A 54,718-nucleotide genomic window follows, 5' to 3' on the forward strand; every position below is an offset into this window, starting at 1 on the left:
CAGGGTGTCCTTGGCGGGCATGACCGCCACCTGGGTCAGCCCACCGTCGGTGGGGGCGAGCACCACCCAGTCCCGCTCGTGCCACCACAGGGCGGCGGGGGTGGGGAGCGTATGCCGCAAATTCCGGTAATAGGTGTAGAAGAACGCGCGGCCGTTGGGCGTGAACCGCTCGGGGACGCCGGCCAGCGAGGCGACCTTGGACCGGTAGCCGTCGGCACCCACGATCAGGCGGCCGGCGTGGGTTTCCTCGGTGCCGTCGAGCAGCCGGGCGCGGACGCCGGTCACGCGGCGTCCTTCGGTGAGCAGGCCCGTGACCGTACGGCCGAGGAGCAGGTCCACCCCACCGGTGGCGGCGGCGCTGCCGCGCAGGATCGGGTCGAGGGTGGTACGCCGGACGCTGAGGAACGGCGGGACGCCGCCGCGGGAGCGGTCGGTCCAGCCGTACGCGGTCCGGATGGAGACGTCACCGGTGCCCGCGCCGGTGGCCAGCAGGTCGTTCCACAGGCCGAGCCGCCGTAACGGGGTCTGGGCGCGGCCGAGCAGGAAGTGGCCGCACAGCCGCTTGGGGGTGTCGATGCTGCGGTGCTTTTCCAGCAGCGCGACGCGTAAGCCGGCCCGTCCGTACAGGATCGCGGCGGTGCAGCCGCTGACGCTGGCTCCCACGATCACGACGTCGTAGTCCATGACGCTCTCCTCATTTCGTCACACTGTTCCGTTACGGCGTAACGTAACAGCGTTGCGATAGGCTGTCCAGCATGGGACGCCCACGCGAGCACGACGAGCAGACCCGCCGCGCACTGCTGGCGGTGGCCGGCGACCTTCTGGCGAGCGAGGGATCCGCCGGGGTGAGCGTCCGGCGGGTGTCACAGGAGGCCCAGACCACCACGCGGGCGGTCTACAGCCTGTTCGGCGACAAGGAGGGCCTGCTCCGCGCGCTCTACCAGCAGGCGGCCGAAACCATGCGCCGCCACCACGAGGCCGTCCCCGAGCACGACGACCCGCTCGTGGAGATCACCGCACTGGCGCTCGCCTACCGGACCGCCGCCCGGGAAGAGCCCAACCTCTACGGCCTGTTCATGAGCGGCAGCGTGCCCGGCTTCCGTCCCGTCGGGGACGACGCGCGGCTGGCCCGTCGCAGCCTCGCTCGCGTCGTGCAGGCACTCCAGCGCTTCGCCGACGCCGGGGAGCTGCCCGGTCGCGACCCGCGGCTGGTCGGCCAGCAACTGTGGGGCCTGGTGCACGGGCTGGCCACCCTCGAACTCCAAGGCCATCTCGGCCCCTCCGACCAGGCGGAGGCCCGCTGGCGCGATGCGGTCCTCGCCACCGTCACCGGCTACCGCCAGCCGCCTCCCGCGCCTCAGTGATCGTGGCGTACGACTCGGTGGGGTGGTGCGCGGCCGCAATGGTGCGATAAAGGTAACTGTGCACGAGAACGGGCAGCGCATCGGCGAGATGCTGGCAGAGGCCATCCAGGAGCTCGCGCGGACGGCGGAGCCGGGTGCGGACGCCGCCCTGCGCGGCGACGGTGCGGCGGCGGACGGGCAGGTGCGGGCCGTGGCCGGTCCGGACGGGCGCCTGCACGAGCTGCACCTCAACCCGCGGGTCATGCGGATGGCGTCGGAGGACCTCGCACGGGAGATTCTCGCGGCGGTCAACGCCGCGCTGGACGACCTGCGGGCAGGCGTACCGGGGCTGGAGGCGGCCGAGCTGACGGATCCGCGGGGGCTCGCCGTGACGCTGGGCGGGGCGCACGCCGACGTGATGCGGCAGCTGGACGCGTTCGCCGATGGGGTCGAGCTGGTCGTGCGGCGGCTGGAGGAGCGGTGAGCGAGCGCCCCGGCCAGGGGATGGACGTCTCCCACGCCGACCTGCGCGGCACCGGCACGGGCCTGGGTGAGACCGGTACGACCTGGTTGGAGACGGTGGGGGCGTTACGCGCCCATCTCGAGGGAGACGGCGACCCTTGGGGCGAGGAGGCCGGGAGCATGGTCAAGGCCGCCTACCTTGCGGTCACCCAGAAGGCGCTGGAGGTGTGCGAGGCTCTGGGAGAGCGGCAGGTGACCTCGGGAGACCATGTGCACGTCATGGAGGCGAACTACAGGGCCGCGCAGCAGCGCGGCGAGGAAGAGGCCACGCGGATCGAGCGGGCCATCGAACGGCTGTGATGGCCGGGCCGCGGGAGTCGGCAGCTCCGCCCAGGTGCGAGTCAGGTGCGGGCCAGTGCGGGTCAGGGGCGGTCAGTGCGGGCCAGGTGCGGGTCAGAGGCGAAGCTCGTCGGAGGCGAGGAGCACGCCCGCGGGCCCTTCGGGATTGACGGCGACGCCGACGTCCGCCGGCAGGAGCGCGACCAGGTCGCGGCCGCGCAGGCGCTGCCAGCCCGTGGCACCGTCCGGCAGGGCGTCCGGCAGGCGGGCCTGGGCCGTGTAGGCGAACGCAGCCCGGCCCTCGCCCGTGTCGAACACCGGCACGCCGCCACCGGGGCCGGCGGCCACGATCACGTCCGCCTCAAGCAGCAGCGGAACGAGGTCATCGCCGGAGGCGTAGCCGGTCGAGGCAAGCTGCACGGCACGGTCGAGCGGGTCGCTGGGCTCGGGGTAGCCCAGCGCCACCGGCGAGGGCCGATAGCCGGTGTTATGGCGGAACTCGCCGGTGATCTCGCCACGCTCGTCGACTCGCCAGGCGCCGACGATGCCGTACGGCGGGACCTCCCCGTCGGGGTCGAAGAACGGATCGACCGCGTACATCCAGGAGCCCGGGCGCAGCCGCGCCTGCCGCCGCAGCTCGTCGGTGATCGGGGGCGGCGGGGTGTCGTTCACGGCGATCCTCCTGACGGCACCACCCCTGGATGGCCGGGGTAAGGGTCGTAGTGCGGGTTGGGGATGAAGTTCTGCGGTGTCCTGGGTGACCCCTGCGGCCAGGCGCCGGAGATGTACCTCCGGTGTACGCCGCCGGGGAAGGCGATCTCGCGCTCATGGGACAGATGGGGCGCGGCCCGTACGGTCTCCTGGACGTCGATCCCGCCGGGGGCGTCGACCTCGTAGACGTGGCGACGCGGGAACGCGGCGTCGATGTCCATGCGGGTGCTGGTCCCGACGAAGGCGGACGGCCTGCTCTTGAGGACGTGGTCGGACAGGTTGGTCATCGACGGGTCGCGCGGATGGAAGCCCTGCTCGAAGATCTCGTCCGGTGAACTGTCCGAGGCGCGGTAGACCGGCTCCCGATCGCGGCGCCAGATGGGGTACGGCGTGATCGACCTGACGTCCACGCTCTTGTCGGCCGCCGCCTCGAGGTAGTTGTCCGGGTCGCGCACGGGAGTCGGCGGGCGCTTGCCGGGCGGGATCGCCCCGGCCCCCACCTTGGCGCGGGGCTTGCGCAGCAGCGCCGAAGCGCGGGCGAACAGGCGCAGCGCGCCGCGTTCCAGCAGGTCGACCATCTTGCGGATGATCTCCCGCGCGGCCGTCCTCGCGCCGGCCACGACGGTAGGAACGGCCGCCAGCGAGGCGCCGGCCGTCGGCCCCGAGGCCGTGGCCAGCCGCGACAGGTTCATGGCGAGCCGGACGAGGACGACGATCAGCGCCACCTTCATCGCAAGCACGATCATGGCCGAGAGTTGCAGCGCTGCGCCGATGAGCAGCGCGGCGGCGATCGCGTCGCCGGAGCGCTCCGCGGTGTCACTCCACTCGCCGCCGAACGACCGGACCCCCTCGCCGTCGTTGCGCTCGACGGTCCGGGCGGCGTGCGTGGCAGCGGTCGAGGAGACGCGCACCGCCGTCACCGCGAAGGAGATCCACCGGGTCCCGGCCTCGTACAGCACGACCTCATCGATCAGCGGCCACGAGAAGACGACGTTGAGCAGCGTGGCGAGCTCGGGCGGCGGCTGCAGCCCCATGGTGCCCCTCCTCGCCACGGTCCCTACGCTTGATCACGTCACTGTACTGAGCTGCGGGCCGAGGCGGGGAGATTCACACCGCGCCACGGCAGGGTGCGGCCCGAGGCCCGCCGCCTAACCGGCGTGTACGACAGGAGGCCGACTTCCGTCGTAGGGTGCATCTCGCACGTGATGGACAGGAGGCTGAGGTGGCCGAGACAACGCCGACCGAGACGACGGTGGCCGAGGTGATGGCCGAGCTGGCCGAGCTCGAGGACCCGAAGATCCGCGCGGTGAACGAGAGACACGGTGACGATCACGGCGTGAACCTCAGCAAGCTGCGCGCGCTCGCGAAGCGCCTAAAGACGCAGCAGGAACTCGCGTCCCGGCTCTGGGCAACGAATGACACCGCGGCGAGACTGCTCGCGATGCTGATCTGCCGCCCGAAGGCGTTCAAGCGTGACGAGTTGGACGTCATGGTGCGCGAGGCGCGCACACCCAAGGTGCACGACTGGCTCGTGAACTACGTGGTGAAGAAGAGCCCGCACTCCGAAGAGCTGCGCCTGGCCTGGTCCGCCGATCCGGATCCAGTGGTCGCGAGCGCCGGCTGGGCACTGACCACCGAACGCGTGACGAAGAAGCCCGAGGTCCTCGACCTCGCAGGACTGCTCGACGTCATCGAGGCGCAGATGAAAGACGCCCCGGATCGCCTGCAGTGGGCGATGAACCATTGCCTGGCTCAGATCGGGATCGACCACGCCGAGCACCGCGCCCGCGCCATCGACATCGGTGAGCGCCTGGAGGTGCTCAAGGACTACCCGACTTCCCCGGGCTGCACGTCTCCGTTCGCGCCCATCTGGATCACCGAGATGGTACGCCGGCAGCACGATGAAACGGCGACTTCTTCGGGGAGTCGGCGGTAACAACGACGCGATCAACCCGATGATCATGATCAGCCCACAGATGAGGAACGGCCAGCCGTAGGGCCGGCGTGCCCCCCAGTCGTCGAAGCTCGGGCACGCGCCGGACTACGCGAGCTCGGTGGTCTCGCGCCGATTGCAACCTTTTCCGATCAGGCGAGGTCCAAGGGCATATGGACCTCTCGCCGGCTCTCATGCGTGCGGCGGGGCCGTACGCGATCATCGTGCTCGCGCTCAACCTCGCCGCCGTCGCCCAGTCCCGCGACAACCTCGACGGTGTCCAAGTCGACCATCCCGCCGGTCCGATTGTGGCGCTCGAGGAGTTCGGCCTGCAGCGCTCCTTGACCATCGCCGCGATCCAGCTGGCTTTCGCGATCTACCTCTTATGGGCCGCACGCCGGCGTTCGCCGGGGGTGATGGCGCTCACCGGCCTGGTGACGGGGTTATACGAGATCGGCCTGCTGTGCCTTCACTGGCTCAACCCGATCGCCGCTTTCCCGATCCGGGCATTCTCCAGCCCGCCGTTCGTGCGGCTCGATCCGCCCTGGTATGACCCCGCACTAAGCCTCGTCCTGTTGGCTGCCGCGGTCACCCAGTTGGTCGCGCTGGTCCTGGCTATACGCTCCAGCGACTGGCGGCTCGCCGGCCGGGGCTCACTCCTGCTGCTCGGCCCGCTCCTGGCCGTCACCGCCTATGCGGTCATCAATCTGGTGGCGATCCAACTGGCGACTGAGCCCAGGACTCCGACGGACCTCTTCGGCTTGCCGTGGACCGAAAGCTCGCGCCACTCGCTGGTTCGCCGGGCCGAGGAGACTACGGTCCTCTTGGGCCGATGGCTGATCCCGCTGGCGGTGACCGCGCTGCCCCTCTCATGGCTGGGCTGGCGCATGCTGCGACGGGGGGGCACGCCGGCGACGATGGTGCCCACGTACATGCTCAGCGTGCCGTATCTGGCGTTCCTGGGATTGTTCACCTGGCTCCAGCCGCTGTCGAACGAGATGAACTACGACGACCAGACCAGCTACATCGACCAGAGCCCCGCATGGCACCCGATCGCCCTCGTCGTCCTCTTGGTCATCGCGATCGCCGCGCAGGCCACAGGGCTGGCACGAACGTTGAAGAGCACGTGATGGTCTCGACGTCACCCGCTCATCGACCACAATCCGCTATCCCGACTCGGCACGATGTCGGCCAGGGCTCCCAATGAGTAGCCTCGCACTTGGCGTCATCGCAGTGCCGCTGCGAAGTCAGGGCGGTTGGCGTTGGTGTAGGCGTGTTCGCGTTTGGACCATACGATGATCTCTTCGGGGCTGGCCGGACCATGGCCGGAGTCGGTTAGGCGCTCTGCCCACCACCGGATGTTGCGGGACTGGCGGTCGAGGATCGCGTCAACAACGGCAGCGCGGCGCGCGCCAGTGAGTCCGTAAGCATCGACGAGGACCCGCACCTGGGCGGCTTGCGCAGCAGCCGGCGGCGCGGTGCTCTTGGAAGAGATGCACCACGTCCAGGCCATGTATCCGATGTCCTCGAGCGGATCACCAGGGGCGGCGGTGTCGAAGTCGATGAAGGCGACCGGTAGCCCGGCGCGGAACACCGTGTTGTTCGGTCCGGGGTCGTGATGGCAGACGACCGGATGCTTTCCGTTGAGGCCGCTACTGCGAGTGGCGTCGTGCAACGAGCGAAGAAGCACGCCGGCTGAAGCGACCTGGGTGTCGCTCCAGCGCCGGAACTTGGCTGGCACCCAACCGGGCAGGTAGCTGAGAATGTCACGGTTGGCTGCGTCCCGTCCGAGATAGCGCGGCGCTCCCGGGAATCGGCATTGCTGAAGGTGCGTCAGCAGTTGAGCGACGAAGGCGGAGGAGTCGGTGGCGGGGCGTCGAACGGTATCAGCGACGCGGACGACACCCGAGGTGATGCGCCCTCCGGTCAGGGGAATTTCAGCCGGGACCTGTCGCATGGCGAGAGTCCTCCTATTCGGCGAGCCGCCGCCCGCTCGCGGCTGGCGCAGAGGGCGAGTTCCGCGGACGGCCATGGCACGTACCTGGTTGGATCGACGCGTGGTCCATCGGCTGGCTCTAAAGAAGGAACTCGCCCGTGGCGGTTGCGATGCGGGAAGTGCAGGAAACGCTCCTGGCCTATCTTGCTGCCTATCCTGACGAGCTGCACGGCCTTGAGGCCGCTGTCCGCGCGATCCTCGATCGCGCGGACATCACCCCCCGTTCCCACCTGCAAGGTCATGTCACGTGCAGTGTGGCGGCCATCAACCCCAGCGGGCTGATTCTGGAGGTGCATCACCGGTTCCTCGGGCTGTGGTTGCCACCTGGAGGTCATCTGGACCCTCGCGACGATTCGTTGCTTGACGCTGGCCTGAGGGAACTGTACGAGGAGACTGGTATTCGCCACACCGATACCTCTCCGGCCTCGGCCGGCCCGGTCGAGGTGGTGCTGGGGGACGTCCCCGCTCGGCCCAGCCGAGGCGAGCCTGCACACTGGCACCTGGACTTCGCCTTCGCCGTCCACGTCGACGCTGCCCCGATGCTGCGGCCAGACGCCAGCGAGATCCATGACATCCGGTGGACGCCTGGGCGTGCGACGACGGCTGGGGTACGGCTGTCCAGCAGACTCGCGGCCCTACTCGGCCACTCGGATCCGGGCTGCGTGACAGTAGTCGGCGGTGCTGGGGCCGGTGGCGCGTAGGACCGGCGTCGGCCACGAGCTGTACGAGTTCACCGACGGCTCGGTTGAGCCCCGCTCCTTCGCCCACGGGCAGGTCCTCCTCGGTAAGGGCTCCGTAGATGTCGATGCGGACGTCTTTCATGTTCGGCTCCTGGCTGGGAGCTTTCGCCAGGTATGAAGCCGCTCCCGCTGTTTGACGGGCCTTCTCATCAAGTCGGGCCTGTCAGGGTAGGCCGCTATCGTGCAGCCGTGACCGGCCCTACCCAGCTCCCCTTGCTCTTCCTCGATGTCGACGGACCGCTCATTCCCTTCGGCGCGGCACCGGAGCAGTATCCGAACGGGCACCCGACTTATCAAACGCCTCGCGACCCACGAGGGGCACGCTCGAATCCACTTCTGGCCAGGATCAATCCCGCGCACGGACCCCGACTAACGGCACTACCGTGCGATCTGGTCTGGGCAACGACATGGATGGACGATGCGAACGAGTGCATCGCACCGCGGCTCGGCCTGCCGCGGTTGCCTGTGGTCATCTGGCCGCAGCCATCCGACGTCGACGAACAGGACGAGCGAGACGGGATTCACTGGAAGACCCGCCCTCTCGTCGACTGGGCATCAGGACGCTCGTTCGCCTGGGTCGACGATGAGATCACTGACATCGATCGAGCCTGGGTATCCGCGCACCACCGAGGACATGCCCTGCTCCATCGTGTCGATCCCAGTCGGGGCCTCGGCGACGCCGACTACGCCGCCCTGAATGAGTGGTTGCACACGATGCGCGGAACGCCGTCGTCGCATGATGCGGCCTGAACTTCCCAAGCGGCAAGGCGCCTTGCACGCTGCACCGCCTATGCTCCGCCCCTGCGTACTGTGTTCGTGTTCCCCGCAGGTGAGCGAGCTGAGACCGTCACCTCACTCGATCGGCACCTGCCCCAGCAGCGCGATCCGTGGACTCTGGCCGACAACTTCTACATCAACATCGACGACGAGCAGACAGGCTGCCTCTTCTCCGACTGGGATCCCGACGACGTGGCAGTCCTCGAGGCGACCATGGACACCGCCCAACCTGGGCAGTGCAGATGACACCTCCGGGCGGATCGACGGCACGGCGGAGGGCCACCAACTGGTCTCGATGCTGCTTGAGCACGGAGGCGTGGCCACTGACGACTACTCCGCCCACCCTTGGACTCCGCAGGCAATCGAGTCCGGGGTCGTGATCGACGGTCTGCGTTTCTTCGACTTTCGTGCCTACCACGAGCTCCACCGCGAGCACTGACGCACCCGACTCGATCACCACTCAAGTGCGCGCTCAGAGAACCTGCAGCACGCCTTTCTCAAGACTGCCACCGCCAGCCCACGCGGCTTCGCCTACTTTCGGATCAAGGCCCACTGGCCTCATGGGTGCATCACCGATTGAAGGTCCATCGCGATGAAAGCAAGTATACGGACGGCAAAGTTTACACCGGAAGTTCAAAGATACCGTTAAGGCTATGGACATCAAGGACACAGCCCGTCCGCTCGACGGCGCGGGCGTCTCAGCGTTCCTCCGGTCGCTGCCCGCCCAGCCCCTGCTGCTCGGCCTGGGCGAGGCCAGACACTTCGTGGGGGAACTGGGCGAGCTGCGCAACGAGATCTTCCGGCATCTGGTCGAGCACGAGGGCTACCGGTCGTTCGCCATCGAGAGCGACTGTCTCATGGGCCTCGTGGTGGACGACTACGTCACGACGGGCGCGGGCACGCTCGATGACGTCATGGAACGCGGCTTCAGCCACGGCTTCGGCGCGTCACCGGCGAACCGCGAGCTCGTACGCTGGATGCGGGCGTACAACGAGGAGCATGACGAAAAGCTCCGGTTCTTCGGGTTCGACGGCCCTCTGGAGTATTGGGCGGCGAGCCCGCGCCAGGCGCTGACCGCCCTCTACGACCTCCTCGACGGCCCGCTCCCCTGGACCAGGGAAACCCTCGACACGCTGCTGGGCCCGGACGACCGGTGGTCGAACGAGGCCACGGCCATGGATCCGTCCCAGTCGATCGGCCAGTCGGCCGAGGCCCAGCGGCTGCGACTGATCGCCGACGACCTGGTGGCGCTGCTCGACACGCAGGCACCGCGGCTGAGCGCGGAGGACAGGGAACGGGCGGCACTGTACGGGCGCACCGCCACCGGCCTGCTCCGCTACCACTACTGGATGGCCGACGCGTCCCCGGGACGGTGGACGCGGCTGTCGGCCCTGCGGGACGCGATGATGGCCGCCAACCTGTGTGCCGTCGCCGAGCACGGCCCGGCCCTGGTCTTCTCCAGCAACCTCCACCTGCAGCGGAACAAGAGCTTGATGCCGTTCGGCGACCAGCTGCTGGAGTGGTGGAGCGCGGGAGCGATCATCGCGGCGCACCTGGGCGACCGGTACGCCTTCCTGGCCTCAGCCCTCGGCACGGTCGGCGACAACACCCCGCCCCCGGACACCGTCGAGGGCATCCTGTCCACGCTCCCGTGGGACCGCTCTCTCATCGACGCCCGCCGCCTGGCCGGGGCCATCACGAAGCCCGCCCCGCGCATCTCCCACGATTTCGCCTATTTCCCGCTGGACCCGGCCCAGCTCGACATGATCGACGGCATCGTCTTCCTCAAGCAGGCTGTCGAGCTGAAAAAGCTGGGTTGACAGCACATGGCTGTCGGTCTGGCCTGACGTCGGTTGTTACCTCCCGGTCGGCGTCATGGCTGGTGCACCACCGCCGCCCGGGAGCAGCATGCGCCAGTGTCGCGCTACTTCGCGATCGCCTCGCGGACGGACGGGACGACTTCCTGGGCCCAGCGGGCCAGGAGGGTCAGGTCAGGGGCGCCGTGGCCGGCGGAGAAGAGGGTGAAGCCCGAGGCGCCGTGCTCCAGCACGGCGCCGGTCAGCTCCTCGACCCACTGGTCGACCGAGCCGCCGAGCCAGCGGCCGTCGCGGTCGCGGGTGGCGGGCAGCGGCCGGTCGGTGATGCGTCCGGGGAAGTTGAAGATCGTACGGATCTCGCTCGGGTCGCGGCCGACCGACGCCGCCGCCTCGTCGATGATCGGCCGCGAGGTACGGTAGCGCTCGCTGAGCCAGTCGGCCGCGTGGCCGGGGATCCAGCCGTCAGCCACCCGGCCGGTGGCGGCCAGGGATTTCGGGCCGACCGATCCGGTCCACACGGGAGGCGCGGCGACGGGAGCGGGCTCGATCTGGTGGACCTGGTAGTGGTTGCCCTGGTAGGTGACCGGAGGGCCGCCGCCCGACAGCAGCTTGACCAGGACGATCGCCTCCTCGAAGGCGTCCACGGCGTCGCCGGGCGTCAGCCGGGGCACTCCCATGTCGGCGATGCGATCCCACAACCCGCCCGCACCCATGCCGAGCACGATCCGGCCGTCCGACAGCGCCGACAGCGACGTCACCGTTCGTGCCAGCATGGGCGCGGGCCGGGTCGGCAGGTTGGTGACGTTGGCGAACCCGGCGATGTGCTGCGTACGCCCCAGGATGAAGCCGAGTGCGGCGTAGGCGTCCAGGCGCTCACCGATGTAGGGGTGGTCCGACAAGGTGAAGATGTCCAGCCCGTCCCGGTCGGCCTGCTGGGTCATGCGCAACAGCTCGGGTATGTCATCAATGGCGGAATGCGCGCCAAAACCGAAGACGACGTTATGTGCGGACAATGTTCTGCCTTTCCGTGCAAATGGAGATGTTCACCAGGCGTACGCTTCCGTGCTCGTGCGCACGGTCCATGATTGCGTGGCTGCCCTGTTCGGAAGTTGCCGTCCCGACGTTCATCGTGCCCAGGACGAGCCGGCACGCGGCTGGGCCGCTGCGGCCCAGCCGCGTGTAGTCCATGTCAGGCGCCGCCGAACTGCTCGGTAAAGCGGCCGGTGAACAGGTCCGCCCCCTTGTACGCCGAGACGGTCTCGGCCGGGACGACGGCGGGTCCGTCGGGGGTCGGCAACTGGCCGACACCCCCACGCGGGCCGAGCGGCAGCAGGATCATCGGGTGGGGCAGCGGCTGGTAGGTGGCCCCCGGCTGCTCGCCGCGCAGCTGGGAGATGATGTTCTGGGCCACGACCTCGGCGTGCTGTATCGCGTACCCGGCCATCTTGGTCTCGGCGACGTCAGTGATGTCGCCGATGGCGTAGACGTGCTCATGAACGGCGTCGTGCCCGTGGACGTTGAGGGTTTCGGTGACGGGAACCTGCCCCTGCGGCGTACGAGTCGTCAGCCGGCCGTCGGCGAGGTAGTCGCTGTTGACGTGCACGCCGTGCGCGCGGAACCAGATGTCGGCGGTGATCTCCTCCCCGCCGGTCGTGGTGACGGTGAAGGTCGCCGCCTGGCCGGGCCCGGTCGCCGGAGGCGCGGTCAGGCCGGTGCCCAGCCGCAGGTGGATGTCCTGCTCGTCGAGCTGGCGGCGCAGCTCCTCGCGCATCTCCGCGGGGAAGGCGGCCAGCAGCTGCTCGGCGGGGTCGATGATGGTCACGTGCTTGTGCGGCCAGACTTCCTTGATCTCGCCGGCCAGTTCCAGGCCGACCGGCCCGGCGCCGAGGATCAGCACCCGCTCGGCGCCGGCCAGCTCCTTGTGGGTACGGAGCAGGTTGTCCAGGACCTCGTCTGTGGAGTCGGCGGCCGGCTTGGCGGGGTAGGCGTAGCTGGAGCCGGTGGCCAGGACCAGGTAGTCGGCCTCGACCCGCCGGCCCGAGGCCAGGGTGACGCCGCCGGGGTCCACCGAGACCGCGCGGTCGCGAACCACCGTGCCGCGCCTGAGCCACTGCTCGTAGGGGAAGAACATGTTGTGCGCCCAGTCGGGCTGGGTCAGCGCCCGCAGGGAGCCGGCCGAGTTGATGAACGCGTCACGGGGGTCGATGAGGACGACGTCGGCCTCGGCGTCCAGCGCCTTGGCGACCGCAGAACCACCGTAACCTCCGCCGATGACCACGACTGTACGACTCATGATTTACGCTCCAACACAAAAAAGGGCTGCAGTTCGTGTCACGAACCATATTAGTTCGTAGTACGAACCGCAACTCCTTCTTGGGTTCAGCGTATGGAATCCGGCTCCATGAAGACGGAGGGAACCTTGTTGTCCGTCACGACGCGGCCGAGCAGGGCGGCGAGCGTGTCGCGCTCCGCCGGCGCGAACCCCGAGGTCAGTTCATCGATGCGGCGGCAGGTCTCGGTGTAGAACGCGTCGGCGAGCTTGGCGCCCTGCTTGGTGAGCGCCACCCTCACCGCGCGGGAGTCTTGCGGATCGGGTTTGCGTTGGACCAGGCCGTTGCGCTCGCTGCGGTCCACCATGCCGGTCAGGCTCGACTTGGCCAGGCCGAGCATCGCACCCAGCTCGCTCATGCCATACGGCTGGGCCATCAAGACGCACAACAACTGGCCCTGCTGCTGGGTGAGGCCGTACTCGCGGGCGGAATCTGCGTACACGGCATTCACCAGGAACGTTGACCGTACCAGCGCGGCCACCGTCCCCATCTGGCCGTCAACATGCTTGCTCACTGCCCCAGGGTAACAAATTCGTGGAACGAACTACCGCTTCCGGACATGGCCCTACGGCGGTTCATCACGATGACGCTAGCCCTGTGTCTGCTCGGTCGACCAGTTGGTGGCAGCGATGACGTCGCGTGCGATGTCGGCAACGGAGCGGCCGTCGGTGGGGATCCGCACTACCCACGAGGGCGCGTTGGTGTCCAGGTGCCGGGCCATGCGGGCGCTGCGGGTCAGGTGCGCGTCCAGTTGGCTGCCGATCTCGCGGGCACCGAGGCGGTGTCGGGCGGTTGCGTCGTCAGCGGTCAGGAGTATCGAGGTGATGCGGGGCGTGCCGCCCATGGCGCGGGCGATGAGGTCGGACTCCAGGACGGAAACGGTGTTGGTGTAGATCAGTCTGCGGTATCCCAGTGCGGCGTAGTTGTGCCAGAGGGCGGCGAGGTTGGCCTCGGTCATGTGGGTGCGGTGCGGGTCGCCTGGTGGGGCAGGGAACGCCTGGTCCAGGTTGTCGCCCTCGATGAGGCAGTGGGCGACGTGAGCAGCCTGCAGTTGCGCGGAGATCTCCCATCCGACCGTGCTCTTGCCGACCCCGGCACGACCTCCGATGAGCAGCGCTTCGAACTGGGCGACGTCATACAAAGACGGTCTCCATGTGGTCAGAGGATCGATGGCGTCTCACGTGACGCGGGCGCGGCCACCACGTGCTGGTGGGGACAAACGAAGATCGAACGGTGGCAGCGTAGCGCCTGAGCAGCGGGGCGCGCGATGCTGGACGAGCTGATGGCCAGGATCGCCGACGCTACGGAGTCACGTAGTGGTGGAGCAGAGCGGGCTCACCGGCTGCGTTGACCCAGTCAGCGCGGCTGCTGCCAACCCTGCGCCAGCCGGACCGTTCGTAGAAGGCGATGGCCGCCGTGCCCTCAGAGGAAACCTCCAGCTTCAACGGCCCCCGCACAGCGGCGCGGACGGAGTCGAGCAGTTGAGCGGCCAGACCGCGTCCGCGTGCTGCCGGGGTCACGAACAGGCGGACGATCTCGGCGTCTCGGGTAAGACCCACGTGGCCAAGTACGGTGCCTCGCTCGACCGCTATCCAGGCCGATGCCAGGTCGGCCGGCGTCAGCCAACCCCAAGGATCGTCCGGCCAGTCCACGGGATAGCGGTCAGCGGCCTGGACCTGGGCGAGTGCTTCAACGCATGCTTTCCTGTCCTCGGGGCTTCTGAGGCGGATCTTCATGCAGGCAAGCGTAAAGCCCTGCTCCGTGTCGAGAGATATGGTCCGCCGCCCGGCACTGATCCGCAGGGTGGAAGATCCTGGGTGAACTGGTGGCCGGACCGATCAGGTTTCGAGAAGCGCTGGTCACCGAGCCGCAGCTAACGTGACGGCATGGACATCACCATTCACACGACCGTCCTCCCGCACGACGACCCGGACGCCTCCCTGGCCTTCTACCGCGACACCCTCGGCTTCGAAGTTCGCACGGATGTCGGACACGGCAAGATGCGCTGGATCACCGTCGGCCCTGTCGGCCAGCCCGGCACGTCCATCCTCCTGGCGCCGCCCGCCGCCGACCCCGGCATCACCGACGACGAGCGCCGCACCATCACCGAGATGATGGCCAAGGGCACCTACGGCTGGATCCTGCTGGCCACCCGGGACCTCGACGACACCTTCGAGAAGCTGCAGGCCCGCGACGCCGAGGTAGTCCAGGAGCCGACGGAGCAGCCCTACGGGGTTCGCGACTGCGCCTTCCGCGACCCCGCGGGCAACCTGGTCCGCATCCAGGAGGTTCGCTGAGCCGTTCACTGGGGGCGGCAGCGAGCCAGACCACTGGGCTCGCTTCGCCGACATCGAGCGGTTTCTCAGCCTGCTCGACCGGCTCGTCGACGCCCGGCAAGCCGGTCATCGTCGTCGAGCACCTCGCCATGCAGCCCAGGTGCTCGCGGACATCGATGAAAGGTGTTCTCTCATGTGTCATCCTTCATGGGGACCCGCACTTACCGCGGCACATCGCCTGAGTGACCTTGCGCGACTGCGTCGCGTCCGCGATCGGATCGACCGGGAGTACGCGCAGCCGCTGGACGTGGAGGCGCTCGCCCGGGGCGTGAACGTGTCGGCCGGGCACCTCAGCCGCCAGTTCCGGCTCGCCTATGGCGAGTCGCCGTACTCCTATCTGATGACGCGGCGCATCGAGCGTGCGATGGCGCTGCTGCGGCGTGGCGACCTCAGCGTCACCGACGTCTGTTTCGCGGTCGGCTGCTCGTCACTGGGCACCTTCAGCACGCGCTTCACCGAGCTGGTCGGCATGCCGCCCAGCGCCTACCGGCACCGCGCGGCGGGCGCGGCGTCGGGGATGCCGTCATGCGTGGCGAAACAGGTGACCCGACCGGTCAGGAATCGAAGAAGCGCCGGTCATCAAGCCGCACCTAGCGTGCCGGCTATGACTTCCATCGAATCCCTCACCCTCGAGATGGCCTGACCTGAACGCGAACACCGGCATCCAGACCGCCGAGCAGAGCGCCGAAATCAGCCGAAATCATAGGAATTCACGCGTCACGATGGGCGCAGGTGCTCGATCGTGACGCGGTGCTGCTCGGTCAGCCGCTGGGCGATCAACGAGCGGTGGCAGGCCTCGGGGTCGCGCTCGACACAGAGCAGCGCTGCGGTCCCGCTGCTCGGCAGCGCCGACACGATCGGCGTGAGGTCGGCGTGGTCGAGGATCTCGGTGGTGTAGCGGCGGGCGTACTCGGCAGCGAGCTCGCGGCGCGAGCGCTTGCCGACCCCTTGGCCGTCATCCTCGGCGTACTGAAGCCGGCGTGCCGCAGTCGTTGCAGGAAGGACTCGCCGCCGAAACCATAGACGCTGATGGTCACCATCCTGAGCACCGGAAATCACCCACCTGCCTCCTACTCGTGCCGCCCGCCTCCGGCAGCACTGCCGGAGGCGGGGAGGTCGCATCACGCGACGGCGGTCCCCTCAAGCTCGACCATCAGGTCGGGGATCGCCAGCCGTGTCACCCCGAGCATCGTGGTGGACGGCGCCACCCCGGCGGCGCCCAAGCGCGACGCCAGCACGCCGTAGTGCTCGAAGAGCCGATCGACGTCGGTGGTGTAGACGTTGAGCCGGACGAGGTTCGCGAGGGACATGCCGGCCTCGCCGAGCACGGCCTCCAGGTTGTCGAGGCTCAGCGCCAACTGCGCGGCCATGTCATCGGCATGCTGGGGCTTGCCGTCGCCACTCATCGCGGTCTGCCCGGCGCAGTACAGGGTCCGGGTGTGCCCAGAGACGATCTCACCCTGGTTGTACCCCAGCTCCACCGACCACGCCCACGGGTTGACCGCCGTACGCTCCATTGCCACATCAGCTCCATTCGATTCGTCGACATTGACGCAGGTCCGTCGGTTGATGAGCCTCCCAACAAATCACGACATCCTGTGTCGTGTATTTCGATAAAGTTCCCCGCATGCGCGCCGACCGGTTGGTCTCGCTGGTGCTGCTGCTGCGCCGGCACGGCCGGTTGTCCGCGGCCGCGCTGGCCCGCGAGCTGGAGGTGTCCACCCGCACCGTGCTGCGCGACATCGAGGCGCTGTCCGCAGCGGGCGTCCCGGTCTACGCCGAACGCGGCCGGCACGGCGGTTTCGCGTTGTTGCCCGGTTTCCGGACCGAGCTCACCGGACTGAACCACGACGAGGCCCTTGCCCTGCTGGTCGCCGGATCGCGGCGCGGCGCACAGGCATTCGGCCTCGGCTCGGCGCTCGCTTCGGCGATGCTCAAGGTGGTTGACGCGCTGCCCGAAAGCTATCGGGACACCGCGGCCGGCGCGGCCGAGCGATTGCTCATCGACCCGGAGACCGACCTCCTCTCGCGTCGGCTGGTCGATGAGGAGGTGCCTGACGCCATAGCGGCCGAGGTCCTGCGCGCGGTGTTCGCCGGACACAAGCTGCGCATCCACTACGCGGCTGTGGACCAGGCCCCGGAGTGGCGCACGGTGGACCCGATCGGCCTGGTCACCGTACGCGATCGGGGCTACTTACTGGCCACGAGGTCCGGCGCGGACCGTACCTACCGGCTGTCCCGGGTCTTGGCCGCCAAGGAACTCGCCGAACCCGCACAACGACCGGACCGGGTCGATCTGGACCGGGCCTGGCAGGAACGCAGCACGCGGTTTCGGACCGGCGGCGACCAAGTCACCGTGCTGGTACGGCTGAACCCGGCGCGGCGGGAGGACCTGGTGGGCACCGCGCTGGCCGTCCTCGCCGAAGAAGCCGACTCAGACGGCTGGCTGCGGCTGGAGGTGACCTTCCAAGATCCGCGACACGCCGAATGGGCGCTGTGGCAGCTCAGCACGAACGCGGAAGCCCTGGCCCCACAGTGGCTGCGCGACTCCCTGCGCAACCGCGCCGCCGCGATCGCCACCCGCTACGGAGCGTCATCCTGAGAGTTGTCGTCATTGGGACGGGATCTCTGCCGGCACCGTGTCGGAGAACTCGGAGCAGTGATCGGTTGTCAGAGGGCGCCAGCCACGTTCGACTGACCGGCGGCATTGCTCGGGATTGTCGCCTGCGCTGGTGAAGAGGGCAGTCAGCAGCGGCACGCCGTGGGCGAGCGCTTGACCCGGCAATGGGCCGGTCGCGACCAGCGATGCCAGTCCATGACCGATGGTCCAGCTCTGCGTAGCCAGCTCCAGCGGGTCGATGTCGTCACGAAAGCGACCGGCGGCCGTCGCCCTTTCGACGCCGCGAACCAGACAGTGCAGCGTGTGATCTGCGGCCACGGCGTCCTCGAGCTCGAATCCGGCGTCGAACATGACCCGGTAAAGATCGGGACTGGTCAGGGCGTTGGACAGGTACGCGGCGCCGAGGGCGGCGAGATCCCGCACGGGATCCTCCGACGGCGAGACTGCGGCGAGCCGGGCCGCCAGGCGCGTGAACCCCTCCTGCCGCACGGCTTTCCACAGGCCGTCCATGCCGCCGAAGTAGGTGTAGACGGCCATGGACGAGACGCCGGTTCCGGCCACCAGCGAGCGGAGCGTGACCGGCTGTCGGACGGCGAGCATCTGCGCGGCCCGGTCGATCAGGAGGGAGCGTACCGCCGGGTCCTTCACCCTCACCATGGCACCACAATACATAGCATTGCTATGTTTTCGGGGGACGCCCAACCATCTGTGCTGATTGAAGGAGCGGACATGGCCGTGACACTGGTCAACCCCGACGGACTGCCGAAACCCGACGTCTATCGCCAACTGTCGATCGCCACCGGGTCCAAACTGGTGTTCCTGGCGGGCCAGGTGGCCCGCGATGCCGAGGGCCGGCGAGTCGGCGAAGGAGATCTGGCCGCTCAGGTCGAGCAGGCCTACCTCAATATCGGCACCGCACTGGCCGCGGTCGGCGGATCCTTCGACGACGTGGCCAAGCTGACCATCTACGTCGTCGACTGGGCACCCGACAAGATGCCGCTGCTGGGAGAGGGTGTCGCGCGGGCAGCCGCGAAGTTGGGGGTCGATCCGGTCAAGCCGATCACGCTCCTGGGAGTCGCGGCACTGGGCGAACCCGATCTGCTGGTCGAGGTCGAAGCCACCGCCGTCATCGACTGAATCGGGCACCCTTGGGACACCTCCGCCGATCTCCCGTGTCGGCGGGCGGTGTCCGCCTCCCCTGCTGCGGGGTGCTCGCCAAGTACGCCGCGTGCCTCAAGGCCCCGAGCTCGTGCACCGGCTGCCAGGATGCGGCCTGGGCTCACAGCGGCAGCTCCAGCGTGATGGTCGTCCCGTCGCCGGTTGATGAGGCGAGGTCGTACCGCCCTCCCAATGCTGCCGCGCGGGCGCGCAGCTCGCCGCGGTCGAGAACCTCCCGCGAGCCGAGCCCCAACCCGTCGTCGCACACGGTCAGCCTCAACGTGTCCCCGGCGGTCAGCGCCATCGACACGTACGTGGCCCGCTCCACGGCGGAGAGCGCGTCGACGAGCACCGAGAACACGAGGCAGGCCGCCTCGTCGAGCACGACGCGCTTGGGCAGCGCCCACACCTCGACCGGGATCGCCGTGTGCTGGCTCCAGCCGGCCACGAACGCCTCCACCGACTCCCGCAACGTACGGCCCGTGACGTGCGACGGCTTCCTGGCCAATTCCGACACCGCGGTCATGACGCCCTCCTCTTCCCCTATGGGACCAGAGTCATGGAGCATCCTTTGAGCCACATGGTGATGGGATGAGAGTCACATGAAACATGTGGGCGACCGGGCGATTTCACGGGTGAGAAGTGGTTGCCCGGGAATCGTGGTACCGCGCACGGAGAAGAGGTTCCGTATCAGCGCGGGGTGAGGACGCAGAACTCGTTGCCCTCCGGGTCGGCGAGGACCGTCCACGGCACGTCGCCCTGGCCGAGGTCGACGTCGGTGGCGCCGAGAGCCCGCAGCCGGGCCACCTCCGCCGCTTGATCGTCACCGGGGTACGGCCGGAGGTCGAGATGGATACGGTTCTTCACGGTCTTCACGCCGGGTGTGCGGACGAACTCCAGATACGGCCCTACCCCCTTTGCGGAGCGCAGCACCGCGTAATCGTCGGTCACCTCGTGCAGAGTCCAGTCCATCGCCTCGCCCCAGAACGCTGCCATGGCCCGCGGATCCACGCAGTCGACCACCACCGCCGCGATCGGCCCGGTGTCCAGATACTTCGATCGAGGCTCCAGCACACAGAACTCGTTGCCCTCCGGGTCGGCGAGGACCGTCCACGGGACGTCGCCCTGGCCCACGTCGGCGGGCGTCGCGCCGAGATCCCGCAGGTGGCTGACCAGGTCCGCCTGGTGGGCCGCAGAAGTGGTCGCGAAATCGAGGTGCACACGGTTCTTCACCGTTTTAGGTTCCGGAACGGCAACGACGTCGATGTAGACGGCGACGGGGTCCGGATAGACGAGGCCCACCGGCTCGACGTTGGTCACGCCGGGCCCCTCGCTGGAAACACTCCAGCCGAGCGCCTCCGCCCAGAACCGACCCACTGCGGAGTCATCCCGAGCATCCATCGCAATCTGAACAAGCCGCGTCGCCATGCCGCCAACCCTATGCCTCCGTACAACTACCAGACCGAGACAGAGCACAAGAGTCTGGTGGAGGGACGGCACGACGAGAGGCGACAGGACGAGCAGCAAAGTGATCAGGATAACGTGGTGAAAACTGATCCCGGCACGAGGAGTTCGCGGTCCTCATCGCCCAGATCGACTTCGGACGACATGTGAATAATAAAATCCGCACGATAAGCGTAGAGTTTCGCCTAGACGAGTTCAGCAGTGACCCGGGCGGCACCATTCGCCGACAGCGGTCCAAGGTATTGATGGTCATCAAGGCGAGAGGAGAGGAGGTGGCTGAATTAGTAGCCGCTCAACTCGACGAAAACGGCCGGCTCCTCCTTCGGGTTGCCGCTGTGGTTGCGGAGGCCCTGCTGCGGGCTACAACCTCTCGATCGGGAGCTGCTGGAGGCGTACACGGCCGCGGCGCGACGGTAGCGGCCTGGGACCGTCCCCGCAGGATCCATTCTCGAGTTGGATGGACGCGAGCAGGCGTTTGAGCACTGCGGACATTGTCGGCCATGAGGCCTAGGGCAAGACATGCCCCACACGACCATCGAACTCTCCGAAGACGTCCACCAATCCCGCAAACACGACGTTGCCCGGCCGGCGCAGCAGATCGATGGCCTCATCGCCGTCTACGAGGACGATGGTGCTCCCGCTGCGCACCAGCGTGTACTCCGACAGGTGTTCAGCCGGAATCAGCGCCGCTCCGTCTGCAGGAGATGGTCGAGAGTGAAGAGGAGCGACAGGCGGATTCTGTCAGAACAGGACTACGCGGGTTAGGACGACTTGCTGGTTCTTCCTGTCGATCCGGTACTCCGCGATGCCAAACCCCTTGGGTATCAAGATCTCTCTCCAATCGGGATCGGCACCGACTTGGTCGCTTCCAGCCAGCCATGGGTCCTCACAGATCGCGACCGTGAGTGCCACCACTGTCGAGAACACCTCCGCTGAGACCGACGGGTCAGCAAGCGTGTCAGCCACGACCTCCGAAGGCACAACGGGCCATAGGTCGTCGTCCGCGCTCATGGGACGCCGCGCTCGCGCCGTCGGCGGAGGACCTCATCCATGCTCGTGGTCGGCAGAGTTCCGGCTTCGGCCGCCGCGCGTACCCGGTCCCGGTCAGGATCGGTGTCGAGCATCGCTCGGCCCCACCAAGCGGTCAGTACCCCGTCCAGCTCAGGGCCCTGCTGCGCTTCCAGAAGCTCGGCGAAGAACTGAGCACGGCGACTTCCGCGCAGCGCATTGGAGATGCCGCCGATCGTCTTCGGAACTCTCGGATGGTCTACCGGGCCTCTGCCAACGGGCTGAGCGCTCATGACACCGCCTTTCATAGGCATCAGGGTACGACGTGAACGCGGTTGCTCGCAGGTGTCCTGTGTCAACGAGGGCTAAGCGTGTGACATCGAACCTTGATCGGCGTCAGTCCAGGTCACAGGTATGCGGCTGTGCATGATCGCTCACCCTTCGGTGGCACGGCTGGGCAAGGCTCGCTGACAAGGGACAGTCGCCTGCGCCGCCGGCCGGTCCCGGCTGGGCTGGAAGGCGAGAGGGCTCTCCCAGGGGAACGTCGCGGGGCGCGATTCATGACAGCCACGCGCCGGGAGGTCAGGCGCCGGTGAGAATCGTCCATCCGTGGGCGGGCACTAGACAGGGGTCTTTTTGCTGCCCGCCTTCCGAGGTCTCGGCGATGGCAAGCCCGGCCGGATCTACTGGGAACCGGTACGGCTCCGTACCCACATTGAGCAGCGTGACGAACCTGCCGTCGCCGCCATCGGCTTCGAGCGCGACGGCCGTGTTGGTCAGATGACGCACGGCGGTGCGGGCCCGTACCAGCCATGGGTTGCGGCGCCGCAGCCCGATCAGGCGCTGGTGCAGCCGATACGCCGGCCACCCCGCAGGGTCCAGCTCGCCGGGAGCGGCCGGGAAGGCGGGCCGGATCTCGTCGTCGCCGCCCAGCCGATCCTCCTTCACCCCTTGGAAGGCCTGCTCGTCGCCGTAGTAGACGCTGGGCAGCCCACCCACTGTGAAGAGCACGGCGAGCGCATGACCGAGATGTCGCTCGTCGTCGAGCCGGGTGGCCAGCCTGGTCACGTCGTGGTTGCCGGCGAACGTGAGCGGCGCGAAGGAGCCGAGCAAGGCGTTGTGCCGGTCCAGGGCCCAGGTGAGCTCGAAGAAGTTGCGATCGTTCAGCGAGCTCCAGGTCGCCTTCCACAGCTCGTACTGGGTGACGGTGTCCAGCCCGCTCTCGGCGACATAGCCTGCGTAGTCGCCGTGGATCATCTCGCCGGCGATCCAGGCGTCGGGGTGGAGCGGGCGCAGTTGCGCCAGTGCCTTGCGCCAGAAGACAGCCGGCATCGCGTACGCGGCATCCAGCCGCCACCCCGATGCGCCGCGGGTCAGCCAGTGGTCCATGACCCGTACGACATAGTCCAGCACGTCCGGGTGGTCGTGATTGAGTGTCACGAGCCCGTGGTGTCCTTCGAACGTGCGGTGGCCGGACCCCTCGGGCACGAACCAGTGCGCGAAGCGCGGATCGCCGAACTTCGGGTGCCCCCGGCCCACGTGGTTGAACACACCGTCCAAGACGATCCGCAGGCCGCGGTCGCGGGCGGCGCGTACCAGGCGGTCGAAGTCCTCGTTGTCGCCCAGCCGGGCATCGATGCTGAAGTGGTCCAACGTGTCGTATCCGTGCGTCTCGGACGCGAAGATCGGGCCCAGCAGCAGGCCTGAGCAGCCCAGCTCGATGGCGTAATCCAGCCACGGCTCCAGCCGCAGCAGGCGGTGTTGCACCTGGGCGCCAGGCGGCAGGGCCGCCGGCTCGGCGCCGGCGAAGCCCAGCGGGTAGACATGCCACCAAATGGCGTGCTCGATCCACGACGTCACGCTAGTGAGCGTATCTCAGTAGCGGGTGTAAGGTCGACGTATGCCACGAACGGATCGGCGGCCCCGGCAGCGGCTCGGCGAGGATGCACGCAGGCAGGCCATCCTGCGCGCCGCGGGGGAAGCGTTCTCTCGCGCCGGGTACGACCAGGTGTCGGTGGACCAGGTGGCCGAGGCGGCCGGAGCGTCCCAAGCCCTGGTGCATCGCTACTTCGGCAGCAAGAGCAGCCTCTACCTGACCGTGGTCGAGGCCGCGGTCGCCCGGCTGCTCGACCGGCAGCGTGCCGCCGACGCCGCCCTCGGGCCCCACGCGCCGGCCCGGGACCGGCTCGCGGCGAGCATCCGGGTCTATTTGGACACGGTCAAGGAATGGGGTGCCGGCTGGCGCGGCCCGTTCCTGGCGCCTAGCGGCGAGCCCGCCGAGGCCGCCGCCATCCGCCTCCGCATCCGGCAAACGTATGTCCGCCTCCTTCATGAAGTGCTCGAGTTGGACGACGCGGAAGGGGTGGACTACGCGCTGCACGGATATCTGGGCTTCCTGGACGCCGCCTGCCTTGCCTGGTCGAAGGCCGGCTACCCGGACTCGCATCGCCGCCTGCTCACCAACCAGGCCCTATCGGCCCTCGACAGCGCCCTCCACCCATCCACCCTCGTCTAGGCCTCGTCCAGGTCCGTTCGCCACATCTGATCGATCAACGCCATGAACGGATCCAGTTGCGACGGCCGGGGCGACAACGACTTGTGCGGCTCAACCACCTCCAGTCCGCCTACACCAAGCTGGGCGTCTCCAGCCGCGCGGACCTCCTCGTCGTGGGCGTAGAGGCGGATCTGCATGCCGTCGGGATGGCGGAAGCCGAGCGCGTGACCGCTCGTGGTCTCCAACACCGGCGTGTGCGGGATATCGAGCTCGTCCAGGTACGCATCCCAGGCATCGAGCGCCTCCCTGGTCGTCGCCAGAGCGAACGGGTCGGCGTCGTAGAGCGCCTCGGCGAGCTTGAGATTCTCCCGCAGTGCGATCTGCAGGCTCGTGCCCGGCACCCGGAAGCTCATGCCGCGGATCACGCCGTCGTCGTCCTGGAAGCTCGTGTCGTGCTCCAGTCGGAAGACCTTCTCGTACCACTCCCGGCTCCTGGTCAGATCGCTCACGAAGATCTTGGCCGAGTCGAGGAAGTCGTTGGCACGTACCCGTCTCACTGCCAGGAAGCAGCAACCGCCTAACCTGCGCTAGTTGGATTGCCGCCGACCTCATTAACCCCCCGTATAAAGGCCGGCGGAAGGAAACCATAAGCGCGCTCCGCCACAGTAGAGCCATCGAAACGAACACGACCTGGTTCCACCAGGACGTGAGCTGAAGAGGAGAACCACGATGGGAACAGTCCGCTCGCAGGACGGCACCATGATCGCATTCGACGAGTACGGCCCGGCCGACGCGCCGGCGATCGTCCACGTTTACGGTGCCACCGCACACCGCGCAGTGCAGCCCTCTCCGGCCGCGATCGCCGACGTCGCCGGTGGTGACCTCCGAGTGATCGTCTTCGACCGGCGGGGACGCGGCGAGAGCGGCGACACCGAACCGTACTCCGTGCAGCGTGAGATCGAGGACATCGCGGCGCTCATCGCCCACGCCGGCGGCCGCGCCACCTTGCTCGGGGAGTCCTCGGGCGCCGTGCTGACCCTCGAGGCCGCCCGCGCCGGGCTGCCGGTCGACGGCGTGGTGATGTTCGAGCCGCCGTGCGTCGTCGACGACCAGCGGCCACCGGTGCCGGCCGACTACCTGCCGCGACTGGACGCGCTCATCGCCGATGGCCGCCGAGAGGAGGCGCTGAAGCTGTTCACCGTCGAGGCCGTCGGAATCCCCGAAGAGTGGCTCGGCGGCATGACGGCCATGCCGACCTGGGAGCCCGCGATCCAGGTCGCGCCTACTCTGCGCTACGACGGGCGGATCATGGAAGGCCTGATGGCCGGCGACCCGGCCGCCCTCCAGCGCTACGCCGACGTCACGACGCCGGTGCTCGTGCTTGTCGGCGAGCAGACCTTCCCGTCCCTGCCACCGGCTGCGGCCGCGATCGCCGATGTGCTGCCCAAGGGCGAGCTGCGACAGATTCCCACCGCCGACCACACCCTCACGGCCGACGCGGTGGTGCCGGTGCTGCGCGAGTTCGTGGCTGGGCGCTGACCTGGTCGCACAGGGGCGGAGGTGTGGTGATCCGGCCGCTGGTGCTCGTCTCGGCGTCCACTTGCCGCACCGCCCGCGCCATGGACGTAGCCCCCGCCGAGACCCTGGCGACCGCCCGAACCGTTCCGCGTTTCCGGTTGGTCAGGCCCCGCTGAAGGTGACGGCGCCGGGGATGGCCGTGAAGACCGACCGTAGTTCGGTGGCGAGGCTCGCGTGGGTATGGGGGCCGGGCTTGAAGGTCCAGCCCCGCAAAGCGGCATGGAACGCCGCGACCACCAGGTCCAGCGCCAATCTCGGCCGCGGGTCATCGGGGTCCAGGCTCAGCCGCCGGCGCAACGTCGCCTCGACGGCGGCGCTGGTGCGGTCGCAGTATTGAAGCCCGTACGCGGCGATCGATGGCGTGCGCGCGGCCAGCTCCTGACTCAACCGCACACGGGTGACCCACGCCGCGCCACCGTCGTCCAGGCGCGCGAGGGCGGCGAGCAGCGCCTCCTGCAACACCTCCAATACGGGCGCGCGACCGAACGGCACGTGCTCGACGTCGTCCCGCAGCCCATTCCACAGCGCCTCCAGCGGAGCGAAGGCCACCTGCTCCTTGCTGGCGAAATTCCGGAAGAAGGTGCGCTTGGAGACCTCGACGTCCTCGCACAGTTCGTCGAGGGTCACCCCATCGAAGCCGCGCTCGGTGAAGAGCGCGAGGGCGGTATCCACCAGCGCGGCCCGGGTCTTGAGCTTCTTGCGCTCCCGGAGGGTGAGCTTTTCCGCCTCGGAGGCAGCGGAAGGATCAGCAGTCATCAGTCAGAGTGTACCTAGAACGCAGATGCCCTCCATAGGCTTATGCTACTGAGTGGCACTTTGAGCTGACGTCTATGAGAGGACCGCTATGCGCGCCTTGATCGTTGATCGTTCCGTACCCGGCGGCCTGCGGATCGGGGAGGTGCCCGAGCCGGTGCCTGCCCCGAACCAGGCGTTGGTGCGGATCAAGGCCACCTCGCTCAACTTTGGGGAGGTCAAGCACGGCATCGAGACGGCTGAGGAGGGAACGGTGCTCGGCTGGGACGCCGCCGGTGTCGTCATCCAGGCGGCGGCGGACGGGTCCGGTCCGGCCGTGGGCACTCCCGTCGTGACCCTCGAAGAGGGTGGAGGCTGGGCCGAGATCCGCGCCGTACGGACCGACTGGATCGGCGTGGTGCCCGAGCACGCGGAGCCGGGCGCGATCAGCACCATCCCGGTCGCGGCCGGCACCGCGCTGCGCACACTCCACCGGATCGGGCCCATCCTGGGGAGGAGGATCCTCGTGACCGGCGCCACGGGAGGCGTCGGCCGCTACGCCGTCCAACTCGCCAGACTCGGCGGCGCACACGTGATCGCCTCCACAGGCGATCCCGGCCAGCATGGTGAGACGTTGCGCGCTCTGGGCGCCCACGAGGTGGTGTCCCGTCCGGCGCAAGCCGGCGGCGAGCTCGACGGCGTGCTGGACATGGTGGGCGGCCCGCAGCTCGTGGAGGCCTTCGACCAAATGGGCGCGGGCGGCACGCTGGTGGCCGTCGGTCATTCCACAGGTGAGGGCGAGAACTTCCCGTTCGGCGCCCTGTTCAGCGGGCCCGGCCGTGATGATCGTTCGATCGTCACATTCATGCTGCTGTTCTGCGACGGGCTGGATCGGGATCTGACCTGGCTGGCCCAGCAGGTTGCGGACGGCGTACTGAGCCCGGAGATCACGTGGCGCGGCGGGTGGGACGACGTGCAGGATGCGGTGCGCGCCCTGGTCGAGCGCCGCCTGCACGGCAAGGCCGTACTCGACCTGGTTTGACGACGCCCACCTCCTGAGGAGCCGGCGCCGGCACCGGTCAGGCCGGCTCCTCCACTTGATGCACGGACCGACCGCCCTCGAACTCCAAGGCCACGTCGGAGCCAGGTACAGGCCCCGGCGGGCGGTCGCATCGAGTTCGTGGCCCTAGCGGTGCTCAATGGCGCAGCTCGTGGGGCAGCGCCTCCTGCGTCAATGCAGGCAATCTCGCGCAGGCATTGGCATATGCCGATTCTCCTGGCCAGCCGGTACGGACGCCGTGGGGCGGTCCTGCCGTTGGTCTCTCCTGAATGATCGGTAGCCTGCAAGTCACATGTAAGCCCGCACGTCTAGACATGCACATGAGAACGAAGACGCCGGAAATCCGCACGAAGACGGCGTTCCAGCCGTCATCGCCGCGAATGAGCCCGGCCATCTCGTTACAATGCGGACCCCGTTGAAGGAGGGAAACACGCTCTCTATGGCACTGGAGATCAGGTACCTCGGCCCGTGGCAGGTCCTGGCCGGTGACGAACCGGTCCGGCTCGCCGGGCAACGCCGAATCGGCGTGCTCGCCAGACTTGCCCTGGACGCCGGGCAGGCCGTACACACCGAGCGGATCCTCACCGACATATGGGGAGAAAGCTCCGCGGCGACCATGGCCAAACAACTCCACATCGTGATCTCCAAACTCCGCGAAACCCTGGGACCCCACACCGCCGAAGAGATCATCCAGACCATGCCCGGCGGCTACCTGCTCGCGCTCGAACCCGAGCACATCGACGCCCACCAGTTCACCCGCCTGGCCAAACGCGCCCGCACCGCCCAAGCGCAGGGAGCCACGGCCACCGCGGACGCCCTGTTCCGCACGGCCCTGCAGTTGTGGCGAGGCGAACCGCTGGCCGAACTGACCGCCCCCTGGGCACGAATCGAAGCCACCCGCCTGGGAGAAGAACACCTCACCGTCCTGGAAGACCACGCCGATCTCCGCCTCGCCGCCGGCGACCACCACGCTGTAGCCGCCGACCTGGCCCCACACGTGCGGGCGCACCCCCTGCGCGAACGCCCCGCCGCCCAGCTCATGCTCGCCCTGCACCGCGCCGGCCGCCCATCCGAAGCGCTCGCCGTCTACCAGGACACCCGCCGGATCATGGTCTCCGAACTCGGCATCGAACCCGGCGCCCAGCTACGCCGCCTGCACCAGGCCGTCCTGCTCAAGGACCCCGTCCTTGACCTGACCGCCCCGGCCCAACAGGTCACGCTCAGCGAGCCGTACATCCCGGCCGAACTGCCCGCCGACACCCGCGCCTTCACCGCCCGCGCCACCGAGATCCAGGACCTGCGCACCGCACTCGGCGACGGACCCGCCCACGGGCCTTCCATCACGGTGATCGACGGACCCGGCGGCATCGGCAAATCCGCCCTGACCGTCCACGTCGCCCACGCCGTGGCCGCCCGGTACACCGGCGGCGTCATCTACCTCAACCTGCACGGATCCACCCCCGGCCTCGACCCGCTGACCCCGGCCCAGGCTCTGCGCCACCTGCTGCGCTCCCTCGGCCTGGACGGCGCCGCCGTCCCCGCCGACCCGGGCGAGGCCGCCGCCCGCTACCGCTCCCTGACCGCGACCGGCAACCTGCTGGTCATCCTCGACAACGCCCGCGACGTCCGCCAGATCCGCCCGCTCATCCCCGCCGGCCCAGGCTGCCGGGTGCTGATCACCAGCCGGGACCCGCTGGCCACCCTGGACAACGCCCGCCACCTTCACCTGGGCATCCTGGATGCCGCCGACGCCGCCGCGCTCCTGTCGCGCCTGGCCGGCCCCGACCGGGTACGCGCCGAACCGCAGGCGGCCGAGCGGATCGTCCACCTGTGCGGCGGCGTCCCCCTCGCCCTGCGGATCGTCGGCGCCCGCCTGGCCGCCCGCCCCGACTGGACCCTGTCCGACCTGGAAACACGGCTGGCCGACGCCACCCGCCGCCTGGACGTGCTGGAGTTCGCCGACCTGGCCGTCCGCGCCAGCATCGCGGTGAGCCACCACCACCTCCAAGAAGAACCCACCGGCCGCGACGCCGCCCACCTGCTGCCCCTGCTCGGCCTGCTCGGCCTGCCCACCCACACCCCCGCCGCCACCGCCGCCCTGACCGGCTGGCCCCTCCACCGCGCCGAAGCCGCCTTGGAACGCCTCCAGGACGCCCGCCTCCTCGAACCCGCCGGACCCGACCACTACCAGTTCCACGACCTGGTCGGCCTTTATGCCCGCGAACGGGCACACGAGGACCTGTCGGAGGAGGAACGCACCGCCGCCGTACGACGCGCGTTCCACCACTACCTGACCACCCTCTGGATGGCGAGCACCATGCTCGCCAGCGATGCCGTACTGCGATGCCCCGTCGAGTTGCCCGACATCACCTTCAAGGACCACGCGGAGGCGGGACGATGGGTCCAGGGCGAGCGGGACAACCTGCTCGCCGCCGCGCAGCAGGCGTTGGCCGGCCCCGACCCGGCGACGGCCATCGGCCTGGTCATCGGACTCCATTGGCCCTTTTGCTACCAGGGCTGGCACACGCAACTGGCCGGCGTCTACGCGCAGGCCATCGAGGTGGCCGATCGCATCGCGGCATGGGAGGACAAGGCCCAGCTCCGGAGCTTCCTGGGTTGGGTTTACCGAGACCAGGGCCGCTACGACGCCGCGATCGCGGAACTGAAGACGACTCTCACCGACTGGGACCGCGCGGAACTGCCCCGAAGAAAGGTAGGAGCCCTCAACAACCTCGGTGTCATCAACACGATCGTGGGCCGCCTCGACGACGCGCTCGGCTACCTGGAGTCCGCTTTGGCGCTCAACGACGAGGCCGAACGCCCTGTGGCAACGGCCTTGATCCGCAACAACCGGGTGCACGTCTATTGCCGTCAGGGGCGCCTCGACGAGGCGATGGCGGAAGCACACCGGCTGGTGGAGCTGTGGCCGAAGGCGGACCCGCTCGCCGGTGCGGGCACGGCACACGACTCGCTGGGCGACGTCTACCGCCACGCCGGCCAGCTGACCGAGGCGGTGGAAAGCTACACGATGGCCGTGCGACTGCTCCACGAGTCGGGATACCGCCTGGGGGAAGCCGTGTCACGCTGGTGGCTCGGCGTCACGCTGCACGCCCTCGAACGGCACGGCGAAGCACGGAAACAGTGGGAGGAGTCCGTCCGCCTCCTGCGCGACGCCCGCCTGCTCACGCCCCGGGAGGCGACCGAGATCCTCGCCCAGGCGGTGCCGGAAACCCCCCGGCCGATCAAGAACATGCTCTGACCCTCGGGCGGCGAATCAGCAGCTGATCTTCGTGTTGCCGGCGGTGGCGGCGCCGGCGCTGTCGGAGTACATCCAGACACGCCAGTTGTGGGTGCCCTTGCATGTCGCATAGACCACGGCTCTCCTGTTGCTCCATTTGGTGTCCCAGGTGTCCCGGGCCATGGTCTCCCAGCCGTACCACCGCTGGCGCTGAAGGCGCAGCTCGACTCGGCCCTTACAGTCGCTCGACACAGAGCCCGCGTCGACGACATCCCGGTAGCCATCCTTTTTCGCCTTGCCGGGGAACAGTATGCACTTCGCCGCACTGACGGCTCCGGCCTGGGCAGACGCAGCCGATACCGGCTGAGCTGCCGCGACCAACCCGGCTGCCAGAACGGGTACGACGACCGTCGCGGCCAGACGCGCAGGAATGCTCCGCACAACAGGACCACTCTTTCGTTACGAGAAATACCGCAAGCCCCCGGATCAAGGACTTAGGGATGAAGTGGACTTTAGTGATGCTCGGTATGTCCTCGGTATGTTGTTCAGGTCACCTGCTAATCGATCCCGAGGCCCTCGAAAACACCGCTATACCCAGGGGCGGGGGAAGGTGTCGCCGTCCAACCGGTCGCCCACGGCGAGTCCGAGAGGATCGGTCACGATGTGTTCGCTCCCGCTGAAGGTGGTCGCCTCGTCCATATAGATGGTGACGTGCGCGAACCGGGCCTGGCCGGTGCGGTTGGGCAGCGCCATGTGGCCGGTGTAGCCACTGTGGAAGGTGCAGTCGCCGGCCCGCAGCGGCACGGTGACCCGGGGGATCCAGCGCAGGGACGGGTCCATCGCGAACAGGTCTTCCTCGTGGTGGAGGTCCTGCGGACGCAGGCCGGTCCGATCCTGGGTCCCGGGCAGGAAGGTCATGCAGCCTCGCTCCGGCGGCACGTCGACCAGCGCGATCCACGCCGACAGCGGCAGCCGGTCGCCCGCATGCGGCCAGTACGGACGATCCTGGTGGAACTCCGTGGCGGCGTTGTTGTGCGGCTCCTTGACCAGCATCTGGTCGTGCCAGAGCCGCAGCGGGAACCCGGCGAGCTGTTCGGCGATCCGGCCGAGCCGCGGGTCGAACGTGAGCTCCCGCAGCGTCCGGTCGCGTTGCCAGACGTTGACCAGCTGGCTGAAGACGCCGTGCTTCTCCAGACTCTCCGCGCGATGCGCCTCCAGGAACGCCTCGGCGGCGGCCCGGAACCGCTCGACCTGACCCGGCTCGAGAACGCCCCGGACTCGGACGAAACCGTATTCACGGTACGCCGCCACAAGCTCCTCCGGCACCCGGCCGTCGGCGCCCACGTCGCTGCGGGACTGCCCGGCCGTCGTCATCGTCATCACTGACCTCCAAGGTTCTCGCGGCTGGGATACCACCCAGCGTCGACGAGACGCACCGTCAAGGGCTAGGCCGATCCCGGCGAATAGTCGTACGATCCCGACATGCCTGCCACGCTGCACGAACACGCGCTGTTCGCGGGGAGCCCGGTCTTGGCAGGTGTCCACCACGTGGATCTCGACCTCGAGCCGCACGCGCACGACTTCCTCGAGATCGCCGTCATCGGAAGCGGTAAGGGACGGCACGTGACCAGCCAGGGCGAGCACCCGCTGCGGCGCGGGCAGGTCATCGTGCTCCGCCCCGGCGCCTGGCACGGCTTCCTGGACTGCACTGACCTGACCGTCGCCAACTGCTGCCTGTCCGCCCATGCCCTGCGAGCCGAACTGGCGGCACTGTACGACATCCCGATGCTGCGCCGGACGCTGTGGACCGACCCGGTGGCATCCGGCACACACGGCGTGGCGATCACGACCGTCGATCCGGCCGCCGCAGAGGAGGCCATCACGGAGATCAGCCTGCTTGAACGGGACCTCGGAGCCGACCAGGGCCGGCCAGGCCGCGTCCTGGGCCGGCTGATCACCGTGCTCGGCATCCTGGCCGACGGCCGTGACCCCGAACGGGAGACGCCCGAGTCCGCCATCCACCCCGCTGTCGCCGCCACCATCGCCCGGCTCGAGGCAGCGCCCGCCGATCCGTGGCGGCTCGATGACCTCGCTCGGGCGGTCAACCTCGACCCCGCCTACCTCGGCCGGCTGTTCGGACGCTACGTCGGGCTGACGCCGCTGGGCTTCCTGGCCCGGCTGCGGGCCGAGCGCGCCGCCACGTTACTGGCACACTCGACCCTGCCGGCTGCCCGGGTCGGCGCCGCCGTCGGCTGGGACGACCCGACCTACTTCGCCCGCCGCTTCCGGACACTGGTCGGACTGACACCCACCGAGTACCGGCGACGTAGCCGCTCAACCGCCCATGCGCAGCTCAGCACCCCAGCCGAGTCGACGGACGAGCGGCGCAGGTCGCGCCGCTTGCCGCCGTTGTCGACCACGTAGCAGATGGCGTCCACGATCCGGCGGCGGCAGCACTCTTCGATCAGTTGTTCACGGCGAGGTGGACGATGGTTTCGGTGCCGTCGTCCCAGCGCCACGGCACGTGGTGGCCCTTTAGATGCACGCCGCCGATCCATCGGTCGATGCCGTTGAGGGCGATCTGGTCGGCCTCGCCGGCCAGCACCCGTGCCCCGGTGTCGGTCAGGCGCACGCCCGTCGTCCCCTCGACGGGGCGGCCGGACGGGTTGAGGCGCAGCAGCGGGTGCGGCCCTTCCGCCATCCGGTCCATCCGGCCGAAGCACGTGGTGTCCCCCATGTACGGCCTCGTCTCCCGTGCCCCGGCCCGCACGAAGGCCGTCCCGGCGTCGGGTGCGCCATCGGCGACGGCGGCCAGCACCCGCCGCTCGGTCAGCGACAGGCCGTCCCGCGTCGCCGGATACTCCCGGCTGAGCCGGTCGAACGCCTCGCCCATGAACCGCAGCTCGCCCAGCCGCGCGGCGGCGATGGCGCCCAGACCCTCGGGGGTGGGCGCGCGGAAGGCCGCCCACGCGCGGGTGGCCAGCTCGAGCGCCGCCGAGGTCAGCCGCGCGCACGCGTTCGTGTGCGGCAGCTCCCGCAACTGCTCGGCGGTCAGCTCCCCGAGGCCGCCGAAGCGGGCGATGCCCGCGTGTTCGCCTATGCAGATCAAGGTGATGCGCTCGGCGGGAACGCCCAGATCGGCCAGGCGGGCGAGGATCTCAGCGATCTGCAGCTGGTCGTACAGGTCCGCCTCGAACCACAGCACGTATTCCCCGCCGCGGTTGGCCTCCAGCGCCTGGTCCCGCTCGGTGAACTGGCGCGTCGCCACGGCGCGTTCGGCGCTCTCGTAGCCGGTGAGGTAGTCGACCCTGATCCGGCGCAACTCGGCCGGCGCGACCTCGGGCACCGGTCCCTCGTGCAGGATGTCGCGCCAGTAGACCACGCGCCGTGCGAGCCCGGTGCCCGGCACGTCGGTGCCGTCGCCGTTGCTGATGTGGAGCGCGTCGGGCATCCAGTCGAGCGGGGAGTCGTCCGGCGTCGTGCCCGGGTGCTCAGCGAGGAGCCTGCTGCGGGCGGTCGCGTACGATTCGCCGGTCTTGGCCATCCGGGCGCGCACGCGCCGCTTGAAACCGGCATGCTTGGTCATGATCGTCTCCCGCGTCCCGTCCGCGGATCCCCCAGCGATCGCTGCGGCGGGCGCACGATCGACGAATGACGCCCCGGCCGAGAGATGGGTCTCCCTTTGCCTCCGTCGGGTGACCCGGCTGGGGCGGGTCGCCGGAGGTTGGGCGCGGACGGTCGCCACCTCTTAAGGTACTCGGCGGCCGGTACGTCGCGCGATCCCTCCCGCTTAGTGCGCTCGATTCCTCATGAACCAGAGCGTGTGATGAGGAGTCTTGTGCCGGAGGACATAGTCAGGGTTCCGCCTTTCCGGTCTACTGGCTGTCATGGTCGCTGGCGGTGGGGTAACGGTCAGGCGTGCCGCGGAGGCAGTCAGGTTCGGGAGCGGGGGGCCGCTCGGACGGGCGAAACGCGGGTCGGAGGGATCGGCTGCGTCGCGGCGAGAGATTTCTCCGGGTCCGTGTCGATCCGCGGGCCGCTCGTTCGACCTGTGGGTGCGAGGGCCGAGAGGCGGCCCCGCCGGACGAGGAGAACGCGATGTCGAAATACCTGCTGATCATGCGGGGCACCGACGAGTCGAACGCGGCCATGATGGCCAACATTGACGAGATGATGGCCACGACCCGCCAGTTCATCGAGGAGATGGTCAAGGCCGGCGTTCTCCTTGCGGCGGAAGGGCTGGACGATCCGCGCAAGGGCGTCGTGGTCGACTTCAGCGGCGAGGCCCCGGTGGTCACGGACGGGCCGTACGGCGAGACCAAGGAACTGTTCGGGGGCTTCTTCCTGCTCGACGTCGCCTCGAAGCAGGAGGCGGTCGAGTGGGCCAAGCGGGTCCCGGCGGCCCCCGGGTCCAAGATCGAGGTCCGCCGGGTGCCCGGGAGCGACGAGGTCCCGCAGGTCGGCGAGTGATCATCAAGGACGGGGCCGGGCGCGAGAGCAACGGCCAGATCTGATGGGTACGACCGATGTCGAGGCCGTCTGGCGGATCGAGTCGGCGCGGATCGTCGCCGCGCTGGCCCGGTTCACCGGCGATTTCGGGCTGGCCGAGGACGCGGCCCAGGAGGCGGTGGCCGAGGCGCTGGTGTCGTGGCCGCTCGCCCCTCCGGCCAATCCGGCCGGCTGGCTGATGGCCACGGCCCGGCGGCGGGCGATCGACGCGATCCGCCGCCGGGCCGCCCTCCAGGACCGATACGCCCTGCTGGCGGCCGACTTGGCGGCCGACTCGGCGGTTGACGAAGTAATCGATCCTGACAAGATCGATGACGACGTGCTGGCGCTGATGTTCGTCAGCTGCCACCCGGTGCTCTCCCCCGAGGCCCGGGTGGCGCTGACCCTGCGCGTGGTCGGCGGCCTGTCCAGCGAGGAGATCGCCCGCGCGTTCCTCGTACCCGTGCCGACCGTGCAGGCCCGCATCACCCGGGCCAAGAAGACGATCGCGGCGGCCCGGGTGCCGTTCGAGCTGCCGCCGGCCGCCGAGCGCCGGGAGCGGCTGGGCGGCGTGCTCAGCGTCCTCTACGTGATCTTCACTGAGGGGTCGACGGCCACGTCGGGCGACCAGCTGCTGCGCCCCGACGTCGCGTACGAGGCGATCCGGCTGGCCCGCACGCTGGCCGCGCTGCAGCCGGACGAGCCGGAGGTGCACGGCCTGCTGGCGTTGTGCGAGCTGACGGCCGCGCGTTTCCCGGCCCGGACCGGCCCGGACGGTTCGCCGGTCCTGCTCGACGAGCAGGACCGGCGGCTGTGGGACTTCTCGGCGATCCGCCGTGGGCTGGCCGCTCTGGCCAAGGCATCGACTCGCGGCCTCGGCCCCTACGGCCTGCAGGCCGCGATCGCCGCCACCCACACATCGGCGCCCTCGGTCGAGGCGACCGACTGGGACCGGATCGTGGTGCTCTATGAGGCACTCGGCCGGGTCGCACCCTCGCCGGTGGTCGAGCTCAACCGGGCCGTCGCCGTTGCCATGGCCTCGTGCCCGGCGCAAGCCCTGGCCATCGTGGACGAGCTGATCGCCTTGGACCGGCTCCCCGGTTCGCATTTGGTTCCGACCGTACGCGGTGAGCTGCTGGCCCGACTCGGACGGCGGCCGGAGGCGCGCGCCGAGCTGGAGCTGGCGGCCCGGCTGTGCGCCAACCAGCGCGAACGCTCAGTGCTGCTGCGCAAGGCGGCCGCGCTGGGCTGACTTCTCCAGCTCGGCCAGCCGGGACTCACACGCTGCCCGAATGCCCTCGATCGCATCGGCCCTTGACGGCCGAATCCCCGAATGCGGACGGTGGGAGCGCGGCGAACCCGGGGAGAACCTCGCCCACGGTCGGCGGCGTTGGCCGATCTGGGGCCCCGCCGTCCCCTGCCCGGACGTCTTCGGGGCAGCGGTCACTGGCCCGTGCCACCTCCGGGAAGGGTTCGGGATGAGAGTGCGTTGAGGCGAGGGCACCGGGGTGGGCTGAAGAACGTTCACCCCCGGTTGCGGAATCCGGCTGACGTGAGTACTCCGGGACACGATGACGACCGGGTGGACCGCGCTCCGCCCCAGGAGGGAACGGGTGCCGATGAGCCTGCGCCAGTTCGAGTACGCCCTGGCGGTTGCGGCGGAGGGCTCGGTGACGGCGGCGGCGGAGTTGCTGCACGTCGCCCAGCCGTCGATGTCCCAGCAGATCCGCAACCTGGAGCGCGACCTCGGCGTGACGCTGTTCGCCCGAACGCCGGCCGGACTGGTGCCCACCGCGGTCGGCCAGGCGTTCCTGCGAGAGGCGCAGGTCGCGGTGAGCGCGGCGCGGCGGGCGAGGGCAACAGCGCAGGCCAGTGCGGATGACCTGGTGGGCGAGCTGGTCGTCTCGGCGCAGCTGGGCTTCGGCACGCGGCAGCTGCCAGGTGCGCTGAGCGTGCTGCGGCGCCGCTTTCCGCGGCTGGAGGTCACCGTTTTCGAGGAGTCGAGCTCCGCTGAGCTGGAGCGGCTGTGCCGCAGGGGTGCGGTGGACCTCGCCCTGATGGCGGCGTGCAAGCGGAGCCCTGCGGACGCCCACCACCTCGGCGAGGAGGAGTTCGTCGTGGTGCTGGACGCCGGGCACCGGCAGCTCGCCGCGGACCGGGTCGAGCTGCGCGAGCTGGAGGGGGAGTCGTGGGTGAGGTTCGACCGCGACAGCGCACTCGACGGCGTACTGCTGGAGGTGTCGCAGGACAACGGGCTGACCCCGGCCACGGTCGCCCGCGTGTCCCAGACGGCGACAGCTGTGCGGTGGGCCGCCCACGGCCTGGGCGTGACGCTCGTCCCGGCCTCCGCGGTGCCCCGCGGTTATGAGCACCTCGCGCGTCCGGTGTTCCCGGCCGTGTCCCAGCCTGTCATCGCCGTGGTCCCGTCCAGCGCGGGGCCGGCGGCGACGGCTCTGCTCGAGCTCCTGCGTCAGGAGACCTGGGACAGCTCCGCCTCCTTTCGCCGGTCAGGCGCTGGGGCCGGTGAGCTTCACAGGCCAATCAGAGCTGGGTGACTCCGCCGTCCACGGCGAGCTCAATGCCGGCGGTGTACGTCGCGTCGAAGGCGAGGAACGCGGCCGCAGTGGCGATCTCGTCGAGGGTGCCGAAACGCCGCATGGGATTGTCCGCGACGCGCTCTGCCTTGAACTGCTCGGCGGCCTCCTTGGTCATTGAGCGCTCCAGAATCCCTGTGTCGATGGGACCGGGGCTGATCGCGTTGACGCGAATCGTGCGCGGAAGCAGCTCGCGGGAGAAGCTACGGGCCATGGAGCGCAGCGCCGCCTTGCCGGCCGCGTAGACACTGGTGTCCAGCATGCCGACGGTGCCGGCGACCGAGGTGGTGAGGACGACGCCGGCGCCCACGCTCAGCAGCGGGGCGAGCTTCTGCACGGTGAAGAAGGCGCCCTTGACGTTGATCGCGAACAGCTCGTCGTACATCTCCTCGGTCGTCGACTCGAACGGCGTGAGGACTGTGATGCCCGCGTTGACGAACAGGGCATCGATCGTGCCGAGCTCGACCTTCACCCGGTCTGCCAGGGCATCCAGGTCGGACAGCGAGGACACGTCGCCGCGGAAGGCCACCACGTTCTCGCCGAGCCGCTCCCGCGCGGCGTCGAGCGTGGCCTGAGAACGGCCGGTGATCGCCACGCGGGCTCCGCCGTCCGCCAGCAACGTCGCGATCGCGAGCCCAATGCCGCTGCTGCCACCGGTGACCACTACATTCTTGTCGCGGTATTTTTCCATGTCAGAATTCCTTCGTTCGTTGATGTGACAGCTCGGCGGCGACGCCCGGCTCTCGCTCCGAATACGGGCCACCGAATTCCTGGTGCCGAATTCGGGGTGCCGAATGCAGTCGGCGTCAGTTCCTGGGGAATTCGCCGCCGTCCACGGAGAAGTAGGTCCCGGTGATCCAGCTCGCCCGGTCGGACACGAGGAACAGCACCGCGTTGGCGATGTCGTCAGGCTGGCCGTCGCGCCCGAGCGGGGGTGTGGCGGTCGCGACCGATTCCTCGTCGTCGCTCGCCCACCGCTTCCGCGTCTCCTCGCCGCCGGGTGTGGAGGTCCTGCCGGGGCCCAGGGCGTTGACCCGGACTCCGAACGGGGCCAGCTCCGCGGCCAGCGCCCGGCTGTAGCTCTCCAGCCCCGCCTTGGCCGCCTGGTAGTGCGCGAACGCCGGCAGCGGCGGCAGGAGCGCGGCTGTGGAGATGTGCACGATCGCCCCCGATCCCCGTTCCCGCATCCCCGGTGCCAGCAGCGAGTTCAGCCGCACCGCCGCCAGGAGGTTCAGCTCCAGCGTGTCCTGCCAGTCCTCAGCAGGGATCGTCATGGCGCTGGCGCCATCGTTGGCCCGCGCTCCACCCGCGTTGTGGACCAGGATGTCCACCCCGCCGAGCGTCTCCTGCGCGGCCGCGGCCAGCGCCTGCGTCCCAGCCTGTGTCCGGATGTCGGCTGTCACGAAGGCGGCCCCCTCCGGCGCCGTGTACGTGGTCGACCTGGCGGTGGCCAACACCTCGGCGCCCGCGTCCAACAGCTGACGCACGACGGCCGCTCCGATTCCGCGGGAACCACCTGTGACCAGGGCTCGCTTTCCCTTGAGCTCTCGCGTCTCAGATCCGTTCTCGAACGTGGTCATGCCACCATTCCTCTCGATTGCGCGCTCATTCGCTCGACGTAACAAGAACCGATCGCGGTGTGCACCTCGTCGAGCGGATTCACGGTACGTCGGGAAAAGAACGAGAGGCAAAGACGAAATGTCAGCAGACGCTATAGGAGATTCCTATGGCGTCGCGGCTCCCAATGCCGCGAAGACTGTTGCTTTCACGGTGTGACTGTTTTTGTGGTGGTGTTCGTCTCGCCTGGGTCTGGGATCCTCGATAGGAGGCGATGTAGCGCGCAAGGCGATCCAGGAAGAGGTCCCGCAGCACAAGAGGATGCGGATCGCACCTTCAGACGGGCCGCGCACCGCCGCACCGCCGAGGTCGCCACCGACTGATGTCCTCCTGCAACGGTCGCACCTACATGGCTGACTCCGGTCCGAGACGCGAGCTCCCCGATGCGCACATCGCCTCCCGGCTAGATTTATCACCAACGACGCGACCTGCGTATTTACGCCTTACCGCGTGACCGCGCAAGCAAAAGAAGTTGCGCTCTCATCGGCCTCCCATGCTACGGTTTCGATCAGTTAAGCCCCTCCGAAATCCACCATCCCGTCGGGCTCGGAGCGGGTACGGGTCGAATGGCGTCGGTTATCTCTTTCTCGAAAAAAGATCGCATCCGGTGTCGCTTCTCATATCCGTATCCGCTCCCGGCTCGACGGTCTTCGGTGTGGTTCGGTGAGGGCACGGGTCGAAGTTCGTCGGTTACCACTTTTAATGGGGCGGTCGCAGGTTCGAGTCCTGCCCGGGGCTAACGCTCCGGTAGCTCAGTTGGCCAGAGCACCAAACGCCGGTGAACATCCCACATCCGTGTCTTCTCCGAACCACACCGATCCACTCGTCAGCCCTGCCGGGAGCACGGGTCGAATTCTGTCGGTTACCACACAGGTAAAGGTTCGACTCCTTTCTGGCCCACTCATGGGCCAGCATGCCCAGGTCGGCTGGGCGCCCGGCAGGAGCCCCACATCCGTGCCACCGGCAAGGCTGACGATCATGGGAGGGCGGGTCGAAGTCGTTCGGTTATCTTCCGGTACCGGCGGTCGCGGGGTTCAAGTCCCCGCTACGCGGCCTGGCCGCGCGTAGCTCAGCGGTAGAGCTCCGGTCTTGATCCGGTCGGCACACCCATATCCGCCCTCACCTCCCCCACATCCGCCGCCTGGCGGGTCGAACACCTTGGAGATCCTTCATGGCCCGCAACCGTGACCCTCTCGCAAGCGTTTCCGCATTCACCACCCCGCAGACCCAGCCTCTGCCCGGACGCACCGACCAGGTGAAGAACGCGGCGGGCGGCTACGTGTTCGCCAAGGACCTGTGGCGCAAGCTGGAGGACTTCCTGGTCCTCGGCACCACGGGCGGCACCTACTACGTGTCGCAGGATCAGCTGACGGCCGAGAACGTCAGCGTGTTGTTCGAGGCGATCGCCGAGGACGGCCCGCGCGTCGTCGAGCTGCTGACGGAGATCTCGACCGCGCGCCCGCCGCGCGCCCCGAAGCAGCGCCCGGCGCTGTTCGCGCTGGCCGCCGCTTACGCCAAGGGCGACGCGGCCACCCGCCAGGCGGCCAAGCCGGCGCTGCCGAAGGTGGCGCGCACCACCGACCACCTCGCTCAGTTCTTCGGCTACTACAAGAACCTGGGCGGCAAGCCCACCGCTCGCGGCACCGCGCCGGTCGTCGGCCGCTCGCTGCGTACCGCCCTCGCCTCCTGGTTCCTGTCGGACCGCGCGGACACCGTCGCGTTCAAGGTGTGCAAGGCCCGCCAGCGGAAGACCCCGCAGGGCGAGGCGTTCGACCTGCGCGATGTGCTGCGCATCGCGCACCCGAAGGCGGACAGCCCGGAGCGGGCGCGGCTGTTCGGCTGGATCGCCGGGAACGTCCCCGATGCCGAAGCGCGTGACGTGCTGGAGTCGGTGGACCGGTTCCTGGTCGCCAAGGCCGTCACCACACCGCGTGACGCGATCCACGTCGTGACCGAGCGGAAGGTGCCGTGGGAGTTCCTGCCCGACGCCATGCTGCGCGAGCCGAGCGTGTGGGAGGCGCTGATCGACACGGTCGGCCTGACCGCGCTCATCCGCAACCTGTCCCGCATGACCCGCATCGGCACCCTGCGTCCGATGAACGACGCGACCCGGCGCGCGGTCGCCCGGCTCACCGACCAGGGGGCGCTCCTTCGGGCGCGCATCCACCCGATGGACGCCTTCCTCGCGCTGCGCGTCTACGGCTCGGGCCGGTCCCAGCCGAACCCGCGCGCCGACGTACAGGCGTGGACGCCGGTCCCGGCGATCCTCGACGCGTTGGAGGAGACGTACGAGTTGTCGTTCGGCAGCGTCGAGCCTTCGGGCCGGCGACTGCTGGTCGCGGTGGACTCGTCCGGGTCGATGTCGGGTGACTGGCTCGGCAGCCGCGGCGTCGTGGTCGGCGGTTCGTCGATCGGTTCGCCGTACGAGGTCGGCTGCGCTCTGGCCGTCATGCTCGCCCGCATCGAGAAGGGGAACGTGCATGTCATCGACGTAGACACCAGTGTCCACGCTTCGAAGGTGACGCCGCGTACCAACCTCCAGGAGATCAAGAGCTGGCGGCCGTCCGGCGGCGGCACCGACCTGTCGCTGCCGTTCCGGTGGGCGCACGACCAGCGGATGGCCGTGGACGGCTTCGTGGTGTTCACCGACAACGAGACGTGGGCCGGGCGGTCTCACCCGTCGCAGGAGCTCGACGCCTACCGGCGCACGGTGGCAGCAGATGCCCGCGTCGTCGTGGCGGCGATGACGGCGGCGGGCTACTCGATCGGCGACCCTGCCGACGCGGGGGTGCTGAACATGGCGGGCCTGGACGCGTCGCTGCCGCTGATCGTGAACGGATTCATCCGCTCGTAGCCCCGAGCACGACGAAAGGCCCGGCCATCCTCACTAAGAGGATGACCGGGCTGGGAGGGCGTCCCAGCCGTGCGCGGGCCGCTTGGGCCGGGAATGCGACCTAAATGATTCTGATCCTGTAAATCATATGCATTGGGCCGTTGATCCCCATCGAGGAGGGATAAGCGCCCCAGAGGTTCCACTTTGGAAGCCGAAAGGTTCTGGAGGGCCCTCCCAAGTCATCGATGTATTCGATCTCCACATTGTTGTTCCCTGCGGAGATGAGGTCGACACCATAGATGGCTACGCTCATCGTGCCGCCGTTAGCGAAGCAATGGCGGTCCAGACCATTTTGAATAATCAGGAATTCACGTATGTGTCCACTTTCCTGCTCATTTCTTGCTCACCCGGCTCAACAGGGCCGAAAGCGTGCCGCATCCATGACGATCCGCCGCATGATCTCCGAGAGACAGAGACAGAGACAGAGGGAGTTGAATCGGTTCCGCAGAAGGCGCTGGCACGCGGCATCCCGCCAGCCGACGTGAAGCGGTGGCTGGGCACCGCTCGCCCGTGCGTGCGGCTGGCCCCTGCCGGCACGCCCGTCACGGTATTCACGCACGTAGCCAGCAACGAGTGAAGGCGAGCCCAGAAGGTCTATTCGTCGGCCTGCTGTCGCAGGACTTGTTCGCGGTTGATCTGCGCGATGCGGCGGGTGTGTTCGTCCCCCGTGAACTCGAAGATGGTTGTGGCCTGCTCGAATGCCGCAATGGCGTCGTCGAAGCGGCGCACCAGGTGCAGGGCGCCGCCGAGGTTGTTCAGGGCCGTGCCCTCACTGTGCCGGTCGCCGAGGCCGCGGTAGATGGCGGTGGCGTCTTGGTGGGCGGCGATGGCCTCGTCAAAGCGGCGCACCTGTTGCAGAGCGAGGCCGAGGTTGTTCAGCGCCTGGCCCTGGCCATGCCGGTCGCCCAGATCGCGGCAGATGGCGGTGGCGTCTTGGTGGGCGGCGATGGCCTCGTCAAAGCGGCGCACCTGTTGCAGGGCGAGGCCGAGGTTGTTCAGCGCCTGGCCCTGGCCATGCCGGTCGCCGAGATCGCGGTAGATGGTGACGGCATCCTGCTGGGCAGCGATGGCCTCATCAAAGCGGCCCACCTGGTATAGGGCGTTGCCGAGGTTGTTCAGCGCCTGGCCCTGGCCATGCCGGTCGCCGAGGCCGCGGCAGCTGGTGACGGCATCCTGGTGGGCGGCGATGGCCTCATCAAAGCGGCGCACCTGGCGCAGAGCGAGGCCCAGGTTGTTCAGCGCCTGGCCCTGGCCATGCCGGTCGCCGAGATCACGGTAGATGGTGACGGCATCCTGGTGGGCGGCGATGGCCTCATCAAAGCGGCGCACCTGGCGCAGAGCGAGGCCCAGGTTGTTCAGCGCCTGGCCCTGGCCATGCCGGTCGCCGAGGCCGCGGTAGATGGCGGTGGCGTCTTGGTGGGCGGCGATGGCCTCGTCGAAGCGGCGCACCTCGCGCAGAGCGAGGCCCAGGTTGTTCAGCGCCTGGCCCTGGCCATGCCGGTCGCCGAGGCCGCGGTAGATGGCGGTGGCGTCTTGGTGGGCGGCGATGGCCTCGTCGAAGCGGCGCACCTCGCCCAGGGCGAGGCCGAGGTTGTTCAGCGCCTGGCCCTGGCCATGCCGGTCGCCGAGATCGCGGCAGATGTCCAGGTCTTGCTGGTGGGCGGCGATGGCCTCATCAAAGCGGCGCACCTGTTGCAGGGTGCCACCGAGGTTGGTCAGCGCCGCGCCTTCGCGGTAGCGGTCGCCGAGATCACGGAAGATGGTGACGGCGTCCTGCTGAGCGGCGATGGCCTCATCAAAGCGGCGCACCTCGCGCAGGGTGCCACCGAGGTTGGTCAGCGCCGCGCCTTCGCCGTGCCGGTCGCCGAACTCGCGGAGAATGGTGACCGCATCCTGCTGGGCGGCGATGGCCTCATCAAAGCGGCGCACCGCGCCCAGAGCGAGGCCCAGATTGGTCAGCACCGTGCCTTCGCCGTGCCGGTCGCCGAACTCGCGGAGAATGGTGACCGCATCCTGCTGAGCGGCGATGGCCTCATCAAAGCGGCGCACCGCGCCCAGAGCGAGGCCCAGATTGGTCAGCACCGTGCCTTCGCCGTGCCGGTCGCCCAGATCGCGGAAGATGGTGACGGCGTCCTGCTGAGCGGCGATGGCCTCATCAAAGCGGCGCACCTCGCTCAGGGCGTTGCCGAGCCTGGTGAGCGCCGCCGCTTTCATTACCCTGTCGCTGAGATGCTTGCCGGCGGTCACTGCGAGGGTGTCGACGGTGACGCGATCGTCGAGAGCACGCCGCCAGGACAGATAGGCGTCCAGGTAGGTCGGCAGATGGTAGGCGGTGCGATGGCGGCCGGAGGCTTCAGCGAGGACAGCGGCGGTGACCAGGTTGGGGCGTTCGGCGTCGAACCAGGCCACGGCATCATCTCGTCCGGTGAAGCGGTCCGGGACAGGCTGACCGGGCAGGACACGCAGGTGGGCGTCGGCGGCAATGGCGGTATGCAGATAGAAAGCCAGCAGTCGGTCCAGCGCCTGATCGCGGTCGTCCGCGGCTGCTTGCGTGCATCCCTGCTGATCGGCGTACAGGCGGACCAGGTCGTGCATGCGCCATCGACCGGGGGCCGGGGTGGTGAGCAGGTGCGCCCGGGCCAGCGCGGCCAGGTGCCGGCGTACCGTCGGCTCCGGCGTACTGGTCAGGGCGGCGGCGGCCTGGAGGGAGATGTCCGGGCCGGGGTTGAGGGGCAGTAGCCGGAACAATCGGGCCTGCTCGGGCTGGTCGGCCAGCAGGCGCTGGTAGGACAGGTCGAACGCGGCTCGCACAGCTACCGGGCGGCCGTGCGGGTCGAGGTCGCCGGCATCCAGGGCGTCCAGCCGCTGGCGAGTGTCGGTGAGTTCGGTCGCCGCCTCGGCCAGCGGGCGGTCGGGTTCGGCGCGTAGCAGGGCGGCGATGATCTGCAACGCCAGCGGTAGCCGCCCGCACAGCCGGACGATCTCCTCCGCGGACTCAAGCTCGGCGTCGACGCGCGGATCGGACCGGCCTGCCTGCAGGGCGGTGCGTAGCAGGTCGAGGGCCTCTGCTGCGGGCAGGATGCCCAGGTCGAGCAAGTGGGCCGGCAGGGTCAGGGTATGCCGTGAGGTGATCAGCAGACGGTGACAGGGCTGAGCCGGCAGCAGCGGCTCGACCTGGCCGGTGACGGCGGCATTGTCGGCCACCACCAGCACCGGCAGCCCTTGGCGGGCGCGGTCGGCCAGCACCGACCGATACAAGCCCAGCTGCTCCTCGCCGGTGGGCGGCAGGTCGGCGTCGCGGATGCCGATCGCGCGCAGCAACTGCCCCGCCGCAGCTGCGGCCGATACGCGTTCGCCGAGGCCGAGGGTGTAGCCGCGCAGGTCGATGAAGAACACCCCGCCGCCGAACCAGCCCTCGGTCATTGCCCGGTGGGCGGCCACCAGCGCCAGCGCGGTCTTGCCGACCCCGGCCATCCCCGCCACCGCCGACACCACCACCCCCGGTCCGCCCCCGCCTGCCGGGTTCAAGAACGCCAGCACCTCACTCAGAGCCTTGGTGCGGCCGACGAAGCCGAACGGCGCGGCGGGCAGACCCGCCAGGGCCTGCGGGGCAGGGCCGGTGACCTGCATGGTGACGTCGCGGGCCAAGGTCACCGGCGCGTAGAACGTCCCGCCGCTGATCTCGTTGCGGGTGGCATCATCCCCGGCCTGATCATCAGCCGTACGCGGCTCACTCACCGGGGCTGCTCCGAGCCATCCGGACCTTCCGAGGGCGAGGGAGGAGGCGGGGTCGGTGGAAGCACGGGCGGGCCGGTGATGTCCCGGGCCATCGTGACAGGCGCGTGGAAGGTGCCGCCCTTGATCGTGTTATTTGTGTCGCCTGCCCCGGTGATGGTGGTGTGGCCGGCGTCTGCGCCCGAGCGTGCAGCAGTTGCCGAGGAAGAGACCGGGCTCGAAGCCTGGCCACGGCGTGCCAGGACAACTCCGTACACCGAGATGCCCAGCCCGGCCAGGGCGACGAACACGCCGACCACGCTAGCCAGCTGATCGGCCTGCTCCAGATCCAGCACGATGAAGATCACACCCAGCGCCCCGGCCACCAGACCACCGACCAGCAGCGAGATCCACAGCCATGGGCTCTTCCGCGTCACCATGCCGTCATGGTCTACCTGCTCGACGCATGCCGCACTGAATGTGTGCAAACCGAAACGAAGCCAGCTCCACGCCGGTACGGTGCCCGCAGGGACGCTGCGCACCTCCGTGTGGGTGGTCTCCCGCTGGCGATCTCCGCATTGGAGATCCCGCGGGAAAGGCAGATCAACACCTCCCTCTCCCGCTCGGTCAGCTCGTCCAGGCAGGCCAGCCTGCGGTCGCGGGCCGCACGTTGCCCGGTGGTGGTGGTGAGGAGGCTCTTGGTGGCGTTACGCGACATCACGGTGTGTCCCTCGGCGGCGACACGGACCAGGCCGATCAGGTCCTGCGGAGGGGTGGACTTCAGCAGGAAGCCCGACGCGCCCGCGTGGAGCGCGCGCAGCACGTAGTGGTCAGCGTCGAACGTGGTCAGCACGACGACGTGCGGCGGCCTGGCCAGCTCGGCGATCCGGCCGATGGCGGTGATCCCGTCGGCTCCTGGCATCCGCAGATCCATCAACACGAGGTCCGGCCGATGGCGGATGACCTCTTCCAGCCCTGCCGCTCCGTCGTACGCCTCGTCGACCACCTCGATGTCACCGGCCGAGCCGAGGATGGTGCGCAAGTGTGCGCACACCATCGGCTCGTCATCGACCACGACGCCCCTGACCGTCTCGCTCATACCGACACCTGAGTGGGCAAGGTCGCCTGGATTTCGAAGCCGCCGTTGCCGCACGACCTCGCCGACAGTGTGCCGTTGACCAGCTCGACCCGCTGTCGCAGTCCCAGCAGTCCGGTGCCGGGCCCGGCGCCGGCCAGTGCTGGGTCGGCCGTGCGGGTGGGCGCGGTGTTGTGCACGATCAACCGCACGACGTCGCGGTCGTAATGCACATGAACGCGGGCGAACGCGCCGGGAGCATGTTTGCGCACGTTGGTCAGCGCCTCCTGAGCGACCCGGTGGGCGGTACGGCCCACGACGAGTGAGACCTGCGACCGGTCCCCACGCTCGACGAGCTCGACGGGGACGCCCACAGACTCCGACTCGGCGATCAGCGTTTCGAGATCGGGCAGCACCCGCTGACCCATGGTGTCGGGCTGGGCGTCGCTTTCGGCGTCGCGCAGGATCCCGACGAGGTCGCGGAGTTCCGAGTACGCCACCGGCACCATCCGGGCAAGCCTGGCCGCCGTCCCCCGGCGCGGACGGCTGTTCGCCGCCAAGGCCGTCGTCGTCGGCTTGGTCACCGCCGTCGCGGGACTGGCGACGGCGCTCACCTCGTTCCTCATCGGCCAGTGGGTCTTCGCCACCAGCGGGGTGCCGCATGCGGGTATCGGCGATCCGGAGGTGGCGCGGGCCCTGCTCGGGGGCGGGCTCTACCTGGCGCTGATCGGGCTGCTCGGCCTGGCGCTGGGATCCCTGACCAGATCGACAGCCGCCGGCGTCACCCTGCTCATCTCGCTGACCATTCTCGTCCTGGCCATACTGCAACTTCTGCCGCAGCGGGTTGCGCACCTTTGGCCGACCATTGCCGGTATGCAGGTCGTCGCGACGCTTCCCCACTCATCGCCATGGCCCGGCTTCCTGCTGTTCACCGCCTTCATCGCCGTGTTCGCCGCCGCCGCCCTCCTGATGTTCTGCCGCAGAGACGCGTGAGAGCACTAACCAGCATCGGGACGAAAGTCCCGTTAAGAGGGCCCCCCGTGGGCGGCTCACTGTGACTTTCGTCCGGAGGTGCCTGGCCGCCCGAAACTGTCCTATTCGACGCGTTCGGCGTTGGAGTCGTAGCCGCCCCCGCCCGGGTAGACCCAGGCTCCGATGAGGCTGCGGCCGTCGGGGCTGAAGGTGCCCTGGTAGTAGGCGGGGGAACCTCGATCACCCGCCCAGATGGTGAGGGTGTCGCCCTCGAGTTCATAGGTGTAGTCGAGGGTGCTGCCGTCGTCGCCGTAGTAGCGAGACTTGATGTCGGTGCTGGGCTCGGCCATCAGCTTGCGTTCCCGGCCGATGATCTCGATGCCGTGGGTGTCGCCCAGCTCGACATCCTGCTGGAGGAAGAAGTCGTTCAGCCAGCGGTAGGTCACGGTTCCTCCATGCCCTCCGGTGATCTTCCACGTGCCGACGAGCCTGGCCAAGGCCTGCAGTGCTGGGTCGTTGGTCATCGCCGTCTCCTTCAGAGTGGGTTCCTGCCTTTACAGACCGGCGTCAGCGAGAAAACTCATCGGTCCGCAAGACGTACAAGCCGCCGAAGTCCACCTCGAACTCCACGGCCGCTGCACCTAGGGACCGCGCTCAACCGACGGCATCCCCACCCACACATGGCGGGCGGCTTTGGACAGGTGATCGGAAACGAGGAAGTGCGAGTCAGGACAGCGCCCGGATGCACGGCGACCACCTGGACCCGGTGGTCGACGACCTGCTGGCGCTCCCGGCATGGAAAAGATAGCGACGGTGGTCTGCATCATGATTTCTCCGATTCGACGTACAGTTCGGGGCGCCGGTCCATGTGTACGTCGTTGAGCATGCTGATGGATTTGTCGCGCGCCTGCGCGAGGTCGACGGTCGCCGTGATGAGAGCCTCCTCACCGAGGTGCAGCTGCGTCACGGGGTAGCCGTCCGCGTCGACGATGACGCTGCCGCCGAGCCACTTCTGCCCGCGCTCGGTGCCCGCGCGGTCCGCGACCGCGACGAACATGCGGTTGATGGCGGCATTCGCCTGCACACGTACGATCTCGCCCGGCCGCTCGCCGTGCGGCCGCGGGTACAGCGGCCAGTTGACCGGCCCGCACAGTACTTCGGCGCCGGCGAGTGCGACGAACCGCACCCACTCCGGGAACTCGAGGTCGTAGCAGATCATCATGCCGATACGCCCGTGCGGCGTGTCGATCACGGGCGGGCGGTCGGAGCCGGGCGTGAAACCGCAGCTCTTCTCGCCATTCCACAGGTGCGCCTTGCGGTATGTGGCGCGCAGGCCGGTCTCGTCGATAAGCAGGGCGGTGTTGTACGCGTCCACGCCGTCGAGCTCGGCGAATCCGCTGACCACGACCAGCCCGTGCGCGGATGCGAGCGCCCTCAACTCACGGATCGTCGCGCCGTCGAGCGGCTCGGCCGCGCTCCGCAGCTCGTCGAGGTCGTGAAACATGTAGCCGGAGTTCGCCAGCTCGGGCAGCACGACGATCTGCGCGCCGCGGGCGGCGGCCTCGAGCACCGTGCCGCGGATCCGCCGCCGCGTCTCATCCGCGGCGCCGAGTACCGGTTCGAGCTGGCAGCATGCGACGGTGACATGCCGGGGCGGTTGAGCGAGCGAGGCGCGGCTCACTGTACTGATCCCTCCAGCTCCACCTCGTTCGTCTCTCGCACTGCTGCTTCGGCGGTCATGTCGAGGTTCCGCGAGAACAGCAGGTACAGGCCGCCGGAAACGACGAGTCCGACTGCGAACGAGAAGTCGGCGCCGCCCATGCGCTCGGCAATAGGTCCCACGAAGAAGCTGATCGAGACGAACGGGATCATGACGAGAATTCCGATCACGTACGCGACGACACCGCGCCACTGCCAGCGGCCGTACAGTCCGTTCGGCTTCAGGATCTCGGCGACCGCGTACCTGCCGCGCCGTACCAAGTAGAAGTCGACAAGGTTCACGGCCGTCCACGGTACGAGGAAGTACAGCATGAGCAGCACGAAGCTGGTGAAGCTGTTGAGATAGTTGTCGGGGATGAACAGCGCGATGATGAGCGATGCCACTCCCACGATCACAAGGCCGATCACTCGCAGGCGCACCGTCGGTTTCACCTGCCTGAAAGCGTCGACGGCGCTCGTTCCGGTCAGCATGGCGCCGTATGCGTTGACGCCCATGACCGATATGAGTGCGAGCACCGACACGACCACGGTGATGGTGCCGAAGCCGGGGAACAGCAGGTCGCCGACCTCGCGCAGGGCGCTGATCGGGTCCGCGTTCGGGATGTAGCTGGCCAGGATCGCGCCGAGCGACATGAGCCAGACCGCCGAGACCGCCGCCCCCGCGTACACCGAGGAGATGAGCCCGGGGGCCGAGACTTTCGCCGGCAGGTAGCGCGTGTAGTCGGAAACGTAAACGGCGTAGCTGATGTTGTAGCCCGCAGCCAGCGAGAACTGCACGAGGAAGGCCGTCGTGTCCCAGCCCGCCTGAGCGGCGGCGGCGTCGGGCATCACTGGTGTCGTCGAGAAGTGCACGATCGCGACGACCGTGACAATGGCGAACACCGCGATGAGTATGTACGTCAGCCAGCGCTGCACCAGATGTAACAGGTCATGCCCGACCACCGCGATGGTAATGGAGAGTGCGATGAGCACCGGATACCAGAACAGCTTCACGTCCGCGAACATGCCGATGCCCTGCGTGGCCAGGATCGTGTCGAACACCAGGAAGCCGACGTAGACGAAAACCGTGGCGGCGAATGGCACGAGGGCGCCGCGGCTGCCGAACTGAGCGCGCGACTGGATCATCTGCGGCAGCCCCATGCGTGGCCCCTGATTGGCGTGGAAGGCCATGAAGAACGTACCGAAGCACGCGCCGAGCAGCACGGCGAACACGCTGAACCAGACGTTCAGTCCCATCGCGGGGCCGACGAATCCGGTCGTGAGCGTGGGCAGCACGAAGTTGCCGGCGAACCAGAACGGACCCTGGTGCCAGACCTTTCCGCGGCGTTCGGCGTTGGGGACATAGTTGATCGAGTGCTGCTCGATCACACGGTCGCGATTGGTGGCTTCTGCTGTGGTGGACATCATCATTCCTTCCGGAGTTTCGGGTTCAGCGTCGCGGGTGTCGATGTGTGCGGTCAGCGACCTTTGTCGCCATCATCAGGAACTGCGGATACGTGGCGACGAAATGGCCGGCGTGGTCATCGCGCGAGGCTTCGAACCCATCGGCGACCGTTCTGACCTCGTCCTCGGTGACCAGATCCGGTCTGTTCTTCTGGAACAGCGTGATGACGCTCGTCAGGTAGTCACCGAACGCGGCACCCATCTCCACGTTGTTCCGCAGCACAATGTTGAGATCATCGACCGTGAACCCCGCCTCCTCGGCGAGCCGGGGCAGCTTGCTGCCGATCATGCCGTCGGTGCCACCGGCCGCCGTGACCCTCAGCCAGACATCCCTCGTCACCTGGAACGGTTCCCAATCGGGCCGCGTGGTCAGGAAGGACAGGTCTTCCTCGATCACATAGATCCGGCCGCCCACCGGAAGCGCGTCATGGACGGCTCTCAAGACGCGTGCGGGATCGGAGACGTGCTGCAGCACGAAGCGCAGGATGCACCTGTCGAACCGCCCGCGCACGGCCTCGGGGATCGGGTCCTCGCCGATCTTGGACACTTCGATGCTGTAGTTCGGCGGTGCCGCTTCGCCGCTGCGAAATCTTGCCGCGAGATGCGGGTTCGCCTCCACCCCGAAGATGCGGGTGCCGGAAAAGTTGCGGGCAAGGAAACACCCGTAGCCGCCCGCCGCGCTGCCGACCTCGAGGACCCCGCGGCCGGCGCCGAATTCCCCGCTCCGGAGCCAGGCGACTTCACTCTCGCCCAGCGCCCAGGTCTGAACGTCCAGGAGCCTCTCCCACTCCTGGAGTAATTCCTCCTCCTCGATGGCCTTCATCATGCCGGGCGTCAACGACGGGATGCCGTTTCCCGCCAGGACATGCGGAGTCATGTCGCTCGTGGTCCGAGGCTCCGCCCAGCGGCGTTCGGCGTGGGGGGCATAGTCGGTCGAGTGCTGCTCGATCACACGGTCGCGGCTGGTGGCCTCTGCGGTGGCGGACATCATCGTTCCTTCCGGAGCTTCGGGTTCAGCGGGCGGGACCGGCGTTCATGGCCGAGAGGACCACGTACGCCACGCGGGATGTGGCTATCGCCGTTACCTGAGCGTGGCCGCAGGCAGGTGGGACTTCGACGAGGTCGGCGCCGACCAGGTCGACCGAGCGCGGTGCGCGGATCATGGCGAGCAGTTCGCGGCTCGCAGTGATTACCATTAGGCACCCTTTGGTGCATATAAGGCAACAGCTCGCGGTAAACTGCTTGCACTGATCGGTTCCTGTCAAGATGGAACGCATTGGCTTGTCGCGTCGATCATCGAGCTGCGAGGACTTCATGAGGGCCATGCATCCGACACCATCCGGTTCCCCGGTGCGCGTAGGTGCTCGTCTGCGGGCGAGCCGCCAGGTGCAGGGCCTGACGATCGAGCAGGTGGCGGCGGCGACCAACCTGACCAAAGGATTCCTCAGTCGCGTCGAGCGAGACGAGACCTCCCCCAGCGTGGCCACCCTCGTCACTCTGTGCCAGGTGCTGTCGGTGCCGATAGGTTCGTTGTTCGAGGAGCCGGACACCGAGGTCGTGCACATCGAGGACGCCCCGCGCATCAACTTGGGTGGTCGTGGCCTCGTCGAGCGGATGCTTACGCCGCGCAGCCAATCGCGCGTGCAGGTGCTGCGCTCCTTCCTCGACGTCGGCGCCAGCGGAGGCGACGACCTCTACACGATCAACTGCGACGTGGAGGTGCTGCACGTGCTGGCCGGCGAGCTCGAAGTACTCTTCACGAATCGCACGGTCGTCATGGCAGCCGGCGACACTCTGACCTTCTCGGGTCGCGAACCACACAACTGGCGCAACACGGGTTCCACCTCAGCCGACATCATCTGGACCCTCGTTCCAGCGGCTTGGAGCGGCTCCAGCTGACGGGCAGGCAGATATCCGCTTCGTGTGCGGCCGCGACGACGCCCTCACCCGGGTCAAGCGAGTAGCCCGCTACACCAGCTTCGAGGAGATGCTCGATGCCGAGGGTGCCGCCAACGTCAACCCCGACAGCCCGCGCGAAGCATCTACGGGCCCGAAATGGGGACCCATCTGCCTGCTTCAGGATTGCCGCGATCTTACATACGTAGGGTGACACTTTGGGTACGCTGTGTTTGAACCGCGCGCGACTCTTGCTCGAACTCCCAACCCCCACAGGCCAAGCTCAAGCAAGTCGCCGTATGTAGGTCCAGTCATAGACGTTAATGTCTAGCTCAGGGCCACTCGAGGAGAGGGAAGCGCCGAGGTGTACACAACCGTGCTCGCTGCAGCGCTCTCTGGCGCCTCGGTCGGCCAGCTGAGGCACTGGAGACGGCGGCCTCCCGTGTTCGCGCCCGAGTATCAAATGCCGCAAAAGGTCCTGTACTCCTACAGGGACGTAGTCGCACTCCGGTCCATCGCCTACCTACGCGAGAAGGACGTGACCTCGTTGCAGAGCATCCGCAAGTCGATCAAAAACTTGCGAGCTCTGGGCAAGGTTGAACATCTGTCGGAGTACAAGCTGGTGCGCAGCGGGAACACCATTGTCCTCGTTGATGGCGATGAGGCCGTCGACCTGCTGCGCCAGCCGGGCAACGTCGTGCTCGCGGGCATGGTGGACGTCTTCGGAGAATTCGATGGCCGTGTGGGGCGTGTCTTGCCCTTCCAGCGGCCGGTCCCAGGAGTGGTCGTCGATCCCGAGATCCGAAGCGGCTTCCCTGTGATCGAGGGCACCCGGGTCGGCTACGACCAGGTAGCGGGGCTCATGGCCGACGACGTCCCGGCCGAAGACATCGCCGGGTTCTTCCCGTCGGTCAACGCCGAGGCGGCCCGCGCCGCTAACCGGTTCGCGGACTACGTCAGTAAGTACGCTGTTCAAGGGCCGAGCGACCGAGCCGGTTAATGAAGATCCTTCTCGATGAGAACGTCCCTGAACCGCTATCCGAGCCACTGACCTGGCTCCTGCGTGGACACCAGATGTCGCACGTCAACAAGCAGTGGAAAAGCATCAAGGACCAGCAACTCTTCGACAAGGCTAAGCGGTACGGGTTCGACATCGTCATCTCCAACGACAGTCAGCAGCTCTACGACTCGGAGATCTGCAAGGCGATCCAGCGGTCCGGCAGGCATGTGGTGTTCATGGAGAGCAGCAACGGCAGTCTGAAGTCTCTCGCTGCGGCCGCCGGTGCGCTGATGCACTGCATCCGCAACATCGTCGCGCAATTAGAAAAGGCGGAGACGCAACGGATCGTCATCGTGCCAATGCTTCATGGGGAACCGAAGTACAAGCCGTACGACCCTCGCAAGGAGGCGCCCTCCCCGATGTGGCCGAGGAAGCAGCACGGCGACCACAAGCCGAGTCGCGGAAGTCGTTAGCTGGTAGCTCCCGAGGGAGCTCTTCTCGCCGGCGCCACGCTGTGCCCTGACCTTCACCACCGGACAGCCATCCTCACGTCCGATCCGACCCCGCGCGGTCTCCGCGCCCACGTTCGCCGTGCCGCCTCACGCGCATCCCCCAGTTCGCGAGGCGGCACGCTCCGAGGTGTCCGGATCTGGACACGTGATCTTCGCCAACCCGGACGATGCTTGGAACGTCCCACAGCGTCGTATCCCCTACCTCTGGAGCCGCTCTATGGGCTACCCACCCCAGCCGCACGACCCGTACGGCCAGCAGTCCGGTGCCCAGTCAGGCCCGCGGTACCCGCAGCTGTACCAGCCGCAGCCCTACAGCCAGCCGTACGGGCCGGTGCCGAGCGGGCCTCAGTACGGGCCAGTGCAGTACACGACGGTGAAGGAGTGGGGATTCAACCCGATCGCCATGATCATTCATGGCTGTCTATGGGTGTTCCTGCACTGGTGGCTGGCGCTGTTCACCATCGGGCTGTGGCTGATCGTGGCCATCCCGGTGTCGTTCATCGGTTGGAGGGTGACCCGCCACCTGCCGGTGCAGCACGTCCAGCATCCGCCCTACCCTCCGCAGGGGTATTAGGCCGAACACCAGATCAGCGTTGGTGGAGATGGTTGAATCGATCGCGTGGTAAAGGATCACTTCGGCGTAGTCGTTCACCACGAGA

General features: G+C 68.3%; 61 protein-coding genes and 1 pseudogene (1 of these 62 running past the window's edge). 28 read left to right on the plus strand and 34 right to left on the minus strand.

The genetic code is table 11. The features are described from left to right. Positions 1-684 carry the 5' portion of an FAD-dependent oxidoreductase gene (locus Q9G87_RS27500; protein WP_305919376.1) on the minus strand. It extends 567 nt beyond the left edge of the window, so 684 of the gene's 1,251 nt are visible here — the first part of the coding sequence; the start codon lies at positions 682-684; its stop codon lies off the left edge, out of view. A 71-nt stretch (positions 685-755) separates the two neighbouring features. Between Q9G87_RS27500 and Q9G87_RS27505 the strand changes: the two genes are divergently transcribed. The 3 genes from Q9G87_RS27505 to Q9G87_RS27515 are packed head-to-tail and all read left to right on the plus strand — an operon-like array spanning position 756 to position 2,165. Beyond that, positions 756-1,364, plus strand: a complete 609-nt coding sequence (locus tag Q9G87_RS27505) for a TetR/AcrR family transcriptional regulator (RefSeq protein WP_305919377.1) — start codon at positions 756-758, stop codon at positions 1,362-1,364. 58 nt (positions 1,365-1,422) lie between these two features. Continuing rightward, entirely contained in the window at positions 1,423-1,827 is a 405-nt protein-coding gene (locus tag Q9G87_RS27510; RefSeq protein WP_305919378.1) for a YbaB/EbfC family nucleoid-associated protein, read from the plus strand. Further along, on the plus strand, positions 1,824-2,165 hold the full coding sequence (locus tag Q9G87_RS27515; protein WP_305919379.1) for a hypothetical protein: 342 nt from the start codon (positions 1,824-1,826) through the stop codon (positions 2,163-2,165). Before Q9G87_RS27510 ends, Q9G87_RS27515 begins: the two co-directional genes overlap by 4 nt. A 93-nt stretch (positions 2,166-2,258) precedes the next feature. On the opposite strand, the gene Q9G87_RS27520 is transcribed toward Q9G87_RS27515, so the two are convergent. After that, entirely contained in the window at positions 2,259-2,816 is a 558-nt protein-coding gene (locus Q9G87_RS27520; protein WP_305919380.1) for a type VII secretion system-associated protein, read from the minus strand. Further along, complete coding sequence (locus Q9G87_RS27525; RefSeq protein ID WP_305919381.1) at positions 2,813-3,889, minus strand: scabin-related ADP-ribosyltransferase; 1,077 nt, start codon at positions 3,887-3,889, stop codon at positions 2,813-2,815. Before Q9G87_RS27525 ends, Q9G87_RS27520 begins: the two co-directional genes overlap by 4 nt. A gap of 230 nt (positions 3,890-4,119) precedes the next feature. Here Q9G87_RS27525 and Q9G87_RS27530 point away from each other — a divergent pair, with 230 nt between their 5' ends. Together Q9G87_RS27530 and Q9G87_RS27535 are read left to right on the plus strand one after the other, a co-directional pair. Continuing rightward, a complete protein-coding gene (locus tag Q9G87_RS27530; RefSeq protein ID WP_305919708.1) occupies positions 4,120-4,791 on the plus strand; it encodes a DNA alkylation repair protein in 672 nt (223 codons plus the stop codon). Positions 4,792-4,961: 170 nt separating this feature from the next. Then, positions 4,962-5,918 (plus strand): hypothetical protein, encoded by a 957-nt coding sequence (locus tag Q9G87_RS27535; RefSeq protein ID WP_305919382.1) that lies wholly within the window; start codon positions 4,962-4,964, stop codon positions 5,916-5,918. A 95-nt stretch (positions 5,919-6,013) separates the two neighbouring features. On the opposite strand, the gene Q9G87_RS27540 is transcribed toward Q9G87_RS27535, so the two are convergent. Beyond that, a complete protein-coding gene (locus tag Q9G87_RS27540) occupies positions 6,014-6,745 on the minus strand; it encodes an aminoglycoside phosphotransferase family protein (RefSeq protein ID WP_305919383.1) in 732 nt (243 codons plus the stop codon). 137 nt (positions 6,746-6,882) lie between these two features. Between Q9G87_RS27540 and Q9G87_RS27545 the strand changes: the two genes are divergently transcribed. From Q9G87_RS27545 to Q9G87_RS27565, 5 genes are all read left to right on the plus strand, one after another. Beyond that, on the plus strand, positions 6,883-7,485 hold the full coding sequence (locus Q9G87_RS27545; protein WP_305919384.1) for an NUDIX hydrolase: 603 nt from the start codon (positions 6,883-6,885) through the stop codon (positions 7,483-7,485). A gap of 228 nt (positions 7,486-7,713) precedes the next feature. Continuing rightward, complete coding sequence (locus Q9G87_RS27550) at positions 7,714-8,274, plus strand: HAD domain-containing protein (RefSeq protein WP_305919385.1); 561 nt, start codon at positions 7,714-7,716, stop codon at positions 8,272-8,274. A 66-nt stretch (positions 8,275-8,340) separates the two neighbouring features. Continuing rightward, positions 8,341-8,547, plus strand: coding sequence for a hypothetical protein (locus Q9G87_RS27555; RefSeq protein WP_305919386.1), 207 nt, complete (start codon positions 8,341-8,343; stop codon positions 8,545-8,547). A gap of 49 nt (positions 8,548-8,596) precedes the next feature. Continuing rightward, positions 8,597-8,740, plus strand: a complete 144-nt coding sequence (locus tag Q9G87_RS27560) for a hypothetical protein (RefSeq protein WP_305919387.1) — start codon at positions 8,597-8,599, stop codon at positions 8,738-8,740. A 214-nt stretch (positions 8,741-8,954) separates the two neighbouring features. Beyond that, the gene (locus tag Q9G87_RS27565) at positions 8,955-10,121 is read left to right on the plus strand and encodes an erythromycin esterase family protein (RefSeq protein WP_305919388.1); all 1,167 of its coding nucleotides are present in this window, start codon (positions 8,955-8,957) and stop codon (positions 10,119-10,121) included. A gap of 104 nt (positions 10,122-10,225) precedes the next feature. Here the strand turns inward: Q9G87_RS27565 and Q9G87_RS27570 are convergent, their stop codons facing one another. The 5 genes from Q9G87_RS27570 to Q9G87_RS27590 form a co-directional block, all read right to left on the minus strand. Then, positions 10,226-11,131 carry an LLM class flavin-dependent oxidoreductase gene (locus tag Q9G87_RS27570; RefSeq protein WP_305919389.1) on the minus strand — a complete coding sequence of 302 codons (906 nt, stop codon included), beginning with the start codon at positions 11,129-11,131 and terminating at the stop codon, positions 10,226-10,228. 176 nt (positions 11,132-11,307) lie between these two features. Then, on the minus strand, positions 11,308-12,411 hold the full coding sequence (locus Q9G87_RS27575) for an NAD(P)/FAD-dependent oxidoreductase (protein ID WP_305919390.1): 1,104 nt from the start codon (positions 12,409-12,411) through the stop codon (positions 11,308-11,310). 86 nt (positions 12,412-12,497) lie between these two features. Continuing rightward, on the minus strand, positions 12,498-12,962 hold the full coding sequence (locus Q9G87_RS27580) for a MarR family winged helix-turn-helix transcriptional regulator (RefSeq protein WP_305919391.1): 465 nt from the start codon (positions 12,960-12,962) through the stop codon (positions 12,498-12,500). Positions 12,963-13,037: 75 nt separating this feature from the next. Next, positions 13,038-13,589 carry a hypothetical protein gene (locus Q9G87_RS27585; protein WP_305919392.1) on the minus strand — a complete coding sequence of 184 codons (552 nt, stop codon included), beginning with the start codon at positions 13,587-13,589 and terminating at the stop codon, positions 13,038-13,040. A gap of 160 nt (positions 13,590-13,749) precedes the next feature. After that, complete coding sequence (locus tag Q9G87_RS27590; protein ID WP_305919393.1) at positions 13,750-14,184, minus strand: GNAT family N-acetyltransferase; 435 nt, start codon at positions 14,182-14,184, stop codon at positions 13,750-13,752. Positions 14,185-14,334: 150 nt separating this feature from the next. Here Q9G87_RS27590 and Q9G87_RS27595 point away from each other — a divergent pair, with 150 nt between their 5' ends. Beyond that, positions 14,335-14,745, plus strand: coding sequence for a VOC family protein (locus tag Q9G87_RS27595; protein WP_305919394.1), 411 nt, complete (start codon positions 14,335-14,337; stop codon positions 14,743-14,745). A gap of 286 nt (positions 14,746-15,031) precedes the next feature. Further along, positions 15,032-15,427 (plus strand): helix-turn-helix transcriptional regulator, encoded by a 396-nt coding sequence (locus Q9G87_RS27600; protein ID WP_371825832.1) that lies wholly within the window; start codon positions 15,032-15,034, stop codon positions 15,425-15,427. 74 nt (positions 15,428-15,501) lie between these two features. Here the strand turns inward: Q9G87_RS27600 and Q9G87_RS27605 are convergent, their stop codons facing one another. Then, on the minus strand, positions 15,502-15,843 hold the full coding sequence (locus Q9G87_RS27605) for a DUF488 family protein, N3 subclade (protein ID WP_305919395.1): 342 nt from the start codon (positions 15,841-15,843) through the stop codon (positions 15,502-15,504). 62 nt (positions 15,844-15,905) lie between these two features. Continuing rightward, positions 15,906-16,301 carry a RidA family protein gene (locus Q9G87_RS27610; protein ID WP_305919710.1) on the minus strand — a complete coding sequence of 132 codons (396 nt, stop codon included), beginning with the start codon at positions 16,299-16,301 and terminating at the stop codon, positions 15,906-15,908. 110 nt (positions 16,302-16,411) lie between these two features. On the opposite strand from Q9G87_RS27610, the gene Q9G87_RS27615 reads away from it, so the two are divergent. Beyond that, complete coding sequence (locus tag Q9G87_RS27615) at positions 16,412-17,386, plus strand: helix-turn-helix transcriptional regulator (RefSeq protein WP_305919396.1); 975 nt, start codon at positions 16,412-16,414, stop codon at positions 17,384-17,386. A gap of 9 nt (positions 17,387-17,395) precedes the next feature. Here the strand turns inward: Q9G87_RS27615 and Q9G87_RS27620 are convergent, their stop codons facing one another. Further along, complete coding sequence (locus tag Q9G87_RS27620) at positions 17,396-18,061, minus strand: TetR/AcrR family transcriptional regulator (protein ID WP_305919397.1); 666 nt, start codon at positions 18,059-18,061, stop codon at positions 17,396-17,398. Between the two features lie 72 nt (positions 18,062-18,133). Here Q9G87_RS27620 and Q9G87_RS27625 point away from each other — a divergent pair, with 72 nt between their 5' ends. Next, positions 18,134-18,541 (plus strand): RidA family protein, encoded by a 408-nt coding sequence (locus tag Q9G87_RS27625; RefSeq protein ID WP_305919398.1) that lies wholly within the window; start codon positions 18,134-18,136, stop codon positions 18,539-18,541. Positions 18,542-18,683: 142 nt separating this feature from the next. Here Q9G87_RS27625 and Q9G87_RS27630 read toward each other — a convergent pair whose 3' ends face one another. The 5 genes from Q9G87_RS27630 to Q9G87_RS27650 all read right to left on the minus strand — a co-directional run bounded on the left by Q9G87_RS27630 (position 18,684) and on the right by Q9G87_RS27650 (position 22,894). Next, positions 18,684-19,088, minus strand: coding sequence for a sensor histidine kinase (locus tag Q9G87_RS27630; protein WP_305919399.1), 405 nt, complete (start codon positions 19,086-19,088; stop codon positions 18,684-18,686). Positions 19,089-19,252: 164 nt separating this feature from the next. Then, positions 19,253-19,990: a VOC family protein gene (locus Q9G87_RS27635; protein ID WP_305919400.1), complete on the minus strand. Its 738-nt coding sequence runs from the start codon at positions 19,988-19,990 to the stop codon at positions 19,253-19,255. Positions 19,991-20,767: 777 nt separating this feature from the next. Then, the gene (locus Q9G87_RS27640) at positions 20,768-21,037 is read right to left on the minus strand and encodes a hypothetical protein (protein WP_305919401.1); all 270 of its coding nucleotides are present in this window, start codon (positions 21,035-21,037) and stop codon (positions 20,768-20,770) included. Further along, positions 21,034-21,327 (minus strand): hypothetical protein, encoded by a 294-nt coding sequence (locus Q9G87_RS27645; RefSeq protein WP_305919402.1) that lies wholly within the window; start codon positions 21,325-21,327, stop codon positions 21,034-21,036. Before Q9G87_RS27645 ends, Q9G87_RS27640 begins: the two co-directional genes overlap by 4 nt. A 289-nt stretch (positions 21,328-21,616) precedes the next feature. Then, positions 21,617-22,894: an alpha-amylase family protein gene (locus Q9G87_RS27650; RefSeq protein WP_305919403.1), complete on the minus strand. Its 1,278-nt coding sequence runs from the start codon at positions 22,892-22,894 to the stop codon at positions 21,617-21,619. Between the two features lie 40 nt (positions 22,895-22,934). Between Q9G87_RS27650 and Q9G87_RS27655 the strand changes: the two genes are divergently transcribed. Beyond that, positions 22,935-23,549: a TetR/AcrR family transcriptional regulator gene (locus Q9G87_RS27655; RefSeq protein WP_305919404.1), complete on the plus strand. Its 615-nt coding sequence runs from the start codon at positions 22,935-22,937 to the stop codon at positions 23,547-23,549. On the opposite strand, the gene Q9G87_RS27660 is transcribed toward Q9G87_RS27655, so the two are convergent. Continuing rightward, on the minus strand, positions 23,546-24,085 hold the full coding sequence (locus Q9G87_RS27660; protein ID WP_305919405.1) for a VOC family protein: 540 nt from the start codon (positions 24,083-24,085) through the stop codon (positions 23,546-23,548). The genes Q9G87_RS27655 and Q9G87_RS27660 overlap by 4 nt on opposite strands. Positions 24,086-24,257: 172 nt before the next feature. Here Q9G87_RS27660 and Q9G87_RS27665 point away from each other — a divergent pair, with 172 nt between their 5' ends. After that, positions 24,258-25,067 (plus strand): alpha/beta fold hydrolase, encoded by an 810-nt coding sequence (locus Q9G87_RS27665; protein WP_305919406.1) that lies wholly within the window; start codon positions 24,258-24,260, stop codon positions 25,065-25,067. A 141-nt stretch (positions 25,068-25,208) separates the two neighbouring features. On the opposite strand, the gene Q9G87_RS27670 is transcribed toward Q9G87_RS27665, so the two are convergent. Continuing rightward, positions 25,209-25,862 (minus strand): TetR family transcriptional regulator, encoded by a 654-nt coding sequence (locus Q9G87_RS27670; protein ID WP_305919407.1) that lies wholly within the window; start codon positions 25,860-25,862, stop codon positions 25,209-25,211. Between the two features lie 88 nt (positions 25,863-25,950). Here Q9G87_RS27670 and Q9G87_RS27675 point away from each other — a divergent pair, with 88 nt between their 5' ends. Together Q9G87_RS27675 and Q9G87_RS27680 are read left to right on the plus strand one after the other, a co-directional pair. Continuing rightward, positions 25,951-26,880 carry a zinc-binding dehydrogenase gene (locus tag Q9G87_RS27675; protein WP_305919408.1) on the plus strand — a complete coding sequence of 310 codons (930 nt, stop codon included), beginning with the start codon at positions 25,951-25,953 and terminating at the stop codon, positions 26,878-26,880. Between the two features lie 433 nt (positions 26,881-27,313). Then, complete coding sequence (locus Q9G87_RS27680; RefSeq protein WP_305919409.1) at positions 27,314-30,157, plus strand: AfsR/SARP family transcriptional regulator; 2,844 nt, start codon at positions 27,314-27,316, stop codon at positions 30,155-30,157. Positions 30,158-30,172: 15 nt separating this feature from the next. On the opposite strand, the gene Q9G87_RS27685 is transcribed toward Q9G87_RS27680, so the two are convergent. Together Q9G87_RS27685 and Q9G87_RS27690 are read right to left on the minus strand one after the other, a co-directional pair. Beyond that, entirely contained in the window at positions 30,173-30,388 is a 216-nt protein-coding gene (locus tag Q9G87_RS27685; RefSeq protein WP_305919410.1) for a hypothetical protein, read from the minus strand. Positions 30,389-30,724: 336 nt separating this feature from the next. After that, positions 30,725-31,516: a phytanoyl-CoA dioxygenase family protein gene (locus Q9G87_RS27690; protein ID WP_305919411.1), complete on the minus strand. Its 792-nt coding sequence runs from the start codon at positions 31,514-31,516 to the stop codon at positions 30,725-30,727. 102 nt (positions 31,517-31,618) lie between these two features. On the opposite strand from Q9G87_RS27690, the gene Q9G87_RS27695 reads away from it, so the two are divergent. Continuing rightward, positions 31,619-32,560 carry a helix-turn-helix domain-containing protein gene (locus Q9G87_RS27695; protein ID WP_305919412.1) on the plus strand — a complete coding sequence of 314 codons (942 nt, stop codon included), beginning with the start codon at positions 31,619-31,621 and terminating at the stop codon, positions 32,558-32,560. Between the two features lie 40 nt (positions 32,561-32,600). Here Q9G87_RS27695 and Q9G87_RS27700 read toward each other — a convergent pair whose 3' ends face one another. Further along, a complete protein-coding gene (locus Q9G87_RS27700) occupies positions 32,601-33,722 on the minus strand; it encodes a DUF1835 domain-containing protein (protein WP_305919413.1) in 1,122 nt (373 codons plus the stop codon). A gap of 512 nt (positions 33,723-34,234) precedes the next feature. On the opposite strand from Q9G87_RS27700, the pseudogene Q9G87_RS27705 reads away from it, so the two are divergent. The 3 genes and pseudogenes from Q9G87_RS27705 (at position 34,235) to Q9G87_RS27715 (ending at position 37,179) form a co-directional block, all read left to right on the plus strand. Next, positions 34,235-34,650, plus strand: a pseudogene (locus Q9G87_RS27705) (YciI family protein). After that, positions 34,650-35,876, plus strand: a complete 1,227-nt coding sequence (locus Q9G87_RS27710; protein ID WP_305919415.1) for an RNA polymerase sigma factor — start codon at positions 34,650-34,652, stop codon at positions 35,874-35,876. Before Q9G87_RS27705 ends, Q9G87_RS27710 begins: the two are co-directional and overlap by 1 nt. Before the next feature lie 319 nt (positions 35,877-36,195). Then, on the plus strand, positions 36,196-37,179 hold the full coding sequence (locus tag Q9G87_RS27715; protein WP_305919416.1) for a LysR family transcriptional regulator: 984 nt from the start codon (positions 36,196-36,198) through the stop codon (positions 37,177-37,179). Here the strand turns inward: Q9G87_RS27715 and Q9G87_RS27720 are convergent. Together Q9G87_RS27720 and Q9G87_RS27725 are read right to left on the minus strand one after the other, a co-directional pair. After that, the gene (locus Q9G87_RS27720; RefSeq protein WP_305919417.1) at positions 37,166-37,909 is read right to left on the minus strand and encodes an SDR family oxidoreductase; all 744 of its coding nucleotides are present in this window, start codon (positions 37,907-37,909) and stop codon (positions 37,166-37,168) included. The genes Q9G87_RS27715 and Q9G87_RS27720 overlap by 14 nt on opposite strands. 115 nt (positions 37,910-38,024) lie before the next feature. Beyond that, the gene (locus Q9G87_RS27725; protein WP_305919418.1) at positions 38,025-38,798 is read right to left on the minus strand and encodes an oxidoreductase; all 774 of its coding nucleotides are present in this window, start codon (positions 38,796-38,798) and stop codon (positions 38,025-38,027) included. A 1,208-nt stretch (positions 38,799-40,006) separates the two neighbouring features. Between Q9G87_RS27725 and Q9G87_RS27730 the strand changes: the two genes are divergently transcribed. Then, positions 40,007-41,689 (plus strand): TROVE domain-containing protein, encoded by a 1,683-nt coding sequence (locus Q9G87_RS27730; protein ID WP_305919419.1) that lies wholly within the window; start codon positions 40,007-40,009, stop codon positions 41,687-41,689. A gap of 100 nt (positions 41,690-41,789) precedes the next feature. Here the strand turns inward: Q9G87_RS27730 and Q9G87_RS60805 are convergent, their stop codons facing one another. The 5 genes from Q9G87_RS60805 to Q9G87_RS27750 form a co-directional block, all read right to left on the minus strand. After that, positions 41,790-42,044: a beta/gamma crystallin domain-containing protein gene (locus Q9G87_RS60805; protein ID WP_371825843.1), complete on the minus strand. Its 255-nt coding sequence runs from the start codon at positions 42,042-42,044 to the stop codon at positions 41,790-41,792. 278 nt (positions 42,045-42,322) lie between these two features. Further along, positions 42,323-45,358, minus strand: a complete 3,036-nt coding sequence (locus Q9G87_RS27735; protein ID WP_305919711.1) for a tetratricopeptide repeat protein — start codon at positions 45,356-45,358, stop codon at positions 42,323-42,325. A gap of 104 nt (positions 45,359-45,462) precedes the next feature. After that, on the minus strand, positions 45,463-45,882 hold the full coding sequence (locus Q9G87_RS27740) for a hypothetical protein (RefSeq protein ID WP_305919420.1): 420 nt from the start codon (positions 45,880-45,882) through the stop codon (positions 45,463-45,465). 11 nt (positions 45,883-45,893) lie between these two features. Continuing rightward, positions 45,894-46,541 (minus strand): response regulator transcription factor, encoded by a 648-nt coding sequence (locus tag Q9G87_RS27745; protein WP_305919421.1) that lies wholly within the window; start codon positions 46,539-46,541, stop codon positions 45,894-45,896. Beyond that, positions 46,538-47,101 (minus strand): sensor histidine kinase, encoded by a 564-nt coding sequence (locus tag Q9G87_RS27750; protein WP_305919727.1) that lies wholly within the window; start codon positions 47,099-47,101, stop codon positions 46,538-46,540. The genes Q9G87_RS27745 and Q9G87_RS27750 overlap by 4 nt, the downstream gene beginning before the upstream one ends. Here Q9G87_RS27750 and Q9G87_RS27755 point away from each other — a divergent pair. Then, positions 47,094-47,510, plus strand: a complete 417-nt coding sequence (locus Q9G87_RS27755) for a hypothetical protein (protein WP_371825833.1) — start codon at positions 47,094-47,096, stop codon at positions 47,508-47,510. The genes Q9G87_RS27750 and Q9G87_RS27755 overlap by 8 nt on opposite strands. 101 nt (positions 47,511-47,611) lie before the next feature. Here the strand turns inward: Q9G87_RS27755 and Q9G87_RS27760 are convergent, their stop codons facing one another. From Q9G87_RS27760 to Q9G87_RS27780, 5 genes are all read right to left on the minus strand, one after another. Further along, a complete protein-coding gene (locus tag Q9G87_RS27760) occupies positions 47,612-48,013 on the minus strand; it encodes a hypothetical protein (RefSeq protein ID WP_305919422.1) in 402 nt (133 codons plus the stop codon). 299 nt (positions 48,014-48,312) lie between these two features. Next, the gene (locus tag Q9G87_RS27765) at positions 48,313-49,170 is read right to left on the minus strand and encodes a nitrilase-related carbon-nitrogen hydrolase (RefSeq protein ID WP_305919423.1); all 858 of its coding nucleotides are present in this window, start codon (positions 49,168-49,170) and stop codon (positions 48,313-48,315) included. Then, positions 49,167-50,612, minus strand: a complete 1,446-nt coding sequence (locus tag Q9G87_RS27770) for a purine-cytosine permease family protein (RefSeq protein ID WP_305919424.1) — start codon at positions 50,610-50,612, stop codon at positions 49,167-49,169. Before Q9G87_RS27770 ends, Q9G87_RS27765 begins: the two co-directional genes overlap by 4 nt. Positions 50,613-50,637: 25 nt before the next feature. Then, positions 50,638-51,603 (minus strand): methyltransferase, encoded by a 966-nt coding sequence (locus tag Q9G87_RS27775; protein ID WP_305919425.1) that lies wholly within the window; start codon positions 51,601-51,603, stop codon positions 50,638-50,640. A gap of 61 nt (positions 51,604-51,664) precedes the next feature. Continuing rightward, a complete protein-coding gene (locus tag Q9G87_RS27780; RefSeq protein WP_305919426.1) occupies positions 51,665-51,847 on the minus strand; it encodes an arginase family protein in 183 nt (60 codons plus the stop codon). 70 nt (positions 51,848-51,917) lie between these two features. Here Q9G87_RS27780 and Q9G87_RS27785 point away from each other — a divergent pair, with 70 nt between their 5' ends. The 4 genes from Q9G87_RS27785 to Q9G87_RS27800 all read left to right on the plus strand — a co-directional run bounded on the left by Q9G87_RS27785 (position 51,918) and on the right by Q9G87_RS27800 (position 54,633). Further along, positions 51,918-52,550 carry a helix-turn-helix domain-containing protein gene (locus Q9G87_RS27785; protein WP_305919427.1) on the plus strand — a complete coding sequence of 211 codons (633 nt, stop codon included), beginning with the start codon at positions 51,918-51,920 and terminating at the stop codon, positions 52,548-52,550. Between the two features lie 373 nt (positions 52,551-52,923). Beyond that, positions 52,924-53,547 carry a DUF433 domain-containing protein gene (locus Q9G87_RS27790; protein WP_305919713.1) on the plus strand — a complete coding sequence of 208 codons (624 nt, stop codon included), beginning with the start codon at positions 52,924-52,926 and terminating at the stop codon, positions 53,545-53,547. Further along, positions 53,547-54,020 (plus strand): DUF5615 family PIN-like protein, encoded by a 474-nt coding sequence (locus Q9G87_RS27795; RefSeq protein ID WP_305919428.1) that lies wholly within the window; start codon positions 53,547-53,549, stop codon positions 54,018-54,020. Before Q9G87_RS27790 ends, Q9G87_RS27795 begins: the two co-directional genes overlap by 1 nt. Positions 54,021-54,276: 256 nt before the next feature. Next, positions 54,277-54,633, plus strand: a complete 357-nt coding sequence (locus Q9G87_RS27800) for a hypothetical protein (RefSeq protein WP_305919429.1) — start codon at positions 54,277-54,279, stop codon at positions 54,631-54,633. The last annotated feature ends 85 nt before the right edge of the window (positions 54,634-54,718 follow it).

The organism is Nonomuraea turcica (genome assembly GCF_030718205.1).
Taxonomy (GTDB): Bacteria; Actinomycetota; Actinomycetes; order Streptosporangiales; family Streptosporangiaceae; genus Nonomuraea.

Coding starts and splice junctions, on each gene's coding strand:
- Q9G87_RS27615 (WP_305919396.1), top strand. CDS start 16,412: ATGCGCGCCGACCGGTTGGTCTCGCTGGTGCTGCTGCTGCGCCGGCAC.
- Q9G87_RS27665 (WP_305919406.1), top strand. CDS start 24,258: ATGGGAACAGTCCGCTCGCAGGACGGCACCATGATCGCATTCGACGAG.
- Q9G87_RS27800 (WP_305919429.1), top strand. CDS start 54,277: ATGGGCTACCCACCCCAGCCGCACGACCCGTACGGCCAGCAGTCCGGT.
- Q9G87_RS27645 (WP_305919402.1), bottom strand. CDS start 21,327: ATGAGCGCTCAGCCCGTTGGCAGAGGCCCGGTAGACCATCCGAGAGTT.
- Q9G87_RS27670 (WP_305919407.1), bottom strand. CDS start 25,862: ATGACTGCTGATCCTTCCGCTGCCTCCGAGGCGGAAAAGCTCACCCTC.
- Q9G87_RS27730 (WP_305919419.1), top strand. CDS start 40,007: ATGGCCCGCAACCGTGACCCTCTCGCAAGCGTTTCCGCATTCACCACC.
- Q9G87_RS27630 (WP_305919399.1), bottom strand. CDS start 19,088: ATGACCGCGGTGTCGGAATTGGCCAGGAAGCCGTCGCACGTCACGGGC.
- Q9G87_RS27565 (WP_305919388.1), top strand. CDS start 8,955: ATGGACATCAAGGACACAGCCCGTCCGCTCGACGGCGCGGGCGTCTCA.
- Q9G87_RS27525 (WP_305919381.1), bottom strand. CDS start 3,889: ATGGGGCTGCAGCCGCCGCCCGAGCTCGCCACGCTGCTCAACGTCGTC.
- Q9G87_RS27655 (WP_305919404.1), top strand. CDS start 22,935: ATGCCACGAACGGATCGGCGGCCCCGGCAGCGGCTCGGCGAGGATGCA.
- Q9G87_RS27690 (WP_305919411.1), bottom strand. CDS start 31,516: ATGACGATGACGACGGCCGGGCAGTCCCGCAGCGACGTGGGCGCCGAC.
- Q9G87_RS27725 (WP_305919418.1), bottom strand. CDS start 38,798: ATGACCACGTTCGAGAACGGATCTGAGACGCGAGAGCTCAAGGGAAAG.
- Q9G87_RS27785 (WP_305919427.1), top strand. CDS start 51,918: ATGGAACGCATTGGCTTGTCGCGTCGATCATCGAGCTGCGAGGACTTC.
- Q9G87_RS27735 (WP_305919711.1), bottom strand. CDS start 45,358: ATGCAGGTCACCGGCCCTGCCCCGCAGGCCCTGGCGGGTCTGCCCGCC.
- Q9G87_RS27640 (WP_305919401.1), bottom strand. CDS start 21,037: ATGAGCGCGGACGACGACCTATGGCCCGTTGTGCCTTCGGAGGTCGTG.
- Q9G87_RS27595 (WP_305919394.1), top strand. CDS start 14,335: ATGGACATCACCATTCACACGACCGTCCTCCCGCACGACGACCCGGAC.
- Q9G87_RS27535 (WP_305919382.1), top strand. CDS start 4,962: ATGGACCTCTCGCCGGCTCTCATGCGTGCGGCGGGGCCGTACGCGATC.
- Q9G87_RS27560 (WP_305919387.1), top strand. CDS start 8,597: ATGCTGCTTGAGCACGGAGGCGTGGCCACTGACGACTACTCCGCCCAC.
- Q9G87_RS27635 (WP_305919400.1), bottom strand. CDS start 19,990: ATGGCGACGCGGCTTGTTCAGATTGCGATGGATGCTCGGGATGACTCC.
- Q9G87_RS27540 (WP_305919383.1), bottom strand. CDS start 6,745: ATGCGACAGGTCCCGGCTGAAATTCCCCTGACCGGAGGGCGCATCACC.
- Q9G87_RS27505 (WP_305919377.1), top strand. CDS start 756: ATGGGACGCCCACGCGAGCACGACGAGCAGACCCGCCGCGCACTGCTG.
- Q9G87_RS27715 (WP_305919416.1), top strand. CDS start 36,196: ATGACGACCGGGTGGACCGCGCTCCGCCCCAGGAGGGAACGGGTGCCG.
- Q9G87_RS27610 (WP_305919710.1), bottom strand. CDS start 16,301: ATGGAGCGTACGGCGGTCAACCCGTGGGCGTGGTCGGTGGAGCTGGGG.
- Q9G87_RS27745 (WP_305919421.1), bottom strand. CDS start 46,541: ATGAGCGAGACGGTCAGGGGCGTCGTGGTCGATGACGAGCCGATGGTG.
- Q9G87_RS27795 (WP_305919428.1), top strand. CDS start 53,547: ATGAAGATCCTTCTCGATGAGAACGTCCCTGAACCGCTATCCGAGCCA.
- Q9G87_RS27710 (WP_305919415.1), top strand. CDS start 34,650: ATGGGTACGACCGATGTCGAGGCCGTCTGGCGGATCGAGTCGGCGCGG.
- Q9G87_RS27575 (WP_305919390.1), bottom strand. CDS start 12,411: ATGAGTCGTACAGTCGTGGTCATCGGCGGAGGTTACGGTGGTTCTGCG.
- Q9G87_RS27780 (WP_305919426.1), bottom strand. CDS start 51,847: ATGGTAATCACTGCGAGCCGCGAACTGCTCGCCATGATCCGCGCACCG.
- Q9G87_RS27770 (WP_305919424.1), bottom strand. CDS start 50,612: ATGTCCACCACAGCAGAAGCCACCAATCGCGACCGTGTGATCGAGCAG.
- Q9G87_RS27620 (WP_305919397.1), bottom strand. CDS start 18,061: ATGGTGAGGGTGAAGGACCCGGCGGTACGCTCCCTCCTGATCGACCGG.
- Q9G87_RS27700 (WP_305919413.1), bottom strand. CDS start 33,722: ATGACCAAGCATGCCGGTTTCAAGCGGCGCGTGCGCGCCCGGATGGCC.
- Q9G87_RS27720 (WP_305919417.1), bottom strand. CDS start 37,909: ATGGAAAAATACCGCGACAAGAATGTAGTGGTCACCGGTGGCAGCAGC.
- Q9G87_RS27760 (WP_305919422.1), bottom strand. CDS start 48,013: ATGACCAACGACCCAGCACTGCAGGCCTTGGCCAGGCTCGTCGGCACG.
- Q9G87_RS27740 (WP_305919420.1), bottom strand. CDS start 45,882: ATGGTGACGCGGAAGAGCCCATGGCTGTGGATCTCGCTGCTGGTCGGT.
- Q9G87_RS27625 (WP_305919398.1), top strand. CDS start 18,134: ATGGCCGTGACACTGGTCAACCCCGACGGACTGCCGAAACCCGACGTC.
- Q9G87_RS27530 (WP_305919708.1), top strand. CDS start 4,120: ATGGCCGAGCTGGCCGAGCTCGAGGACCCGAAGATCCGCGCGGTGAAC.
- Q9G87_RS27590 (WP_305919393.1), bottom strand. CDS start 14,184: ATGAAGATCCGCCTCAGAAGCCCCGAGGACAGGAAAGCATGCGTTGAA.
- Q9G87_RS27675 (WP_305919408.1), top strand. CDS start 25,951: ATGCGCGCCTTGATCGTTGATCGTTCCGTACCCGGCGGCCTGCGGATC.
- Q9G87_RS27695 (WP_305919412.1), top strand. CDS start 31,619: ATGCCTGCCACGCTGCACGAACACGCGCTGTTCGCGGGGAGCCCGGTC.